Annotated in this window: 56 protein-coding genes and 1 riboswitch (1 of these 57 cut by a window edge); of the genes, 33 read left to right on the top strand and 23 right to left on the bottom strand. The window is 65.6% G+C overall.

Annotation, left to right across the window (positions count from 1 at the left end; genetic code table 11):
* Window positions 1-42: 42 nt before the first annotated feature.
* Genes N5C91_RS02770 through N5C91_RS02780 form a run of 3 tightly spaced genes read left to right on the top strand, consistent with a single transcriptional unit; the run spans window position 43 to window position 1,258 of the window.
* Entirely contained in the window at window positions 43-681 is a 639-nt protein-coding gene (locus N5C91_RS02770; RefSeq protein WP_279827774.1) for an NAD(P)H-dependent oxidoreductase, read from the top strand.
* Window positions 681-989: a multidrug efflux SMR transporter gene (locus N5C91_RS02775; RefSeq protein ID WP_279827777.1), complete on the top strand. Its 309-nt coding sequence runs from the start codon at window positions 681-683 to the stop codon at window positions 987-989. The genes N5C91_RS02770 and N5C91_RS02775 overlap by 1 nt, the downstream gene beginning before the upstream one ends.
* A gap of 47 nt (window positions 990-1,036) precedes the next feature.
* A complete protein-coding gene (locus tag N5C91_RS02780) occupies window positions 1,037-1,258 on the top strand; it encodes a VF530 family protein (protein ID WP_045209791.1) in 222 nt (73 codons plus the stop codon).
* 285 nt (window positions 1,259-1,543) lie between these two features.
* On the opposite strand, the gene N5C91_RS02785 is transcribed toward N5C91_RS02780, so the two are convergent.
* Window positions 1,544-4,561 carry a transglycosylase domain-containing protein gene (locus N5C91_RS02785; protein WP_279828217.1) on the bottom strand — a complete coding sequence of 1,006 codons (3,018 nt, stop codon included), beginning with the start codon at window positions 4,559-4,561 and terminating at the stop codon, window positions 1,544-1,546.
* Between the two features lie 410 nt (window positions 4,562-4,971).
* On the opposite strand from N5C91_RS02785, the gene N5C91_RS02790 reads away from it, so the two are divergent.
* The 3 genes from N5C91_RS02790 to N5C91_RS02800 all read left to right on the top strand — a co-directional run bounded on the left by N5C91_RS02790 (window position 4,972) and on the right by N5C91_RS02800 (window position 7,671).
* Entirely contained in the window at window positions 4,972-5,226 is a 255-nt protein-coding gene (locus N5C91_RS02790; protein WP_236171876.1) for a hypothetical protein, read from the top strand.
* 62 nt (window positions 5,227-5,288) lie between these two features.
* Window positions 5,289-5,966 carry a class I SAM-dependent methyltransferase gene (locus N5C91_RS02795; RefSeq protein ID WP_279827781.1) on the top strand — a complete coding sequence of 226 codons (678 nt, stop codon included), beginning with the start codon at window positions 5,289-5,291 and terminating at the stop codon, window positions 5,964-5,966.
* Between the two features lie 325 nt (window positions 5,967-6,291).
* The gene (locus N5C91_RS02800; RefSeq protein ID WP_279827783.1) at window positions 6,292-7,671 is read left to right on the top strand and encodes an amino acid permease; all 1,380 of its coding nucleotides are present in this window, start codon (window positions 6,292-6,294) and stop codon (window positions 7,669-7,671) included.
* A 60-nt stretch (window positions 7,672-7,731) separates the two neighbouring features.
* Here N5C91_RS02800 and N5C91_RS02805 read toward each other — a convergent pair whose 3' ends face one another.
* The 4 genes from N5C91_RS02805 to N5C91_RS02820 all read right to left on the bottom strand — a co-directional run bounded on the left by N5C91_RS02805 (window position 7,732) and on the right by N5C91_RS02820 (window position 11,896).
* Window positions 7,732-8,106, bottom strand: a complete 375-nt coding sequence (locus N5C91_RS02805; protein ID WP_279827786.1) for a 5-carboxymethyl-2-hydroxymuconate Delta-isomerase — start codon at window positions 8,104-8,106, stop codon at window positions 7,732-7,734.
* A gap of 499 nt (window positions 8,107-8,605) precedes the next feature.
* The gene (locus N5C91_RS02810) at window positions 8,606-10,516 is read right to left on the bottom strand and encodes a M48 family metallopeptidase (RefSeq protein ID WP_279827789.1); all 1,911 of its coding nucleotides are present in this window, start codon (window positions 10,514-10,516) and stop codon (window positions 8,606-8,608) included.
* 21 nt (window positions 10,517-10,537) lie between these two features.
* Entirely contained in the window at window positions 10,538-11,134 is a 597-nt protein-coding gene (locus N5C91_RS02815) for a LemA family protein (RefSeq protein ID WP_236171867.1), read from the bottom strand.
* Window positions 11,135-11,347: 213 nt separating this feature from the next.
* The gene (locus N5C91_RS02820; protein WP_279827791.1) at window positions 11,348-11,896 is read right to left on the bottom strand and encodes a cysteine hydrolase family protein; all 549 of its coding nucleotides are present in this window, start codon (window positions 11,894-11,896) and stop codon (window positions 11,348-11,350) included.
* A gap of 102 nt (window positions 11,897-11,998) precedes the next feature.
* On the opposite strand from N5C91_RS02820, the gene N5C91_RS02825 reads away from it, so the two are divergent.
* The 3 genes from N5C91_RS02825 (at window position 11,999) to N5C91_RS02835 (ending at window position 13,653) form a co-directional block, all read left to right on the top strand.
* Complete coding sequence (locus N5C91_RS02825; RefSeq protein ID WP_279827794.1) at window positions 11,999-12,997, top strand: helix-turn-helix domain-containing protein; 999 nt, start codon at window positions 11,999-12,001, stop codon at window positions 12,995-12,997.
* Window positions 12,998-13,088: 91 nt separating this feature from the next.
* A complete protein-coding gene (locus N5C91_RS02830) occupies window positions 13,089-13,343 on the top strand; it encodes a type II toxin-antitoxin system RelE/ParE family toxin (protein WP_279827797.1) in 255 nt (84 codons plus the stop codon).
* Entirely contained in the window at window positions 13,327-13,653 is a 327-nt protein-coding gene (locus N5C91_RS02835) for a helix-turn-helix transcriptional regulator (RefSeq protein ID WP_279827799.1), read from the top strand. The genes N5C91_RS02830 and N5C91_RS02835 overlap by 17 nt, the downstream gene beginning before the upstream one ends.
* Before the next feature lie 10 nt (window positions 13,654-13,663).
* Here N5C91_RS02835 and N5C91_RS02840 read toward each other — a convergent pair whose 3' ends face one another.
* On the bottom strand, window positions 13,664-14,032 hold the full coding sequence (locus N5C91_RS02840) for a cupin domain-containing protein (protein ID WP_236171861.1): 369 nt from the start codon (window positions 14,030-14,032) through the stop codon (window positions 13,664-13,666).
* Between the two features lie 165 nt (window positions 14,033-14,197).
* Between N5C91_RS02840 and N5C91_RS02845 the strand changes: the two genes are divergently transcribed.
* The 8 genes from N5C91_RS02845 to N5C91_RS02880 all read left to right on the top strand — a co-directional run bounded on the left by N5C91_RS02845 (window position 14,198) and on the right by N5C91_RS02880 (window position 22,030).
* The gene (locus N5C91_RS02845) at window positions 14,198-14,926 is read left to right on the top strand and encodes a class I SAM-dependent methyltransferase (protein ID WP_236171859.1); all 729 of its coding nucleotides are present in this window, start codon (window positions 14,198-14,200) and stop codon (window positions 14,924-14,926) included.
* A gap of 60 nt (window positions 14,927-14,986) precedes the next feature.
* Window positions 14,987-15,415 (top strand): VOC family protein, encoded by a 429-nt coding sequence (locus tag N5C91_RS02850; RefSeq protein ID WP_279827806.1) that lies wholly within the window; start codon window positions 14,987-14,989, stop codon window positions 15,413-15,415.
* A 61-nt stretch (window positions 15,416-15,476) separates the two neighbouring features.
* Window positions 15,477-15,684: riboswitch (cobalamin riboswitch) on the top strand.
* A 126-nt stretch (window positions 15,685-15,810) separates the two neighbouring features.
* Window positions 15,811-17,733, top strand: coding sequence for a TonB-dependent receptor (locus N5C91_RS02855; protein WP_279827809.1), 1,923 nt, complete (start codon window positions 15,811-15,813; stop codon window positions 17,731-17,733).
* Window positions 17,733-18,437: a (2Fe-2S) ferredoxin domain-containing protein gene (locus N5C91_RS02860; RefSeq protein WP_279827811.1), complete on the top strand. Its 705-nt coding sequence runs from the start codon at window positions 17,733-17,735 to the stop codon at window positions 18,435-18,437. Before N5C91_RS02855 ends, N5C91_RS02860 begins: the two co-directional genes overlap by 1 nt.
* A 131-nt stretch (window positions 18,438-18,568) precedes the next feature.
* The gene (locus tag N5C91_RS02865; protein WP_279827813.1) at window positions 18,569-19,438 is read left to right on the top strand and encodes an ABC transporter substrate-binding protein; all 870 of its coding nucleotides are present in this window, start codon (window positions 18,569-18,571) and stop codon (window positions 19,436-19,438) included.
* A gap of 92 nt (window positions 19,439-19,530) precedes the next feature.
* Complete coding sequence (gene ddlA, locus N5C91_RS02870; protein WP_279827815.1) at window positions 19,531-20,625, top strand: D-alanine--D-alanine ligase; 1,095 nt, start codon at window positions 19,531-19,533, stop codon at window positions 20,623-20,625.
* A gap of 102 nt (window positions 20,626-20,727) precedes the next feature.
* A complete protein-coding gene (locus tag N5C91_RS02875; protein WP_279827818.1) occupies window positions 20,728-21,552 on the top strand; it encodes an aldo/keto reductase in 825 nt (274 codons plus the stop codon).
* 91 nt (window positions 21,553-21,643) lie between these two features.
* A complete protein-coding gene (locus N5C91_RS02880) occupies window positions 21,644-22,030 on the top strand; it encodes a nuclear transport factor 2 family protein (RefSeq protein ID WP_236171850.1) in 387 nt (128 codons plus the stop codon).
* Between the two features lie 19 nt (window positions 22,031-22,049).
* On the opposite strand, the gene N5C91_RS02885 is transcribed toward N5C91_RS02880, so the two are convergent.
* Entirely contained in the window at window positions 22,050-23,654 is a 1,605-nt protein-coding gene (locus N5C91_RS02885; RefSeq protein ID WP_279827821.1) for a hypothetical protein, read from the bottom strand.
* A 352-nt stretch (window positions 23,655-24,006) separates the two neighbouring features.
* On the opposite strand from N5C91_RS02885, the gene N5C91_RS02890 reads away from it, so the two are divergent.
* From N5C91_RS02890 to N5C91_RS02905, 4 genes are all read left to right on the top strand, one after another.
* Window positions 24,007-24,819: a class I SAM-dependent methyltransferase gene (locus N5C91_RS02890; RefSeq protein WP_279827823.1), complete on the top strand. Its 813-nt coding sequence runs from the start codon at window positions 24,007-24,009 to the stop codon at window positions 24,817-24,819.
* 67 nt (window positions 24,820-24,886) lie between these two features.
* Window positions 24,887-25,342 (top strand): DUF3237 domain-containing protein, encoded by a 456-nt coding sequence (locus N5C91_RS02895; protein WP_236171845.1) that lies wholly within the window; start codon window positions 24,887-24,889, stop codon window positions 25,340-25,342.
* 69 nt (window positions 25,343-25,411) lie between these two features.
* Window positions 25,412-25,840 carry a thiol-disulfide oxidoreductase DCC family protein gene (locus tag N5C91_RS02900; protein ID WP_279827828.1) on the top strand — a complete coding sequence of 143 codons (429 nt, stop codon included), beginning with the start codon at window positions 25,412-25,414 and terminating at the stop codon, window positions 25,838-25,840.
* On the top strand, window positions 25,833-26,225 hold the full coding sequence (locus N5C91_RS02905; protein ID WP_279827830.1) for a DoxX-like family protein: 393 nt from the start codon (window positions 25,833-25,835) through the stop codon (window positions 26,223-26,225). The genes N5C91_RS02900 and N5C91_RS02905 overlap by 8 nt, the downstream gene beginning before the upstream one ends.
* On the opposite strand, the gene N5C91_RS02910 is transcribed toward N5C91_RS02905, so the two are convergent.
* On the bottom strand, window positions 26,222-26,965 hold the full coding sequence (locus N5C91_RS02910) for a TorF family putative porin (RefSeq protein ID WP_236171839.1): 744 nt from the start codon (window positions 26,963-26,965) through the stop codon (window positions 26,222-26,224). The two genes, N5C91_RS02905 and N5C91_RS02910, sit on opposite strands and share 4 nt — an antisense overlap.
* Window positions 26,966-27,116: 151 nt before the next feature.
* Window positions 27,117-28,874, bottom strand: coding sequence for an amidohydrolase (locus N5C91_RS02915; protein WP_236201439.1), 1,758 nt, complete (start codon window positions 28,872-28,874; stop codon window positions 27,117-27,119).
* 117 nt (window positions 28,875-28,991) lie between these two features.
* On the opposite strand from N5C91_RS02915, the gene N5C91_RS02920 reads away from it, so the two are divergent.
* A complete protein-coding gene (locus tag N5C91_RS02920) occupies window positions 28,992-29,900 on the top strand; it encodes a LysR substrate-binding domain-containing protein (protein ID WP_236171991.1) in 909 nt (302 codons plus the stop codon).
* A 4-nt stretch (window positions 29,901-29,904) separates the two neighbouring features.
* On the opposite strand, the gene N5C91_RS02925 is transcribed toward N5C91_RS02920, so the two are convergent.
* From N5C91_RS02925 to N5C91_RS02935, 3 genes are all read right to left on the bottom strand, one after another.
* On the bottom strand, window positions 29,905-31,443 hold the full coding sequence (locus tag N5C91_RS02925) for a diguanylate cyclase (protein ID WP_279827834.1): 1,539 nt from the start codon (window positions 31,441-31,443) through the stop codon (window positions 29,905-29,907).
* A 67-nt stretch (window positions 31,444-31,510) separates the two neighbouring features.
* On the bottom strand, window positions 31,511-32,119 hold the full coding sequence (locus tag N5C91_RS02930; protein ID WP_279827838.1) for a LysE family translocator: 609 nt from the start codon (window positions 32,117-32,119) through the stop codon (window positions 31,511-31,513).
* 52 nt (window positions 32,120-32,171) lie between these two features.
* Entirely contained in the window at window positions 32,172-33,008 is an 837-nt protein-coding gene (locus N5C91_RS02935) for an AraC family transcriptional regulator (protein WP_236171832.1), read from the bottom strand.
* Window positions 33,009-33,166: 158 nt separating this feature from the next.
* Here N5C91_RS02935 and N5C91_RS02940 point away from each other — a divergent pair, with 158 nt between their 5' ends.
* Entirely contained in the window at window positions 33,167-33,598 is a 432-nt protein-coding gene (locus N5C91_RS02940) for a hypothetical protein (RefSeq protein ID WP_279827842.1), read from the top strand.
* Between the two features lie 71 nt (window positions 33,599-33,669).
* Here N5C91_RS02940 and N5C91_RS02945 read toward each other — a convergent pair whose 3' ends face one another.
* The 3 genes from N5C91_RS02945 to N5C91_RS02955 all read right to left on the bottom strand — a co-directional run bounded on the left by N5C91_RS02945 (window position 33,670) and on the right by N5C91_RS02955 (window position 37,988).
* Entirely contained in the window at window positions 33,670-35,280 is a 1,611-nt protein-coding gene (locus N5C91_RS02945; protein ID WP_236201443.1) for an FMN-binding glutamate synthase family protein, read from the bottom strand.
* Between the two features lie 336 nt (window positions 35,281-35,616).
* Window positions 35,617-36,996, bottom strand: a complete 1,380-nt coding sequence (locus N5C91_RS02950; RefSeq protein WP_279827847.1) for an L-serine ammonia-lyase — start codon at window positions 36,994-36,996, stop codon at window positions 35,617-35,619.
* Between the two features lie 212 nt (window positions 36,997-37,208).
* The gene (locus N5C91_RS02955; protein ID WP_279827850.1) at window positions 37,209-37,988 is read right to left on the bottom strand and encodes a helix-turn-helix transcriptional regulator; all 780 of its coding nucleotides are present in this window, start codon (window positions 37,986-37,988) and stop codon (window positions 37,209-37,211) included.
* A gap of 147 nt (window positions 37,989-38,135) precedes the next feature.
* Here N5C91_RS02955 and N5C91_RS02960 point away from each other — a divergent pair, with 147 nt between their 5' ends.
* The 3 genes from N5C91_RS02960 (at window position 38,136) to N5C91_RS02970 (ending at window position 41,142) form a co-directional block, all read left to right on the top strand.
* On the top strand, window positions 38,136-38,957 hold the full coding sequence (locus N5C91_RS02960) for a carbon-nitrogen hydrolase family protein (RefSeq protein ID WP_279827853.1): 822 nt from the start codon (window positions 38,136-38,138) through the stop codon (window positions 38,955-38,957).
* A 161-nt stretch (window positions 38,958-39,118) separates the two neighbouring features.
* Window positions 39,119-40,441 (top strand): APC family permease, encoded by a 1,323-nt coding sequence (locus N5C91_RS02965; protein WP_279827856.1) that lies wholly within the window; start codon window positions 39,119-39,121, stop codon window positions 40,439-40,441.
* Between the two features lie 56 nt (window positions 40,442-40,497).
* Window positions 40,498-41,142: a glutathione S-transferase family protein gene (locus N5C91_RS02970; protein WP_236171818.1), complete on the top strand. Its 645-nt coding sequence runs from the start codon at window positions 40,498-40,500 to the stop codon at window positions 41,140-41,142.
* Window positions 41,143-41,727: 585 nt separating this feature from the next.
* Here N5C91_RS02970 and N5C91_RS02975 read toward each other — a convergent pair.
* From N5C91_RS02975 to N5C91_RS02985, 3 genes are all read right to left on the bottom strand, one after another.
* Window positions 41,728-42,741, bottom strand: coding sequence for a tellurite resistance/C4-dicarboxylate transporter family protein (locus N5C91_RS02975; RefSeq protein ID WP_279827863.1), 1,014 nt, complete (start codon window positions 42,739-42,741; stop codon window positions 41,728-41,730).
* A 118-nt stretch (window positions 42,742-42,859) separates the two neighbouring features.
* On the bottom strand, window positions 42,860-43,780 hold the full coding sequence (metR, locus tag N5C91_RS02980; RefSeq protein WP_236171814.1) for a transcriptional regulator MetR: 921 nt from the start codon (window positions 43,778-43,780) through the stop codon (window positions 42,860-42,862).
* Between the two features lie 113 nt (window positions 43,781-43,893).
* Window positions 43,894-44,337 carry a hypothetical protein gene (locus N5C91_RS02985; RefSeq protein WP_279827866.1) on the bottom strand — a complete coding sequence of 148 codons (444 nt, stop codon included), beginning with the start codon at window positions 44,335-44,337 and terminating at the stop codon, window positions 43,894-43,896.
* 194 nt (window positions 44,338-44,531) lie between these two features.
* Here N5C91_RS02985 and N5C91_RS02990 point away from each other — a divergent pair, with 194 nt between their 5' ends.
* A complete protein-coding gene (locus N5C91_RS02990; protein ID WP_279827869.1) occupies window positions 44,532-45,545 on the top strand; it encodes an alpha/beta hydrolase in 1,014 nt (337 codons plus the stop codon).
* 50 nt (window positions 45,546-45,595) lie between these two features.
* On the opposite strand, the gene N5C91_RS02995 is transcribed toward N5C91_RS02990, so the two are convergent.
* From N5C91_RS02995 to N5C91_RS03005, 3 genes are all read right to left on the bottom strand, one after another.
* Window positions 45,596-46,909, bottom strand: coding sequence for an MFS transporter (locus N5C91_RS02995; RefSeq protein ID WP_236171807.1), 1,314 nt, complete (start codon window positions 46,907-46,909; stop codon window positions 45,596-45,598).
* A gap of 285 nt (window positions 46,910-47,194) precedes the next feature.
* Entirely contained in the window at window positions 47,195-48,487 is a 1,293-nt protein-coding gene (locus N5C91_RS03000; protein ID WP_236201452.1) for an HlyC/CorC family transporter, read from the bottom strand.
* 42 nt (window positions 48,488-48,529) lie between these two features.
* On the bottom strand, window positions 48,530-49,330 hold the full coding sequence (locus N5C91_RS03005; protein ID WP_236171802.1) for an inner membrane protein YpjD: 801 nt from the start codon (window positions 49,328-49,330) through the stop codon (window positions 48,530-48,532).
* 221 nt (window positions 49,331-49,551) lie between these two features.
* Between N5C91_RS03005 and ffh the strand changes: the two genes are divergently transcribed.
* From ffh to N5C91_RS03035, 6 genes are all read left to right on the top strand, one after another.
* Complete coding sequence (ffh, locus tag N5C91_RS03010; RefSeq protein ID WP_024766881.1) at window positions 49,552-50,925, top strand: signal recognition particle protein; 1,374 nt, start codon at window positions 49,552-49,554, stop codon at window positions 50,923-50,925.
* Window positions 50,926-51,069: 144 nt separating this feature from the next.
* Window positions 51,070-51,318: a 30S ribosomal protein S16 gene (gene rpsP, locus N5C91_RS03015; RefSeq protein ID WP_017522237.1), complete on the top strand. Its 249-nt coding sequence runs from the start codon at window positions 51,070-51,072 to the stop codon at window positions 51,316-51,318.
* Window positions 51,319-51,323: 5 nt separating this feature from the next.
* Window positions 51,324-51,860 carry a ribosome maturation factor RimM gene (gene rimM / locus N5C91_RS03020; RefSeq protein WP_169937128.1) on the top strand — a complete coding sequence of 179 codons (537 nt, stop codon included), beginning with the start codon at window positions 51,324-51,326 and terminating at the stop codon, window positions 51,858-51,860.
* Window positions 51,861-51,886: 26 nt separating this feature from the next.
* Window positions 51,887-52,630, top strand: a complete 744-nt coding sequence (gene trmD, locus N5C91_RS03025) for a tRNA (guanosine(37)-N1)-methyltransferase TrmD (RefSeq protein ID WP_024766884.1) — start codon at window positions 51,887-51,889, stop codon at window positions 52,628-52,630.
* 43 nt (window positions 52,631-52,673) lie between these two features.
* Window positions 52,674-53,024 carry a 50S ribosomal protein L19 gene (gene rplS, locus N5C91_RS03030; protein ID WP_017522234.1) on the top strand — a complete coding sequence of 117 codons (351 nt, stop codon included), beginning with the start codon at window positions 52,674-52,676 and terminating at the stop codon, window positions 53,022-53,024.
* A 159-nt stretch (window positions 53,025-53,183) separates the two neighbouring features.
* Window positions 53,184-53,597, top strand: coding sequence for an acyl-CoA thioesterase (locus tag N5C91_RS03035; RefSeq protein ID WP_026079396.1), 414 nt, complete (start codon window positions 53,184-53,186; stop codon window positions 53,595-53,597).
* 142 nt (window positions 53,598-53,739) lie between these two features.
* Here the strand turns inward: N5C91_RS03035 and N5C91_RS03040 are convergent, their stop codons facing one another.
* Entirely contained in the window at window positions 53,740-54,417 is a 678-nt protein-coding gene (locus N5C91_RS03040; protein ID WP_236171800.1) for a hypothetical protein, read from the bottom strand.
* A 98-nt stretch (window positions 54,418-54,515) separates the two neighbouring features.
* Window positions 54,516-54,750: the 3' end of a sodium:proton antiporter gene (locus N5C91_RS03045; RefSeq protein ID WP_236201454.1), read on the bottom strand. The gene runs 1,610 nt beyond the window's last position; only the last 235 of its 1,845 coding nucleotides appear in the window; its start codon lies beyond the right edge, outside the window; its stop codon occupies window positions 54,516-54,518.

The raw sequence follows: 54,750 nt of genomic DNA on the forward strand, positions 1-54,750 counted from the left end.
ATCAGGACCTTCGCAGTGTACACCTCAAGCAAGGAAAGACAGATGAACAGAGTTCTTGCCATTCACGCCAGCCCCCGCGCCGATCGCTCCCATTCCCGCCGCCTGGTGGAGGGTTTTCTCGCCGCGCTGCCGCAAGCCGAGATCACCCGCCGTGAAGTTGGCCGCGCGAACCTGCCGCATGTCAGCGAAGGATTCATTGCTGCCGCCTTCCACCCGCTGGGTGAACAACGCCCCGCCGAGTTGCAGGCCGAGTTGGCACTGAGCGATGAATTGGTCGACGAACTGCTCGCCCACGATCTGCTGGTGATTTCTGCGCCGATGTACAACTTCAGCGTACCCAGCGGGCTGAAGGCATGGGTCGACCAGATCGTCCGTGTCGGCCGCACGGTCGATCTGCTCGTGAAAGATGGCGAGGCGGAATACAAACCGCTGGTCACGGGGCGAAAGGCGTTGATCATCACCAGCCGTGGTGGTGCAGGCATGGGGCCAGGCGGCGCACTCGAATGGATGAATCATGCCGACGTCTGGCTGCGTGTGGCCCTGGGCTTCATCGGCATCCACGATGTGCAGGTGATCGCCGCCGAAGGCGAGGAGGGCAATCCCGAAGCCTTCCGCGCGTCCTATCAACAGGCTGAAAAGGCCCTGGCCGATCTCGCCGAGAGCGAGTGGGCGCGTGCGTGATGGCCTGGGCCATGCTGATGGTGGCCGCGGTGTTCGAGGTGATGTTCGCGGTGTCGATGAAGTACGCCGAGGGCTTCACCCGGCCGCTGCCCACCGTGGTGACGGTATTCGCGGTGATCGGCGGGATCTTCTTCCTCACCCTGGCGATGCGTCAGTTGCCGGTGAGCATCGCCTACCCGGTCTGGACCGCCATTGGCACGCTGGGCACGGTGTTCTTCGGCTTCCTGCTGCTGGGCGAGGCGCTGACCCTGACCAAGCTGGCGTCGGTCGCCCTGATCATCGCCGGTGTGGCCGGGCTGCGGGCCTGATCGCTTGGTGTTAAGGTGCCGCGCATTCCCCGCACGACGACACCGACATGACCGACAAACCGAAGAATCCGCTGCACGGCGTGACCCTGGAAGCCATCCTCAACCAGCTGGTGGCGCAGTACGGCTGGGACGGGCTGGCCAAGCGCATCGACGTGCGCTGCTTCAAGAATGACCCGAGCATCAAGTCCAGCCTGACCTTCCTGCGTCGCACGCCGTGGGCGCGGGAGCAGGTCGAAGCGTTGTATGTGAAGAGCGTGCAGGGCAAGTAACAGAGCGGCTCTTCGTAGGAGCGAGCTTGCTCGCGAACCTGGCCAGTTGCCCATGGCATGAAGCGGTTCGCGAGCAAGCTCGCTCCTACAGGTTCAGGCATCTGGGCTATCCCCTCACCCCAGCCCTCTCCCCAGGGAGAGGGAGCCGTTCGGTACCCTGGATACAAACCGAGTCAGCCGGACAGCGCAGCAATGCCAGAGCACTCGGGACAGTCATCTCTCCCTCTGAGCGTGGCGCGCAGCCAGGGCTAGGGTGAGGGGCGAAGCGGTTCCATGCAGCAGCGCCTACCGCCAACTCACCCGCAGATTATCCAGGCGCTCCTGGCAGCCGGTGCTGATCCCCGGCTCCAGGTAGCTGGTCAGCAGCGGCGCCATGCCCTTGAGCACCTGCACCGGCAGCGCCGAGGTGAACTTGAAGTTGTCCGACTCGCTGCCGGCCACGTAGGCGGTCAGCGTGCCGAAGTGGCGCGGACCGATATAGAAGACGAAGGTCGCCGTGCGGTTCATCGCCTTCGAGCTCTTCACCCAGCCACTGCGGGTGACGCTTTCGATGCGGTTATCACCCGTGCCGGTCTTGCCGCCCATCACCAGCGCATTGCCATCGGCCAGCTTGAAGGTGCCGGACAAGCGCCGCGCAGTGCCCGCGTCGACTACCTGCGACAACGCGGTACGCAGTGCCTGGGCGACCTCCGAACGCATCACCTGGCGGCCATTGCCGGACTCCGGGCCAAGGGTGACTTCGTAGGGCGTGGCGGCGGCGAAGTGCAGGCTGTCGATGCGCAGGGTCGGCAGGCGCACACCGTCGTTGAGGATGATCCCCATCAGCTCCGCCAGCGCCGCCGGGCGGTCGCCGGAACTACCCAGTGCGGTGGCCAGTGACGGCACCAGGTGATCGAACGGATAACCCAGGCGCTTCCACTGTTCGTGCAGGTCGAGGAAGGCCTCGACCTCCAGCATGATGCGGATGCGTTTATCGCGGGCGTACTTGTGCCGCGACTTGAACAGCCAGCCGTAGACTTCCTTGCGCTCGGCACTGCTGGCGGCCACGGCATCGGCGAAGGTCGCCGCCGGCTGGCGCTGCAGGTAGCCCAGCAGCCACAGTTCCAGCGGGTGCACGCGGGCGACATAGCCCTGGTCATTGAGGTCGAAGGCGCCCGGTCCGTAGCGCGTATACAGATCCTCGATGCGCTTGTCGGTGAGCTTGTCGCCGGCGTACTTGCCCTGCTTCAGGCGATCCTGGAGGAAGGCGGCGAAGGTCGGGATATCGGCCTGCGGTTGCAGGTAGCGGTGGATCGCCGCCAGGCGCACCGGCCAGGCGCGCAGGCCATCGAGGAAGGTGGTGAGGCGCTCGTCGTTGTCCTTGCCCTTGTACTTCTGCCAGAAGCGCAGCAGGTAGACCTGGCTCTCCTTGTCGACGAAGCGGTCGAGGTAGTCCTGCCGGCGCGGGTCCTTGTCGTCGGCCAGCACGGCTACCTTGCTGCCCTCGTTGGCGTAGATGTCATGGCGCACCAGGTCGCGCAGCAGGCGCACGAAGGGCAGGTTGATCGATTCGCGCAGCGCGTCCTGCAGGGTCGGGATGCGGCCGTTGTCCTCCTTGCGGAAGTTGCTGAAGGTATGCACGCCGCCGCCGGTGAAGAAGCTTTCATAGGGGCTGGCGGAATACTTGCGCTGCAGCGCGGCGGCGAGCATGTCCGGCAGGTTGCGGTCCTTGGCGGCGATCAGGTAGTCGATGGACCAGCGGCTGAGAATGTCCAGCGGTTCGATATCCACCTTCTTCAGTTCGGCGGCGCTCATCGCTGCGTATTGGTCGTGAAGGTCGGCGATGGTTTCCAGGTAGGTGGAGAGCACCCGCAGCTTGGCGGTGGAGCCCAGTTCCAGCTTGCTGCCTTCGTTGATGTCGAAGGGCTGCTCGGTGCTGTCGGTCTGCACGCGCACACGGTTGCCACTCGGGGTGCGTTCGAACAGGGTGAAGCTGTAGCGCACGTCCCTGGTCTTGTCCCTGGACAGCAGGTGCTCGCCGAACAGACCGATCTGCTCGGCGAAGTCCGGGTCGGACAGGTGCCGCAGGTAGCCGGTGACCTGCTCCTGCAACTCATGCTGCAGGGTGGTGGTGAAGCTCATGTCGAAGCGGTCGAGGTCGTACAGCGGCACGTCGAGCATGCCGGCCAGGCGGGTGCGCGCAAGACCGATGCCCTTGTTGTTTTCCAGCGGGGTAAAGCTCGGCTCGCTGCGCGGATCGCGGAACGCCAGCTTCTGCTTGAGCGCCGCATCGCGTAGTTCCGGGGCGATCACGTTGTTCTGCGCGAGCAGGCGCAGGTAGCTGTCGGTCAGCACGGCGAGCTGGTCGCGACCACGGGCGAGGTACCAGGAAGGTCGGCGGTGGGCAATCATCAGCGACACCACCTGACGCAACGCCTTGCCCTGCGCGGCCAGCTCCGCGCCGGAGGCGGGGGGAGCATTGAGCAGCTTGTTGACCTGCTGGTAGTCGGCGCCGTACCAGATCCACAGGCCGTCGGGCAGGCCGCTGACTTCGCCGTAGCCCGGTTGCGCCGAGAGCGGCACCGAGTTGAGGTAGGTGAGGGCGACGTTGCGCCGTGCGGCCATGTTCTCCGCACCGTTCTGGTAGGTGCGTACGCTCGCCGATGCCATCTGCCGCAGCTTGTCGGTAATGGAGTTGGTGCGGCCATCTTCGGAGTGGCGGTATTTCTCGATCTGCGTGGCCAGGGTGCTGCCGCCGGGGGCGTGGTTGCCCAGGCCGACCAGCTTGCCCACCTGCGCCACCGAGGCCTGGGTGAAGCGACTCCAGTCGATGGCCGGGTTCAGGTAGGGGCGGTCGGGATCGAGCAGATCGCGGTTCTCGATGAACAGCAGGCTGTTGACGATGGCCGGCGAGATGCTCTCGAAGTTGGCGTATAGACGCTGCGGATAGCGGAAGTTGTAGATCGGCAGGCCGCGGCAGTCGGCGATGTCGACGCCGGCCTGGGCCTTCTCCGGGTAGGGCGGGAACATGCCGTGGCCGGTGTACTGCAGCAGCGGATCGGAGAAGCGCGCCTGGCTCAGGGTGACGAAGTTGCGCTCGTGCAGGCGGCTCAGGAAGGTCGGCAACTGCTGATAGCCCAGACGCCGGTCGAAGGGGCCGCCTTGTGGATACACCACATCGTCGCTGCTGCCCTGTTCCAGGCTCCAGGTCAGGCCGCTGGCGTAGCGTGCCAGCTCGCGCGCCTGCAGCTTGGAGGTGCGCGCTTCGTAAAGCAGCGCAGCGCCCATCGCGGCAAGCAGCGGCAGGAGAAAGAGAAACAGGATCAGGAAGCGGTGATGGTGGACTTTCTGCGGGGAAATACCGGGCCCCAGACGTCCCGGTTGACCTGCTGCTTGCGTACCGGAATGCTTCGAGTTGCCCATCTTCACGCCCTGCCCATGCTCAACGGCGAGGTTCTGTTGGCGTCTCGAGGTAGGCCGTGGTTCTGCGCAAAGGTGGCGACGTCGCAGACACGGCGAAACGCCAACAGGCCCTCAGGTCAGCGGACTCCGCCCACGTGATGGCCGACGCCCCTCCCGGCGCCGCGAAAGCCCCGTCCCAGCGGCTTTCCTATTCTCCAGCGTAGTCGGCGGCGGAAAATCTGCGCGCCGCAAGGCACCGTTGATGACTCGCCGGATTGATTTGCCGACGGCCAGCAGGTGCAATGTACTGACTTCGACAGGAACCCTCGCCCATGCGTTCGCATTTTCTGCCCTTCGCCTTGCCGCTGGCTGCTCTGCTGCTGACCGAGAGCGCTCACGCGGCGCCCATGCCGTTCTACCGTTGGCAGAGCAAGCTCGACGGCGCCTATACCTGCCAGCAGACGTCGCCGGGCGAGGGATGGCAGAAGATCGGCGGACCATTCCGCGATGCCGGTTGCCGTGAGATGCTGCCGCAGACCCCACCGCCCAAGGGCCTGGCGCTACCCAAGGCGTTCAGGACGCCGTAGCCCGGCACCTGCGCAGGAGCGGATTCATCCGCGATCGCTTCGCCCAACTCACGGATATCGCCATGACCGACCACGACGCCCGAATCCGCCAGAGCTGGCAGACCAACGCCGAAGCCTGGACCCGCACCGTGCGCGAGCAGCGCATCGAGAGCCGAAGGCTGGTTACTGATGCGGCTATCCTCAGCGCCATCGCCGAGGGCCCGGCGCAGCGTGTGCTGGATATCGGTTGCGGCGAAGGCTGGCTCTGTCGTGCACTGGCCGAGAACGGCAGCGAGTGTGTCGGCGTGGATGCCTCCGCGCCGCTGATCGAAGCCGCGCAGGTGGCTGGTGGCGGGCGCTTCGAGGTGATGGATTACGCGACGCTGGTCGATCAGGGCCAGACGCTCGGTCAGTTCGATACGCTGGTGTGCAACTTTGCCCTGCTCGACGACTACATCGCGCCATTGCTCGGTGCACTTCGTGAGCGCCTCAACCCCGGCGGACGCCTGCTGATCCAGACCGTGCACCCCTGGGCAGCCTGCGGTGACGAGCCCTATGCGGACGGCTGGCGGCTGGAAACCTTCGCTGCCTTCGGTGCTGAGTTCCGCGCGCCGATGCCCTGGTTCTTCCGCACCCTGGAGTCCTGGCTGGCGCTGCTGGCCGCCAGCGGCTGGCGTCTGCGGCAGTTGCGCGAGCCGCGCCATCCGGTCACTGCCCAGCCCTGCTCGCTGCTTCTGGAGTTGCAGCCGCTGACAGGCTGAAGCGCTCTGCACCGGCCCTGTTGGCGTGGGCGGATGTGGCGATACGCCGCTATTCCTTTGGTCACATTGCACCTTGGTGGTGCAGACGTTTCCCACAGACTTGTGTAACACTCGCCCGCGACCTCAGCCGTGGTCCTCCCGCAATGCCCACGTCCGCTTCACAAGAGCGGGCAGCCTCTTCCGGTGTGCCGTCCTGGAACTGCCAGACACTTCTCCCTCCGTGCCGACCGGCGCGGTGGCGAAGCCTTTCCGGTGGTTCCGCACCCTGACTGCACTCAGAGTCCGCAGCTGATTACTCCCAAGAACAAAATGAGGTTGCATCAGCATGTCGTCCCACGATCTCCAAAGGGATCTCAACGAGCGGCACATCCGTCTCATGGCCCTCGGCGCCTGCATCGGCGTCGGCCTGTTCCTCGGCTCCGCCAAGGCCATCCAGATGGCCGGTCCGGCCATCATGCTCTCCTACATCATCGGCGGTCTCGCCATCCTGGTGATCATGCGCGCCCTCGGCGAGATGGCCGTGCACAATCCCGTGGCCGGCTCCTTTGCCCGCTACGCGCAGGACTACCTGGGCCCGCTGGCCGGTTACCTGACCGGCTGGAACTATTGGTTCCTCTGGCTGGTGACCTGTGTCGCGGAGATCACCGCGGTGGCCATCTACATGGGCATCTGGTTCCCCGACGTGCCGCGCTGGATCTGGGCGCTGGCCGCACTGGCGAGCATGGGCACCATCAACCTCATCGCCGTGCGTGCCTTCGGCGAGTTCGAGTTCTGGTTCGCCCTGATCAAGATCGTCACCATCGTCGCCATGATCCTGGCCGGCGCCGGCATGATCCTCTTCGGCCTGGGCAACGGTGGCATCGCCACCGGCATCTCCAACATCTGGAGCAACGGCGGCTTCATGCCCCACGGCATCACCGGCGTGCTGATGTCGCTGCAGATGGTGATGTTCGCCTACCTGGGCGTGGAAATGATCGGCCTCACTGCCGGTGAAGCGAGAAACCCGCAGAAGACCATCCCCGGCGCGATCAACTCGGTGTTCTGGCGCATTCTGCTGTTCTACGTGGGCGCGCTGTTCGTGATCATGTCGATCTACCCGTGGAACGAGATCGGCACCCAGGGCAGCCCCTTCGTGATGACCTTCGAGCGCATGGGCATCAAGACCGCCGCCGGCATCATCAACTTCGTGGTGATCACCGCCGCGCTGTCGTCCTGCAACGGTGGCATCTTCAGCACCGGTCGCATGCTCTACAGCCTCGCCCAGCATGGCCAGGCTCCCGCGGTGTTCGCCAGGACCTCCAGCGGCGGCGTGCCGCGCAATGCGCTGCTGCTGTCGATCTTCGCGCTGCTGCTGGGGGTATTGCTGAACTACCTGGTGCCCGAGAAGGTGTTCACCTGGGTGACCTCCATCGCCACCTTCGGGGCGATCTGGACCTGGGCGATGATCCTGCTGGCGCAACTGAAATTCCGCCGCGGCCTCTCCGCCGCCGAAGCCGGCAAGCTGCAGTTCAGGATGTGGCTGTACCCGATCAGTTCCTACCTCGCCATGGCCTTCCTGGTGCTGGTGGTGGTGCTGATGGCGTTCTTCGAGGACACCCGCATTGCGCTGTACATCGGCCCGGCCTTCCTGGTGCTGCTGACGGTGCTGTACTACGCGCTGAACCTGGCTCCCAAGGAGCAGGGCAGCGTTGCCAGCCGTGCCTGACGGGCGGTTGAGCGAATGAAAAAGGGCCTCTTCGGAGGCCCTTTTTCTTTTCATGCCGGGTCAAGTGGTGGGCAGGCTGCCGGCCATGCGCGTGAGGCTGCGGTCGAGTTCGGTGATTTCCAGTTGCAGGCCGATGGAGCGCTTTTCGATGAGCGCGGCGAGGGTCTGTTCGGCGCTGGCGAACAGCGTGTCGACGATGCGCTGGCGCAGTTCCTCGGGGCGACCGGGGGCGATGCGGATCTGGATGTTGATGAAGGCTTCGCCCTGGGTGTCGGTGCCGACGTGGTACTGGTCGATGGCACGGGCGAAGGTGCGCAGGCCGTTGCTGGGGAACACGCCGAGGTCTTGTGCTGCCTTGTGGAGTTTTGCAGGCAGTGCCAGAGGCAGCAGGTCGTCGGTGAGGTTGGCGGTGTAGTCGATGGCGATGTGGGGCATGGGCTTTTTGTCCTAGGCTCGGTGTGACCATCCTAGGAGGGCGTAACTGAGCAGGACATACGAGTGATCACTTAGTTGGAGCTAGGTGATGCTGCGCCGCGTCGGCGTGTTCGGATGGTTCGTGTTTCGCCTCTCGGCGAGTCCCTTTTGGCAAACGCCCCAAAAGGAACCAAAAAGTCTTGCCCCTCCATCCGGTTTTTCGCTTAGGCGAAAAATTCCCTCGTTGAAGCGGAGTTTCACGGGCACGCTGCGACGGGCCATCCCTGGCCCATCGCAGCTCTCGCGGCATCCATGCCGCTCAACCCCTGAAACTCCGCTTCAACGAGGCCTCCTGAAAGGGGCATTCCGGAGCGTGCGGATGTTTCTCTGGAAATCCTTTAAAGCCAGAGCCAGCGCGAGGGGATGCTTTTATGTAGGAGCGAGCTTGCTCGCGAACGGACTCCGTTGCGGAATCGGGTTCGCGAGCAAGCTCGCTCCTACAGATGGGATTGGAGGCGTGTCAGGTGGGCAGCAACGGCGGCATCGGGCAATCCAGGATGTCGGCCACTGCACGCATCAGCTCCGCTTCGCCGGCGGTGATGCGTCCGTCGTGCTCGATGCAGCGCGCCAGCGCCTTGAGCAGTTGCGGTTTCTGCAGCGGGCGCAGTTGCTCCAGTTGTTTCAGCGCGTTTTCCAGATCACGCAGGTTGGCGGCAGCCGGCAATGGGCGGGGCGGGAAGGGCAGGCCGCTCCAGGCATCGGCGAACGCCTGCTCGGTCTGCAGGTCGCTGGTTTCACCAACACGCGCAAGAAAGGCCAGCAGCGTTGCACAGGCATCGGCCAGGTCCGCCAGCGCGACGTTGCCGAGCTTGCCGCTGCCCGGCCGCAGGTTGCGCTCGATGATGCGCAGCAGCGTCCATTCCAGCAGTTTCACCTTGCCGTCGAGCTTGATCAGCAGCGCCATGTTCTCGCGCAGGGCCAGGAAACCCTTGGTGTCCAGTTGCTTCAGCGCCGGCATGGCCAGGTCGAGCAGTGGCAGGCGCTGGCCGGGGTCCAGGTGCTGGAGCGACTCCTCCAGCAGGTCCAGTTGCAGCGCCAGGCTGAGGTTCAGGCGCTGCTTGACCGCCTCCAGCTGGCGCGCGCGCAGGCCGGGTTCGCTGTCCAGCAGCAGGCCGTAGACCAGGGCCTCGGCGCCTTCGCTGTCGTGGGCGGCGCGCTGCAGGCGCTCGTCCAGGCGTTGCAGGGTGCTGCGGGCTTCCTGCAGGTGCGCGACGGTCGGTGCGCCCACGGAAGCTACTGCCACCTCCACGGCGCTGGGCTGGTAAGGCTGGCCGGTGACGGCGGCAGTCCAGGCCTCCTTGTTCATCAGCGGCACATCCAGGCGTGGCTCGAATTTCGGGTAGCGACCGTCCCAGCCCGGATCGACGCGGCGGATGCGGTCCTTCAGCGGCGGGTGGGTGTCGAACCAGCTGCTGCCCACGCCATCGCCGAAGTACATATGGCTGAACTCGGCGGCGCGCGGCGCGCTGAGCAGCGCCCCCAACGGGTTGCCACCGATCTTCTTGAGTGCACCGGCGATGGTCGAGGGATCACGGGTGAACTGCACCGCGGAGGCGTCGGCCAGGTACTCGCGCTGGCGGCTGACCGAAGCCTTGATCAGTTGGCCGAAAAAGGTCCCGACATAGCCCAGCACGTAGAGCACCACGCCGGCGCCGATCACCAGCAGTACCACACTGCCGCCGCCGTTCTTGTCGTTGCTGCTGCTGCGGGTGCTGATGCGCACCCCGCTGCTGGTTTCGCTCCAGCCGCGCAGCAGCATCCCGCCGATCAGTCCGAGCAGGAGCATGCCGTGGAGCAGGGCGGTCAGGCGCGTGTTGAGCAGCATGTCGCCGTGATGGATATGGCTGAATTCGTGGGCAATCACGCCCTGCAGTTCGTTGCGCTCGAGCTGCTCGATGGCGCCGCGGGTAATGCCGATCACCGCGTCGCGGGGTGTCAGGCCGGCGGCGAAGGCGTTGATCGAGGCGTCTTCCAGCACGTACACCGGCGGTACCGGCGAGCCGGAGGCCAGGGCCATTTCCTCGACGACGTTGAGCAGGCGGCGCTCGTCGGCGTTGCCGGCGCTGAGGTTGAGCAGGCGGCCGCCCAGGCTCTCGGCCACCACCTTGCCGCCCGCACTCAACTGCACCTGCTTGTACAGCGCGCCGAGGACCACCACGCCGACGATCACCGCGGCCACCGACAAGTACAGCTCCGGATCGGGTAGCGAGGCGCGCGAGGTCAGGTGCAGCGCCGGCTCACCCAGGTGACGCCAGAGCCAGCCCAGGGCGAAGCTGGTGATGGTCACCAGGCAGACCACAGCGATGGTCAGCAGCAGGACTAGGCGCCCGGTCTGCTTGCGGGCGCGGTCCTGATGTTCGAAGAAGTTCATCGCGCGTCCTGCGCCGGGTTTTTAGAAAGCGACTTTCGGCGCGGCCTGGATTTCCTTGCTGTCTTCGAACTCCAGAAGGCTGGCGTCCTTGCTGTGGCCGTAGGTGGTGGCGAGGAAGTTGGCGGGGAACGACTGGCGGTAGGTGTTGTATTCCATCACCGCGTCGTTGTACGCCTGGCGGGCGAAGGCCACCTTGTTCTCGGTGCTCGACAGCTCCTCGCTGACTTGCTGCAGGTTCTGCGAGGCCTTGAGGTCCGGGTAGGCCTCCAGGGTCACGTTCAGGCGCCCCATCGCGCCGCCCAGGGCGTTCTCGGCGGCGGCCAGTTGGGCCATGCGGCCGGCGTCGCCGGGTTGCTCGGAAGCGGCTTTCAGACCGGCCACCGCAGCGTTGCGCGCAGCGATGACCGCTTCCAGGGTCTCGCGCTCGTGCTTGAGGTAGGCCTTGGCGGTTTCCACCAGGTTGGGGATCAGGTCGTAGCGGCGTTTGAGCTGCACTTCGATCTGCGCGAAGGCGTTCTGGTAGCGGTTGCGCAGCGCCACGAGGCGGTTGAACACGCTGATCAGCAGGAAGATGACGCCAGCGATGATGGCGAGGGTGATGATCGAGGAGACGCTCATGGGATGTCCTTATCGGCAGGCGATCGAGCGTCGATAATAGCGGAAAGCCAATGAAACGGGTCGCCTCGTTGCAGGGGGCGGGAGACTGCCCGCAGTTGTAGGAGCGAGCTGGCTCGCGAACCCGCCTGGTACCTCGGCATCAAGCGGTTCGCGAGCCAGCTCGCTCCTACAGGTATCGCCCAGCTTCAGGTCTGCTGGTAGCAGCGCTCCGGATCAGCGGTTCAGGTACTCGGCGACGGACACCACGTCGGCGTAAGCGAACGCCAGGGAGGCCATGTAGGCCGCGTGTACCTGGGCTGCCGGCACCTTCACGCCGTTGAATTCCAGGTCCAGGGTGGCGCAGGCATCATGCAGCACGGTCACCGGGTAGCCGAAGTCGGCGGCGGCGCGCACCGCGCCATCCACGCACATGTGGCTCATGTGTCCGACCACCACCAGCGATTCCACGCCGTGCTGGTCGAGGATGGCCTTCAGATCGGTGTCGCGGAAGGCGTTGACGAAGTGCTTGAGCACCACCGGTTCGCCGGGCAGGCTGGCGACCTTGCCGTGGATCTTCGCCCCTTCGCTGCCGGGGGCGAAGAACGGCGCGTCGGCGCTGTCGAATTCATGGCGCACGTGCACCACCAGGTCAGCGCGCTCGCGGAACGCCGCCAGCACCTTGGCGGCCTGGTCGGCGGCGGCTTCGATGCCAACCAGCGGCCACTTGCCGGAAGGGAAGTAGTCGTTCTGGATATCCACTAGGATGAGCGCTTGCTTTGCCATGTCCAAATTCCTTTGTGAGTGGTGAGGAAGTGCAGCCAGTATGGTTCGCCGCGCGCCAGGCGGGGATCAGGCGGAACGACAATAACCGGGGGAAAACTGACAATGGTTGTGCAACGAAGCGTCGTCGAGATCGGGTTGCTGCTCTATCCCGGTGTGCAGACGGCGGCGCTGCATGGGCTCACCGACCTGTTCGCGGTGGCTGAACGCATCGCTGCCGAAGAGGCCGCCGGGCAATTGCCGGCGCTGCGGGTCAGCCATTGGTCCGGGGAGGCAGGCAGCGAACCTCATCGTGTCCTCGATACGCATCCCGGCGCTGACAGCCGCCTGGTCGCCGTGCTGGTGCCGCCGTCACTGTTCGGCCTGCCCGACGCGACGCCACTGCGCAACCTCACCGACTGGCTCGCCGCTCGCCATGGCGAGGGCGCCATCGTCGGCTCGGTTTGCATCGGCGGGCTGCTGGTGGCGGAGGCCGGGCTGCTCGATGGGCGCAGCGCCACCGCTCACTGGAGCGGTGCCGAGGCGTTTGCCCAGCGTTTCCCGAAGGTGCGCCTGGAACCCCACAAGCCGATGGTGGATGACGGCGACCTGATCACCTCTGCCGGGCTGATGGCCTGGTCCGAACTGGGCCTGCGCATCGTCGACCGTCTGCTCGGCCCGAGCATCGCCAACCGCACTGCGCGCTTCCTGGTGGTGGAGCACAGCGACAGCGCCCAGCAATGCGGCAGCAACTTCGCACCACTGCTGGGGCACGGCGACGCCGCGATCCTCAAGGTGCAGCACTGGCTGCAGGGCAACGGCGCGGTGGACGTCAGCCTCGCCGCCATGGCCGCCCAGGCCGGGCTGGAAGAGCGCACCTTCCTGCGCCGCTTCCGCGCCGCCACCAGGCTCAAGCCCACCGAGTACTGCCAGCACTTGCGGGTGGGCAAGGCGCGCGAGTTGCTGGAGTTCACCAACGGCACGGTGGACCACATCGCCTACACGGTGGGTTATCTCGATCCGGGCTCGTTCCGCAGCACCTTCCGCAAGATCACCGGGATGGCGCCGAGCGACTACCGCAAGCGCTTCGGGGCAAAGGCGGCGGAAGTGCCGGTCAAGAGCTGAGCGCTGCCGAGACCCTGATCCCAAACCGCCACGCTCGGGCTAATATACTTATTGAAAGACTTATATTGCCTGTCTCCTCAGCGAGGCAGTCATGAACCGGATCAACTGGACCCGAAAGGCCGTTAAGCAGCTCGGCAGGCTGAACAAGGCGGACCAGCCGGCCATCTACGATGCCGTACAGGCGCTGTCCCGGATGCCGGATGTCCGGAATGTGAAGAGGCTTTCCAATCACGCCTACGGCTATCGACTGCGGGTGGGTAATTACCGGGTGCTGTTCGATTGGGATGGAGGCATCCGCATCGTGAATATTGAAGAGGTCAGCAAGCGCGATGAGCACACGTACTAACGTGCAGATCATCAATGGGCCGGACGGCGTGCCGGCCTTCGTGGTCATTCCCTACGCGGAGTACATCGCCAACCACCCGAAGGAGGACCTGGTCCCCAATGAGGTGGTGGGTTTCATGATCAAGGAAGGGCTGACCGCCATCGGTGCCTGGCGCAGACACCTGGGCCTGACCCAGGCGGAAGTCGCCGAGCGCATCGGCATCAGTCAGTCCGCCTATGCCCAGCAGGAAGCTGCCACTCGGCCCCGCAAGCCCTCGCGGGAAAGGGTGGCCAAGGCGCTGGGGATTCACGCCGACCTGCTGGACCTCTGAGTATTGCCGGTCAGATCCACCGATCATTCTCCGCCGTCCGCTCGCCGCCCTGGTCGCCGGTATTCAGCACACCGCGGGGCTCGATCAGCATTACCTGCACTTCCTGCTCGGCGTACGGCTTGTGCTCAACGCCGCGTGGTACCACATACAGCTCGCCAGCCCGCAGCGTCAGCGGACCGTCGCGAAAGTCGATGCGCAGTTCGCCGTCGAGCACGATGAAGGTCTCGTCGGTGTCGGCGTGGCTGTGCCAGACGAAGTCGCCGTGCAGTTTCACCACCTTGAACTGGTAGTCGTTCATCTCGGCGATCACCCGCGGTTGCCAGGTTTCGGTAATGCGGCCGAGCTTGTCCTGCAGGTTGATCGATTGGCGTTGGGTCACGGTGTTTTCTCCTGGGGATCTTTCTCCCGAAACTACGGCGGCCCCGGCGGGCGGTCTTGCAGGAAATTGCGCTTCGATCGCCCCGGCATTGACCTCATCGGGTTGCCGCCCTCGCCCTTGACGCAGACAATCGGTCCTTGGTCCGTCAGAAAGGAGTGCCGTTCCATGGCGCAGAACATCTACGACAATCCCGAATTCTTCGCTGGCTACGCCCAGCTGCCGCGTTCGATGCACGGCCTGGATGGCGCGCCGGAGTGGGCCGCGCTGCGTTCGCTGCTGCCGCCGCTGGAGGGCCTCGACGTGGTCGATCTCGGTTGCGGCTACGGCTGGTTCAGCCGTTACGCCGCGGAGCAGGGCGCGCGCACGGTGAGCGGGCTGGACGTGTCGCAGAAGATGCTCGACCACGCACGGGCGAACACCGACGCCGCACAGGTGAGCTACTTCCATGCCGACCTCGACCAGCTCGAATTGCCCACCGCGGCCTTCGACCTTGCCTACAGCTCGCTGACCCTGCATTACCTCGCAGACCTGGCGCATTTCATGCGCAACGTGCACGACGCGCTGCGCCCCGGCGGCAGCCTGGTGTTCTCCATCGAACACCCGATCTACATGGCCTCGGTCAAGCCCGGCTGGGTCGTCGACGGCGATGGACGCCGCTGCTGGCCGGTGGACCATTACCAGGATGAAGGCGAACGCCGCACCGACTGGCTGGCCAAGGGCGTGCTCAAGCACCATCGCACCCTCGGCAGCATCCTGAATGCGGTTATCGGCGCGGGGCTGACGTTGCGTCACGTCGAGGACTGGGGCCCGAGCGCCGGACAGGTGCAGGCCAATCCGGCACTGGCCGAAGAGCGCGAGCGGCCGATGTTGCTGCTGGTCGCCGCGCAGCGCTGAGGAGCGAAAAGCGCGCGACTATGCTCAGAACATTGCGCCCGTTCCTCGCCGGAGACCGCCATGTCCACGCCCGCTCCCATCGCCCGCCCCAGCGTCATTCCCTGCCTGCGCTACCGTGATGCGCCCCAGGCCATCGACTGGTTGTGTACGACCTTCGGCTTCCAGCGGCAACTGGTGGTCGCCGATGACCACGGCGGTATCGCCCACGCGCAGCTGGCGCTGGCCGATGGCAGCGGCCTGGTAATGCTCGGCTCGCTGCACGACAACGAGTACGGCCGGCTGATGCGCCAGCCCGACGAGATCGGCGGCTGCACCCAGAGCATCTACGTGGTGGTGAAGGATGCCGAAGCGCTGTACCGCGCAGCGGTGGCAGGCGCTGCGCAGATCGTCATCGACATCAAGGACGAAGACTACGGCGGCCAGGGCTTCACCTGCCGCGACCCGGAAGGGCACATCTGGAGCTTCGGCACCTACGATCCGTGGCACTGAAGGCTACGTCCGCAACATCCTGCCCAAGCCCCGAGCTTGACGCTTTCCCACCGCAAATGTTGATATGCGCCCCGTTCCAGGTGCCTCACGCCGCCGTGCGTGAGGTGAAACGGGAAGCCGGTGCGTCGCCCTCGTGCGATCAGTCCGGCGCTGCCCCCGCAACGGTAAGCGAGCGGAGCATCCACTAGGCCACTGTGCGCAAGCATGGGAAGGCGGATGCCCCAGGACCCTCGCGAGCCCGGAGACCGGCCTGGAACCTGTTTGGCAAACCCGCGGTGGGCGGGCGTGAGCCGGTTCCCGGGGCGCGCTCGTTCCGGGTGTCGCTGCGCCGCCTGCGAAATCCCGATTTCGAGGCGATCACCTTGCATTCTCCTGCTTCCAACTCCCGGCGCGCGATGCGCTGGTCTCCCGTTCTCTCCCTCTGTGCCCTGAGCTCGCAGCTTGTGGCGGCTCCGCTTGATCTCGCGGACGAAATCGTCAGCGCGCCTTCCGTGGAGTCCACCACGGTGGCCGACATGGCCCGCTACGGCAGCAAGCTGGAAGTCATCGATCGCCAGCAGATCGAGCGCGCCGGCCCCAGCGCCGACATCACCCGCGTGCTGCAGATGTACGTGCCCGGCCTGTTCGTCGCGCCGAAGAACGGCCCGTTCGACTACGGCACCTACTCGCTGCTGGGCGGGCGCAACGACGACACGCTGATCCTGCTGGACGGCGTGCGCCTGAACAACCGCCTCTACGGCGGCATTTACATCGACACCCTGCCGACCACCGCAGTGGAGCGCATCGAGGTGCTCAAGGGCGGCCAGGGCCTGCTGTTCGGCACCCAGGCGGTGTCCGGGGTGATCAATATCGTCACCCGCAGCGCGCGTTCTCGCGAGGCGTCCGGCGAGGTCAACCTTGGCCTGGATACCTTCAAGGGCCGAAGCGGCGATGCCCGCGCGGAGAAGGTTGTGCACAACGGCCTGGGCGACCTCGGCCTGATGGCCTACGTCAGTCACAACCGCTCCGACGGCTACCAGCCATACCGCGACCGCGACATGACCAGCACGGTCAGCGACAAGCGCCGCTCCTATGACGTCAATGTGTTCGGCGCCAAGGCCATCCAGGCCATCGGCGATGCCTCGCGGCTGGAGCTGTTCTACCAGTACGCCGACGCCGAGCTGGACTTCGCCCGGCCGACATCGAACCACCACACCAGCAACAACCGCGTGCAGCAGATCGCCACGGCGACCTTCCAGCAGAGCGTCAGCGACGACTTCAGCTGGTTCGCCAAGACCCACCTCAACGACTGGGACACCCGCTACGACCGCGTCTACAACCTGCAGGGCGGCGGCACCCAGGTGCTCAATCACAATGACTACTGGGGCTTCACCGACTGGGGCGCGCAACTGGAAGGAAAGGCCAGGTTCGGCGGCGGTCACGAGCTGGTCTTCGGCAGCGACAACCAGTGGTACAAGGGCCAGGACGATGTGCTGATCATCGACAACGACAAGGCCGAGTCCCATGCGCTGTACGCCCAGCTGCGCCCGCGCATCGACGCGCTGCCCGACTGGCACCCGAGCCTGGGCGTGCGCCGCGAGGAAATCTCCGGCGGCGAGGGCGCCACGGTGTGGTTGCTCACCTCGCTGTATGACCTCACGCAGCAGCTCAAGCTGCGCGGCCAGTTCGGCACCGCCTTCAAGTTGCCCACCGCCGAGCAACTGTTCGTCAACGAGCCGGGCGACGAAGTCGGCAACCGCGACCTCAAGCCTGAGCGCAGCCGCAATGCCGAGCTGGGCCTGGATTACACCGGCGAGCTGTTCGAGCAGCCGTGGAGCGGCAGCGTCACGCTGTTCCGCCGCGAGATCACCGACCTCATCACCCTCGCGGGCGATCAATGGGTGAACGGCAACGGCGAGATCGAGGTGCGCGGCGTGGAAGCCAACGGCCAGTGGCAGTTCGACCGCCATTGGCAGCTCTCCGCCGACGCCACGCGCAATCTGGTGGACAGCCGCGAGGGCGTGACGGTGAACAACATCCCGCACTTCTTCGCCCGTGTGCGTCTGGGCTATGACGACAACCTCTGGGGCGCCGGCCTCGCCATGCGATATGTGGGCTCCATCGTCAGCGCCCAGGACGACGACTACGGCCATTACACCGTGCTCGACGGCGATGCCTATCGCTACCTTGACGCGGCTCGCGCGCATCGCCTGAGCCTGCTGCTGGAGAACCTGCTCGATCGCGACTACGCCACCGGCCGCACCAGCAACGGCATCCGCCAGGTAGACAACCTCGGCCGGCCGCGCAGCGCCGAGCTGCGCTACACCTTCAGCTTCTGATGAAGGCCATCCTGCTGGTCGGCCCACTGGCCGGGGCCCAGGGCGAGCGCCTGCAGCGCGAGGTGTCGGCGCGTCTGGCGGGTGTCGAGAGTATCGACACCAGCGAGGGTTTCGATGGGCTCTGGGCGCGAGCGCGCGCGCAGCTTGCCGATGGCGCGGCCTTGTTGCTGGTCGACCTGGAACCCGCCACCGACGGCGCCTACCTCGACTGGCTGCGCGCCGAACTGGCAGTACTGGCGGATGAGTTTCCGCAGGCGCCGGTACCGAGCATCACGGCATCGGCGCTCGGCCGGGGCGGGCTCGACGTCGGCGCGGTGCTGGCGGCAATCGATGATCCGGCGCAGCAGCTGGAATGCCGGGGTGTCGGTGCGGTGCCGTCGCAGCCGGACTGGTGCGCACCGCCGCCACATCGTCATCACCTGTTCCTCTGCGCAGGGCCACGCTGCGTGCGCCGGGGCGCGTTGCCGTTGTGGAAGACCCTGCGTCGCGAGCTGATTCGCCATGACCTCTACGAGAACGCCAAGGGCGCGTTGCTGACCCGCACCGGTTGCCAGTTCCCCTGCAATCGCGGGCCGGTGCTGACGGTCTACCCCGAGCGCGTCTGGTACGGCCTGCGCAGTGATGAGCAGGTTTGTCGGGTGGTGCAGGAGCATCTGCTTGATGGCGTGCCGGTGGCCGAGTTGCGCGTGGATGGAGAGCCATGATGCGCCGACTGCTTTTCGTAGGAGCGAGCTTGCTCGCGAACCGCTTGATGCCTTGGGCGCCCGGGAGGGTTCGCGAGCAAGCTCGCTCCTACACATTGGCATTGGCGTTCGGGCTGGCGGCGATGCTGGGCATGGCGACGGCCACTGCCCAGGACTACCGCAATTGTGGACAGGACTGGCACATCGACCACCCGCCGCAGCGCATCCTCGCCCTCAACCAGCACGCCGCCGACCTGCTGCTGGCGCTGGGGGCCGGGTCGCGATTGATCGGCGTGGCCTACATCGATGACGACCTCAACCTGAGTGGCGGCCGCTATCGCGGCGTGCCGCTGCTGGCGCGCCAGTACCCGTCGGCAGAGGCGGTCTACGCGCAGCAGCCGGACCTGGTGGTGGCCGGCTTCGCCTCGGCCTTCCGCCTGGGCAATCTGTCCCGCGAGGAGCTGGCCGGCCACGGGGTCGCCAGCTACCTGCTGGATGCCGGCTGCCTGGCGCGGCAGGGTGATCTTTTTGCGGGCGTCGAAGTGGATCTGGAAACACTCGGCGTCCTGCTCGGCGAGCAGGAAAAGGCGCAGGCACTGATCCGCCAGCAACGCGCTGAGCTGGCCGAAGCCCGCCGTCTCTTTGCCGACAACGAGCCGCTGGACGTCTTCTACCTCGACAGCGGCAGCAGCGGACTGGAGAGCCAGGGCCGGCGCGGTGTGATCACCCAGTTGCTGCATGCGGCCGGCGCGCACAACCTGTTCGAGGATGTCGAGCTGGGCAGCTTCACCGCCAATGCCGAGCAACTGCTGGCGCGTGACCCGGACGTGATCCTGCTGGCCGATGCGCTGTGGTCCACGGCCGAGCAGAAAAAGAAGACGCTGCGCGCCGACCCGGTGTTGTCGCGCCTGCGGGCCGTGCGCGAAGGGCGCTTCGTCGCCTTGCCGTTCACTCATCTGTTCCCTGGCGTGCACAGCGGCCAGGCGGCTCGCGAACTGGCGCAGGCTCTGAGCCGGTTCTGAGCAGAGGCGGCTCGTCTGTTCGCCGGCCACTGTTCCTACCCAAGTACCGGAGCCCGTGTTAGAAAGCGCCCATCGATCATGCGGAGGCTGTCATGGGCAAGTTGCGCGTTGGAGTGATTTTCGGTGGGCGTTCGGCGGAGCACGAGGTGTCGCTGCAATCGGCGAAGAACATCGTCGATGCACTGGACCGCGAGCGCTTCGAGCCGGTGCTGATCGGCATCGACAAGGAGGGCCGCTGGCACCTCAACGATGCCTCCGACTACCTGCTCAACCAGGAAAACCCGGCGCTGATTGCCTTGAACCGTTCCAACCGCGAGCTGGCCGTGGTGCCGGGCAAGGCCGAGCAGCAACTGGTGGAAACCGGCAGCCGCCAACTGCTCGATCATGTCGATGTGATCTTCCCCATCGTCCATGGCACCCAGGGCGAAGACGGCTGCCTGCAGGGCCTGCTGCGCATGGCCGATATCCCCTTCGTCGGCTCCGACGTGCTGGGCTCGGCGATCTGCATGGACAAGGACGTGAGCAAGCGCCTGATGCGCGACGCCGGCATCGCCATTACGCCCTTCATCACCCTGACCCGCGCCAATGCCGCCCGCACGCCGTTTGCCGAGGCACAGCGCAAGCTCGGCCTGCCGCTGTTCATCAAGCCGGCCAACATGGGCTCGTCGGTGGGTGTCAGCAAGGTCGAGGACGAGGCCACTTACGACGAAGCCGTGCGCCTGGCGCTGGCCTTCGACGACAAGGTACTGGTGGAGTCCGCGGTGAAGGGCCGCGAGATCGAGTGCGCGGTACTGGGCAACGAACAGCCGATCGCCAGTGGCTGCGGCGAGATCGTCGTCGGTAGCGGCTTCTATTCCTACGACAGCAAGTACATCGACGAGGGCGCTGCCAAGGTAGTGGTCCCGGCGGATATTCCGGCCGAGGCCAGCGAGCGTATCCGCCAGCTCGCCGTGGACGCCTTCCTCGCGCTGGAATGCTCGGGGCTGGCGCGGGTCGACGTGTTCCTCACCGACCGCGGCGAGGTGCTGGTCAACGAGCTGAACTCGCTGCCCGGCTTCACCCGCATCAGCATGTACCCCAAGCTCTGGCAGGCTGCCGGGATGACCTACAGCGAGCTGGTCAGCCGTCTGATCGACCTGGCTATCGAGCGCCATGCCGCGCGGCGCAACCTGCAGACCAACCGCTGATCCTTCGCCGGGCTCCTTGCGCATGCGCTACCCTGACACCCCGCCGCCCGATCCGGGCGGCCGGCCCCGTGTCCCGTAACGAACCGTCAGAAGGAGCACGAGATGAACACCGTAGTATTTGCCGATGGCACCGCCGTACCCGCCATCGGCCAGGGTACCTGGCGCATGGGCGAGGATCGCCTGCAGCGCAAGCGCGAAGTCGCCGCCCTGCGTGAAGGCATCGAGCGCGGCCTGACCCTGATCGACACTGCCGAGATGTACGCCGAGGGTGGCTCGGAAGAGGTGGTCGGCGAGGCCATCGCCGGGCTGCGCGAGCAGGTCTTCCTGGTCAGCAAGGTCTACCCGCACAACGCCAGCCGGCGCGGCATCCCCGAAGCCTGCGAGCGCAGTCTCAAACGCCTGCGCACCGACTGCCTGGACCTCTACCTGCTGCACTGGCGCGGCCAGTACCCGCTGGATGAAACCGTGGAGGCATTCGAGCGCCTGCGCGAGGCGGGCAAGATCAAACGCTGGGGCGTCTCCAATTTCGACCTCGACGAAATGCACGAGCTGAACGAGCCGGCCTGCGCCAGCAACCAGGTGCAATTCAGCCTGGAGGAGCGCGGTATCGAGTGGGACCTGCTGCCGTGGTGCCAGGAAGAACGCATGCCGCTGATGGCCTACTGTCCGGTAGGGCAGGGCGGCAAGCTGCTGCGCCACCAGGTGCTGCAGGAGATCGCCGGTCGCCACGACGCCACTCCGGCGCGCGTGGCGCTGGCCTGGCTGATCCACCAGCCGGGCGTGATTGCCATTCCCAAGGCCGTGGAGCCCATGCATGTGCGCGACAATGCGGCGGCGCTGGAGCTTCGCCTGACGTCCGCGGATATCGAAGCCCTCGACGTTGCCTTCCCGCCACCCACCCGCAAGCGTCACCTGGCCGTGGTTTGAAGCCTGGGCTCCGGTCGTCGCCCTCCGGGGCGCGGCCAGGGCCGGGTGCTAGCCTTCCCCCATGGCCAAGATGGCCGGGAGGGCAGAGGCGATGAGCAACTACACGGCGGACAGTGCCGCCATCAACCGGGTACTCACGGACTATGTCGAAGGCATGACCTTCGGCGACGAGGCCAGGCTGCGCCAGGCCTTCCATCCTTCCTGCAAGATCATCGGCAACTACCACGGCGCGCTGGAGTGGTCCTCGCTGGATGAGTTCATCGGCGCGATCAAGGCCGAATCGCCGCCCTCTGAAGGCGCGCCGCCGGCGTGGGAGTTGAAGTCCCTGGACATCACCGGCGACAGCGCGGTGGCCAAGGTCACCGACGAGTTTCTCGGCATGCATTTCACCGATTACCTGTCGCTGCTGCAGGTCGGCAGTGGCTGGCAGATCATCAACAAGCTCTATTACCTGCACAGCGGCGCGCTGGACAACTGAGCGCCGCCGCCAGGCTCGGTCAGACGTTACTCCAGTCGCCACCGTCGTTCCAGCCGGACACCACGAAGCGCAGGGTGCCTTTGATGGCTGGATCGGTGATTTTGCCGTCGCGGTCGCTATCGATGGGCAGGGCTACCTGCACGTAGCCGTTCTTCAACTGCTCCGGCGCCAGTTCGCTGCTGACGCTGTTGACCCCCGTGCCTTGCCAGGCATAGGCGACTTTCCAGGTCTCGGCGGTGCTGCGTGGCGGCTGCAACTCGATGATCACCGTGTTACGGAACAGATAACTGCCCTCGTAGTGCTCGTTGGGCCACAGGCGTTTCTCGATCTCGTAGTCGGGCACGCGCACGCCCAGGGTCAGGCTGTAGGCGAGGGTGCGGCGACGCGGATTGACCCGCGCATAGTTGGCGAGGAACACACTGGACAGGTAGTGCTTCGGCTTGCTCTTCCAGGTCGCGTGGGTCATGCAGGCGGCGGAGTCCTCTTCGGCGGTGCGGCGGGTCAGGTACCAGAGCTTGCCGCGCGGCGCGGCGAGCAGTTCGATCTGGTACAGCGCGTTCACCGGCCTTCCGCCAGCGGCATCCTGTACCGCCTTGGGCAGGCGCAGATCGGCGATATCCAGCCAGATGTCCACGCGCACGTCGCCGAACAGGAAGCGCGTGAGATTCTGGTAGGCCTCTTCACTGTTGACGATGCCGAAGAACCCCGAGTGCGAGCGATAACAGAAGGCCTTGGCGCATTCCTCGCCGACGGTCTTGCCCCTGAGCCCGCTGAGCGTGGCGTTCTCGATGCGCACCAGGCCATCGCTACCATTGCCGACGAAGGTTCGTGACAGGCCTGCCGCTGCTTCGTAGTCGCTGCGGTTGGTGCCAACCATGCAGAAGACCTTGCGCGGGGCGAGCTCCGATTCCGCCAGCAGGTCGACGCGCCCAAGCGACTTCGCCAGGTTGAGGTATTCGGGCATCCGCGTGCCGCGGTTGAAGTTGCTGATGTCGTTGAGGCTGAGGAAGGCCGGGACGTTGCTGCCCGCCACGTCGATGCCGTTGTGCGGGGTGGCGTAGGTGAAGAGCTTGTCCACGGCGCGGCGCGCTTCGTCCGAGCCGCATTTCGGGTTCTGCAGGAAGGTGCGGCAGACCAGGCCCCCCATGGAGTGGGCGACCAGGTAGCAGCGGAAGGTGCTCTTGGTGATGCCGTTGGCCGGGTTCGCGCAGGCGAGATCGCGCACCTTCAGGATCAGCTCGCTCAGGCCCTTGCCGAACGCCTCCATGGTCGGTGTCTTGCCGATCCCCAGCAGGGCCGAGGCCGGGTCGTAGTAGCGGTAGATGATGATCGAGCGTGCGCCGAGCAGGTTGCCGGCCGCCGGATCGCTCCACTCCGGGTCGAGGATGTCGTAGCCGTCCTCGTAGACGTCGCTGTAGCCGAAGTCGCTGCCCAGGCGCACCACGGGTGATTCGAAGACGAACTTGCGTGGCGGCCGGTTGCGCTCGGGCACCGCGCGCATCACGGTGGAGCCCAGGTTGAAGCCGCAGAACGGGTCGGCGGTAGTCTCGTCCATTTCGCCGCGCGTCATGGCGTAGCCGCGTACGTAAATGATCGGGAAGAACGGGGCTTTCATCTTTTCCATGGCAGTCTCCTGATGGCCAGTCGATCCTTGGCGCGAGGGCGGCAGCAGCAGCAACCTCGCCGTTTGCCACCAGACGGTGGGCTGCTGGGAGGCAACCACGGTTGCCGTGGCATGTGGGCTGTACTCGCCGTCGACTTTGCCGAGGCCGAGGTACGTTTCCTTCAGGGAATTCCGAGTCTCCTTGGCCATGCCGCTTTTCAGGTTCGGGGCTTGCGGACGGATCGCCTGGCACCGGGCTTTAGCCAGGGGGCCTGACGGGCCTCGGCCCCTGCCTGTCGGGGGCTCATTTGCAACGCTTGAGTTGCAGCCGCCGCGGGCGTTACATGGAGCACTCCAGTGATGGGAGATCGTCATGCACAAGGTCGGGCTCAAGGGCACGCCGGAAACCCTGCTGATCACCCTCTATGCCAAGGCGATGGAGAGCGAGTTGCCCGACAGCCTGCTGCGCGACCGTTTCTCGCGCCGCGCCGTGGCGCAGATCGACTACGACTTCGCCCGCCTGCACATCGGCCGCGCCGAGCAGGTGGGCATCGCCCTGCGCGCCAAGCTATTCGACGGCTGGGTACGCGACTTCCTGGCGCGCTATCCGGCCTGTGTGGTGCTGCAGCTGGGTTGCGGGCTGGACAGTCGGGTCTTGCGCATCGACCCGCCGGCCACCGTGCAGTGGTTCGAGGTGGACTTTCCGGAAGTGATCGCCCTGCGCGAGCGCCTGTATCCCGCGCGGGAAAACTGCCACCTGATGGCCTGCTCCCTGACGTCGCCTGACTGGTGGCGTGCGCTGCCGAGCGGACGGCCGGTGCTGATTCTTTCCGAGGGCGTGCTGCCCTACGTGCCGGCGGACGAGGTTCCGCGACTGTTGCGTGGTCTGGTTGCACACTTCGGCCAGGGTGAACTGGCGCTGGATGGCTACAGCCGCCTGGGTATCCGCCTGTTGCAGTGGAACCCGATGATCCGTCGCACCGGCGCCGTGCTGCACTGGGCAATCGACGAGCCGCAGGAACTGCAGCGGCAGGTGCCAGGCTTGCGCTTCGTCGAGGCCATCGCCGCCTACGACCGTGCGCAGATCGCCCGGCTGTCGCTGGGCATGCGCCTGCTCTACGGGATCACCCTGGCTATTCCAGCGATGCGCCGCATGGGGCGCCTGCTGCGCTATCGCTTCGGCTAGGCCAGGCCGATTCGGCCGCTGGCTGCTTTACTCATTCCTCTACGACGACCTTGCGCAGGAGCCGGCGATGAAGCTCGAGCCGTTGATGGAAATGAACGTGAAGGCCAGCGTGCCGCTGGAGATTGGCCGCGTGCCGCAGGGCCGGCGGTTGATCTCGGCGGCCGGTGGCGGCACCTTCAAGGGCCAGCGCCTGAACGGCGAGGTGCTGCCCGGCGGCGGCGACTGGATCCTGGTGGACAGCGATGGCGGCTGGCACCTGGAGGTGCGCCTGGTACTGCGCACCGACGACGGCGCGCGTATCCTGATGCAGCACAACGGACTGCTGGTGGCCAACCCGAAGATCATTCACGCGGTCTCGCGGGGCGACAGCACCGAGTTTGGCGATACCTATTTCATGATCCAGCCGCGCTTCGAGGTCGGCGACGACCGCTATCGCTGGCTCAACCACCAGTTGGCGGTGGGCGAGGGCCGGCTGGGGCCGGGCTGGGTCGAGTACCGTTTGTATTCACTCGCCAATGGATGAGCGATGAACAGCAGGACTTGTCACACACGGCGGGCACAGTTGGCGCATCAGGGATCAGGAGACGACGCCATGGCTCTGCCCCCCAACATGCAGCCCGACGACAAGGTGGTGCTGTTCGACGGCACTTGCCGCCTGTGCAACGGCTGGAGCCGCTTCCTCCTGCAGCACGACCGCATGCAGCGGGTGAAGCTGTGCAGCGTGCAGTCTGCCGAGGGCCAGGCGATTCTCGACTGGTTCGGCCTGCCCACCGAATACTTCGACACCATGCTCTACGTCGATGGTCGCGAAGGTTTCGAGCGCAGCGACGCCTTCCTGCGGGTCATCGGCCAGTTGCCGGCACCGTGGAACTGGCTGCGCGTGCTCTGGCTGATCCCCCGGCCGCTGCGCGACTGGTGCTACGACCGCATCGCGCTCAATCGCTACCGCCTGTTCGGCCGTGAAGACGTCTGCCTGGTGCCTTCGCCGCAGTATCGCGGGCGTTTCCTCGGCAATGACTAGCGCGGCCATCGCGCGGCTGGCGCTGGGCGTGGTGTTCCTCTACCACGGCCTGGTGCCCAAGCTGCTGTTCCTCAGCGCCGATGAAGTGCGCATGATCGAGGCTCACGGCTGGCCGCTGTCGACCCAGCGCATCGCCGAGGTGGCCGGTGCCGCCGAGATCGTCCTCGGCCTGGCGATCCTTCTGTTGCGCCGCAGCCGCTGGCCACTCTGGTTGGCGGTGGCGGCACTGCTCGGCTTGCTGGTGGATGTGGCGCTGTTCGTCCCGGAGTTGCTGCTGGGCGCCTTCAATCCAGTTTCCACCAACGTCGCCGCGCTGGCGCTGTGCGCGATTGCCCTGCAGGGCGAACGGAGCGCCGCATCGCCCCGTTCGCCTTCGCGGCATTAGAAGCTGCGCGACACGCTGGCCACCACGGTGGCCGTGCAGACATCGCCGAAGCCGAACTGGGTGCGGCACTCGTTCTGCGACAGGTCGGTGTCGATGTAGCTCACCGCCCAGTCGAAGCCCACCCATTCGTGGCTCAGCTTGGCTTCCCATTCATGGTAGGTGTCGCGGGTGTCGCCACTGCCGGACAGGTAGAGCGGGTCCTTGGCGTCATTGCGACCGTAGCGTACGCGCAACTTGAACTCGGCCGGCAGCTCGGCGTTGTAGGCCAGGTAGGTGTAGAGGTTGGCCTGGTCCTCGCCGAAGTAGGTCGGGTAGTCGTTGCCGTAATAGGCCGCCACTTCGAAGCCGTAGGCGTGGAGGATGGCGTAGGTGTCGCTCTGGTTGAACTGGGCTTCCTTCGGGTAGGCGTACTTGATGTAGCCCAGGTCCAGGGCGATGTCGTCATTGGCCTGCCAGTACCAGCCGCCGTAGTAGTCCACTTCCTGGCGGGTCTTGAAGTCGGCGCCGAAGTCGACGTTGGAGCTCCACACACCCAGGTAGGCGCCGGAAGCGTGCTGCAGGGTGAGGCCAACCTGTACGGCCGGGTCGTTCTGCGTCTGCGAGATGCCGCGGGTGCGGTAGTCGCTGACCAGGGCGGTATCGATCTGCAGGTTGAAGTCGTGGCCCAGTTCGACGGCCAGGGCGGAGGTGAATGGCGCGCAGGCGAGCAGCGCGCCCATCAGCCAGTTGGGGCGATTCATGTGGGGAGTCCCTTTGTTGTGATTGTCTGTGGGCAGATGAAAAATCCCGCGCAGCGCCCACCCTCCCGGTCACTCGGGAAGCGGCGGCAAGAGGGGCGCTGGCGGGCAGGGCGCCGGGGGTGTTCACGCCCCGGCGCAGGAGCCCGGCTCCTTACAGAGCCGGCACGTCGTCGGCGCGGTAGACTTCGCGGCCTTCGAAGAGGGTGCGGAGCACGCGGGCTTCGTCCAGTTGCTGGTCGGGCACGCTGAACACATCGCGGTCGAGCACCACCATGTCGGCCTGCTTGCCGGGGGCCAGGGTGCCGATCTTGTCGCCCAGGCCGATGGTCTGCGCGGCGTTGCGGGTGTAGGCGTAGAACATGGTCTGGCGGTCCACGCGCTCGGCGGCGTTGAGCACGCCTTCCTCGCCCTGGCGGGTGACCGCCTGGTAGATGGCCTTCAGCGGATCAGGCGTGGACACCGGCCAGTCGCTGGCGCCGGCAATGGTGGCGCCATTGTCCAGCAGGGATTTGGCCGGGTACATGTAGCGGTAGGTTTCGTCGGCGATGTAGGGCTTCACCAGTTCCACCGTGTAGACCTCGGAGGTGGCCCAGTCCAGTTGCATCGAGGCGATCACCCCGAGCTCCTTGAAGCGCGGGAAGTCCTTGGGGTTGACCAGTTGCAGGTGGGTGATCGAGTGGGTCACGCCGCTCTGCCGGTCCTTGCGCGCCTGGGCGAAACCATTGAGGGACTCGCGCACCGCGCGGTCGCCGATGGCGTGCACGTGCACCAGCCAGCCGCGCGCATCGGCGGCGCTGACCAGTTCGCCGAAGTGCTTCGGATCGATCAGCAGCTCGCCCGGTTTGTGGCTGTTCTTGTAGTCCTCCAGCAGCGCAGCGGACTGTGCAGGGAACTCGATCACACCATCGGCGAAGACCTTGATGCCCGGCAGCGTCAGGTTCGGGATGCCCTGGAACTGCTGACGCACCTTGTCGATGACGTCGAGATCGGCCGGGCGGCTCTGCGGGTTGACCACCAGCAGCGCGGCGACGTGGGCGCTGAGCTGGCCGTCGCGGGCCAGGTCGCGGTAGACCGGCAGCACACCGACGGTCTTCTCGGTGGGCTTGATGGCGAACAGCGCTTCGCCGGGCGTGCCGTTGGCGGCCGGGTCCATCCAGGCGGTGATGCCCAGGCTGTTGTTGTACTTCACCGCGGCCACGCCGGCGCGGTCCATGGTGGCGGTGTCCGGAACCGGCATGGCGGCGGCCACCAGGTCGAAACCGGAGTCGACCAGGAAGCCGGTGGGGTTGAAGTCCTTGTCGTGGGCGACGTTCTGCTGCTCCAGCGGGCTCAGGCCGCGCAGGCGCTTGGCGTCCAGCCCGGCGCGCTTGAGCATGGCGGCGTTGGCCCAGGCGGTGTGGTGGTCGCTGCCGATCAGCACCACCGGGGTGTCCTTCCACTCGCCCTGGTTGAAGCGCTTGGCCAGGCCCTCGGCCTGAGACCAGTAGCTGGAGTTCATGCCGTTCATGACCACGGTGTCATGCACCTTGGCCTTGCCGCTGTCGCGGTCCTGCTTCAGACGCTTCTCGAACGCGTCGAGGTCCATCTGCTCGTCCAGCAGGCTGGCGGAGATCAGCTCCAGGCCGCCGAAGATGGAGTGCGAGTGGCTGTCGATGAAGCCGGGCATCAGCACCTTGCCGCCGAGGTCGACCTGCTTGCTGCCGCTGCCGGCGAGCTTGCGGATGTCCTCGTTGGAGCCCACCTGCAGCACCTTGCCGCCAGCGACCGCGACGGCCTGCTGCAGCGGCTGGCCGGGCTCGGCGGTGAAGACCTTGGCGTTGTACAGGATCAGGTCCGCGTTCTGTGCCTGAGCTTCAAAAGTGCCGAGTGCGATGGCGAGCGCCAGCGCGCCCTTGAGCATGCCGTGCATGACTTCCCCTTGCTTTCGTTGGATTATTGTTGGTCTGCGGCGCAGGCTACTGGCGGACCGAGGTGTGCGGAAGTCGCTGTCAGGCATAACACTTGTGAAGGATTGGCACGAATGACGATGGACAGATTCAGCAGCCTGGCGATGTTCGTCGCCAGTGCCGAGACCGGCAGTTTCAGCCGCGCCGCCGAGCAGTTGGGCAAGACGCCGTCGGCCGTGACCAAGGCGGTCGGCCAGCTGGAAATCGAAGTTGGCGCGCGCCTGTTCGAGCGCACCACGCGCAGCATGTCGCTGACCGAAGCCGGCCAGCTCTATCTCGATGGGGCCCGCGAGGTGCTGGCGCGGATGCGCGAGACCACCGAGGAAATCGCCCAGTTGCAACACAGCTTGCGCGGCGTGCTGCGCATCACCGGGCCGCTGATCGTCGGCCCGGTGTTTCTCGACCAGGCCTGCGCCGAGTTCCTCGACCAGCACCCGGACGTGCGTTTGCAGGTGGACCTTTCCGACAGCTACGTCGACCTGCTCGACGGCCGCTACGACCTCGCCCTGCGCATGGGCAACAGCGATCTCCCCGGGCTGATCGCCCAGCCGCTGGCGGAAAGCCGGCTGATCATGTGCGCCAGCCCGGCGTACCTGCAACGCCGCGGCACGCCACGGCATCCGAACCAGATCATCGACCACGATTGCCTGGTCTATCGCCATCCGGCGCTGGACGACCGCTGGTGGTTCGACGTCGAAGGCGAGCGCTATTCCACTCCGCGTAATGGCCGCCTGAACAGCGACAACCAGGCCGTGCTGCTGACTGCCTGCCTCGCCGGCCATGGACTGCTGCCGTGCCCGCACTGGAGCGTGCTGGAGCACCTGCGCAGCGGGCGCCTGGTGACGGTGCTGGATGACTACTTCTTCGAGCCGGACACCTTCGGCGCGCAGATTCTCGCGGTGTACCCGAGCAATCGCCGGGCGACGCGCAAGATCCACGCCTTCATCGAGCACCTGCGCGATTACCTGCGCCGCGACGGCATTCTCTGAGCGCTCAGAGCCTGGTGCTTTCCAGGCGATTGCGCCCGTTGGCCTTGGCCTGGTAAAGCGCCCGGTCGGCGCTTTCGAGCAGTTGTGCGAGGTCACGGGCCTGGTCCGCCGAGACCAGCCCGATGCTGACGCTGACGCGTAGTTCGCCGGCGCCGATATCCAGGGGCAGCTCCTGCAGGTTTTGCCGCAGTCGATCGAGCAGGTGCCGGGCCGCATCGGCGTGGGTGCTGGGCAGGAGGAAAACGAACTCCTCGCCGCCGAAGCGCGCGAACAGGTCGGTGCTGCGCGCCTGACGCCGGCAGAGCTCGCTGAACTGGCACAGCACGCGGTCGCCGGCGGCGTGGCCGTACTGGTCATTGATACGTTTGAAGTGATCGAGGTCGAGCACGGCCAGGCTCAATGGCGAGCCATAGCGTGCGCTGCGGGCCAGCTCGCGTTCGGCCTGGACCTGGAAGGCCCGTCGATTGAGCGCGCTGGTCAGTGGATCGAGCGTGGCCAGTTGGCGCAGCTGGTTCTCCAGCGCCTTGTGGTGGCTGACGTCGCGGATTTCCGCGACCCGCTGTCCGCCGGCCAGGCGCTCGATGCTCAGTTCGGCGGCGAAGGTGCTGCCATCCTCGCGCATGGCCAGGATGTCGTGCGGCTTGCCATCCGCGCCGGCCAGCAGGTCCTGCAGGTCGCCTTGCGCTTCGCTGACGAAGAGTTCGGCGAAGTCCTGGCCAAGCAGGCGCTCGCGGGGCCAGAGCAACATGCGTTCGAGCATCGGGTTGGCATCCATCACCTTGCCATCGCGCAGCACCAGCATGCCGGCATTGGCGACCTGCATCAGGCGCTCGAAGCGCTCGGCACTGGCTCGCGCCTCGCTGGCGTGGCGCTGACTGTCGGCGAGGATACGGCGCATGGTCATCAGGGCCATGCCGACCAGCGCGATCACCCACAGGGGAACGCCGAAGTTGTAGGGCAGCAGGTAGCTGAAGGAGCGCGTGACGTCTGCATGTTCGATTCCGTGCAGGCCATCGTGCAGGCCTATGGCGGCGCGCGCCAGGGTGACCAGCGCATAGGCGCCGAGCGCCACCGCCACGAAGCGGCGCACGCCGCGCAGCTCGCTTTCACCAGGCGCGCGCAGCAGGACCAGGCTCGCCTGGATCGGCAGCAGGCCGCCGATGGTGGCATAGATGGCGATCAGGTATTCCGAGTTGATCGGCGCCATCCACCAGTGCCAGCTGAGCGCCAGAGCCATGGCGGTCGCACTGGCGGGTACCGTCCACCAGGGCGGCGGCAGGCCGAGAAAGCGGTAGACGCCCAGCAGCAGAAGCGCTTCGCCGGCCAGTTGGGTGGCATTGCCGGCGATGTTCAGCAGCTTGCTGCCGCTGGCCATGAAGCCCATGAACAGCAGGATGCCGAGTATCAGCGTCCAGGCCCCGCCCATCCACAGGCCGGGCCCGCGATAGGGCCGGGCAAAGTACCAGAGGCCGGTACAGGCAATGGCGCTGGCGAGCATCAGGTTGAGGCCGAGCAGCATCGGCGAGAAGTACAGGGATTCCACGGCCCCAACCTCCTTGTGTGGTTGCCGTGAATTCTGCCAGCGCTGGCGGAGCTTTGTCAGTGGGCGCTCAGAGCAGCGCCCCGGCCCAGGCCGAGACCAGCAGCAGGACCGCCATCAACTGGTTGAGCCGCTGCATCTGCGTGGCGGAGAGCAGGCGCTGGCTGCCGATGCCCAGGCCGGCCCAGACCGCTGTGCAGGGTATCGACACGAGGAAGAACAGCAGTGACAGCAGTTGCACGCGGTCCAGCCGATCCACGCCGTGCCCGGCATAAACGCTGATGACTGCCAGTGCCATCATCCAGGTCTTGGGGTTGACCAGTTGCAGCGCGGCGGCACCCAGCGCGCCCAGGCGCGCGGCGTTGGTGTCACGCTCCAGGTCTGCCGGTGGGCTGCGGAAGATCTGCCAGGCCAGCCAGCTCAGCCAGAGCACGCCGAGCAGGCTCATCGCCTGCTGTACGCGCGGCAGGCTGGCCAGCACCTCGCCCAGGCCGCTGCCCACCGCCAGCACCAGCACGGCGGCGGCCGCACAGCCGCCGAACATGATCGGCAGCGCGGCGCTCCAGCCGAAGCGCGCGCTGTTGCTGAAGATCAGCAGATTGGTCGGCCCCGGTGTGATCGAGGCGACGAAGGCGAAAAGGACGAACGGCAGCCATTGGCTGAGCTGCGCAAAGTACATGGCGGGAACTCCGGTGAATCCGTGGGAGCTCATCTTCGCCAGTGGCGCGGGCTCAGTCTGGAAGCTTTGAGCAGCGCTTGCGGTAGTAGGCCGGCGTTACCCCGTAGGCGCGGCGGAACCAGCGCCCGAGGTGGCTCTGGTCGGCGAAACCAAGGTCGGCGGCGATGTCCGCCGGCGCCAGGCCGCGGCCGAGCAACTGGCGCGCGCGGGCCAGGCGCAATTGGATCAGGTAGGCGTGGGGCGGCAGGCCGAACGCCTGCTTGAACGCGCGGGTCAGGCGGAAGCGGTCGCAACCCGTGGCGCGAGCGAGGTCGTCGAGGCCGATGTCGGCGCTCAGGTTGGCGTGCAGGAAGTCCCGTGCGCGCTGCGCCACCAGTGGCAACTGCGCCGTCGTGGCATCGCGCTGGCGCCAGTGCAGGTGCTGGGTCATGCCGTCGAGCAGCTCGTCCATGGCGCTCTGGCGGACGATCTTCAGGTCGTTGCCATGCACCGCCTGGAAGGCATTGTCGATCCGCCGCGTCAGGCGCGGATCGTCGATCAGCAGCTCGGGCACGCTCAACTGACAGCTGCCCGGCGCCTCTTCGAACAGCGTGCCGATCTCGCGCTCCAGCCAGGGGGCATCGAGGTAGAGCATGCGGTAGGTGAAGCCACCCTCGGTGGGCGCGTCGCCGTCGTGAATGTCGCCGGGCTCGAGGAAGAACACCTTGCCGGCGGTGCTGACGTGGCGCTGGTTGCGGCTGTTGAACTGCTGCACGCCGGATTCGGTGAAGCCGATCAGGTAGCTGTCGTGCCAGTGCGGGTCATAGGCGTGGCCCTTGAAGTGCGCGCGCAGGCTCTGGATGCCGGTGTCGGCATCCTGCAGCAGGTCGATCCAGTTGTCTTTGTGCATGGGCCGCCTCCACGCCGCTTGCCCGGTCGGCCAGCATAGCGCGCGCAGGCGGGCTGTCTGGAAGATTCGTGCAGCCGGTGGTCGAGTGTCGTGAATCCTTCGCGCCGACGGTAGGATGCAGCCACTGCAAAGAGCCGAACGCCAGGAGGGAGCCGAGCGTGGGACAGGAATACAACCTGGCATTGATGATTGCGGCGGCGCTCAGCGCCATGGCGGGCGCGCTGCACATTGGCGTGGTGCTGGTCGGACCGCGCTGGTACCGCCTGTTTGGCGCTGGCGAAAAGCTCGCCCGGGCCGCCGAGGCGGGGCGGGTCTACCCGGCGCTGATCACCTTCGGCATCGCTTTCGTGCTGTTCGCCTGGGCTGCCTATGCGCTATCCGGGGCTGGGGTGCTGGGGCCGTTGCCGCTGCTGCGCCCCGCGCTGGTGGCGATCTCGCTGGTCTACCTGCTGCGCGGCGCGGCCGGCCCGCTCATCCTGAAAGACACCGGGCGCAGCCTGCGCTTCATCTACGTCAGCTCGGCGATCTGCCTGGCCTTCGCGCTGGTGCACCTGCTGGGGCTGGTGCAGGTGTGGAGTCGCTTGGGTTAGTAAGCTTTCCTCGCAGCATGATTCCCGTATTCAGGGGAGCGCCCATTGCGGGCGCTCCATCTTTCGCGGAATCAGCCGGCGGCGGCGTCGAAGCTGTCGCTGCGAGCCATGCGCCAGATGCGTTCGTAGAACTCGCCCTCGATGTTGCCCGAGAGCAGTTCGCCCGGCTTGAGGAAGTAGTGCAGGTGCGAGAACAGGCGGATCTCGGTGGCGGTGACACGGCGAACCAGGTGCTTGGCCTCCAGCTGCGAAGGGTGCTGGATGCCGGCGGCGGCGATCATCTCGGCCAGGCCTTTGAGCGTGTTGCGGTGGAAGTGGTAGACCCGCTCGGCCTTGTCCGGCACTACCAGTGCGCGCTGGCGCAGCGGGTCCTGGGTGGCGACGCCGGTGGGGCACTTGTTGGTGTGGCAGGACTGCGACTGGATGCAACCGATGGCGAACATGAAGCCGCGCGCCGAGTTGGCCCAGTCCGCGCCCATGGCCAGCACGCTGGCGATGTCGAAGGCGCTGACGATCTTGCCGCTGGCGCCGATGCGGATCTTGTCACGCAGGTTCAGGCCGACCAGGGTGTTGTGCACGAACAGCAGGCCCTCGCGCATGGGCAGGCCCATGTGGTCGGTGAACTCCAGGGGCGCGGCGCCGGTGCCGCCTTCCTTGCCGTCGACGACGATGAAGTCGGGGAGGATGCCGGTCTCGTGCATGGCCTTGGCGATGCCCATGAACTCCCAGGGGTGGCCGATGCACAGCTTGAAGCCCACCGGCTTGCCGCCGGAGAGTTCGCGCAACTGGACGATGAAGTTCAGCAGGCCGTGGGGCGAATCGAAGGCGCTGTGGGAGGACGGTGAGATGCAGTCCTGGCCCATGGGTACGCCGCGGGTGGCGGCGATTTCCGGGGTCACCTTGTGCTTGGGCAGGATGCCGCCATGGCCGGGCTTGGCGCCCTGGCTGAGCTTGATCTCGATCATCTTCACCTGCGGGTCGACTGCCTGCTTGGCGAAGCGCTCGGGGCTGAAGCTGCCATCGTCGTTGCGGCAGCCGAAGTAGCCGCTGCCCAGTTCCCAGGTCAGGTCGCCGCCGTACTCGCGGTGGTAGGGGCTGATGCTGCCCTCGCCGGTGTCATGGATGAAGCCGCCGAGCTTGGCGCCCTTGTTCAGCGCGCGGATGGCATTGGCGCTCAGCGAGCCGAAGCTCATCGCCGAGATGTTGAACACCGAGATGGAATAGGGCTGCTTGCACTCCGGACCACCAACGGTGACGCGGAAGGTGCAAGGGTCGGCCACCGGGGCCGGGCGGATGGAGTGGGCGATGAACTCGAAGCCCGACTGGTAGACATCGATCAGGGTGCCGAAGGGTTTGTCGGCGGTTTCGTTCTTCGCCCGCGAGTACACCAGGGCGCGCTGGGCGCGGGAGAAGGGCAGGGCTTCCTGGTCGCCTTCGAGCAGGTACTGGCGGATTTCCGGGCGGATGGCTTCCACCAGGTAGCGGATGTTGCCCAGGATCGGGTAGTTGCGCCTTACGGCGTGGCGTTCCTGCAGCAGGTCGAAGACGCCGAGCACGCTCAGGGCGAGGGTGGTGAGGGTGAAGGGCCACACCCAGTCATGCCCGAGGAAGGGCAGGCTGAGCACGGTGAACAGGACGCAGGCGGCGAAGAAGGCATAGCGGCTTAGGAGCGACAGGTTCATGGAATCTCCAGTCGTCGGGCTTTGATCACGGTCAGGTTGGCCAAAAGGGCCGCCACAGAGCATGGCAGGCATCGCGCGAACGTGCCTGGGCAAAGGTCAATGCGGCGGACTTTCGGAAGTCTTTCTAGTTCTGGCGGGCATCGACGGTAGCCCGAAGTGGTGGAAAAAGAAAGCTAGCTAACGATTTTATCCGGCGCTGAGAAAGCCTGTTTCAAGCGCTGCAAGAACGGTGGCATTCGTCCCAGGGCTGTTCACGAGCAAGCTCGCTCCTACGAAGAGCGCGCCGGCGTCAGGCCTGTAGGAGCGAGCTTGCTCGCGAACCCGCAACCCGCCGGACTAGCAGGCGATTACATTGACCGCCAGCCCACCCTTCGAGGTCTCCTTGTACTTGTCCATCATGTCGCGCCCGGTATCGCGCAGGGTGTCGATGGCCTTGTCGAGGCTGACCAGGTGCTGGCCGTCGCCGCGCAGGGCGAGTTGGGCGGCGTTGATGGCCTTGAGCGAGGCCATGGCATTGCGCTCGATGCAGGGCACCTGGACCAGCCCGGCCACCGGGTCGCAAGTCAGGCCGAGATTATGTTCCAGGCCGATCTCGGCGGCGTTCTCCACCTGCTCCAGGCTGCCGCCCAGGACCTCCGCCAGCCCGGCCGCCGCCATGGCGCAGGCGGAGCCCACTTCGCCCTGGCAGCCGACTTCGGCGCCGGAGATGGAGGCGTTGAGCTTGCACAGGATGCCGATGGCGGCGGCGGTCAGCAGGTAGCGTTCGATGCCGTCGGCGTTGGCGCTGCTGTCATAGCGCGCGTAGTAGTGCAGCACCGCCGGGACTATCCCGGCCGCGCCGTTGGTGGGGGCGGTGACCACGCGGCCACCGGCGGCGTTCTCCTCGTTGACTGCCAGTGCCCAGAGGTCCACCCAGTCCAGGGCGCCCAGGGTGGTGGCGATCAGGTTGCCGCTGTCCGCTTCGTTCAGGCGGCGGAACAGCATGGGCGCGCGGCGTCGAACCTTGAGCCCGCCGGGCAGCGTGCCTTCGGTTTCCAGGCCGCGGTTCACGCAGGCCTGCATTTCCTCCCAGATATGCGCAAGGCCGGCGTGGATTTCCGCCGCGCTGCGCACGGCCAGTTCGTTGGCCCACATCAGGTCGCTGATGCGCCCGAAGCCGTGCTCGTGGCACAGGCGCAGCAGTTCCTCGGCGCTGTGGAAGGGATAGGGCATCGGATTGTCCGGGAGGGCGCGGTCGGTGTTGAAGTCCGCCGCATCCACCACGAAGCCACCGCCGACCGAGTAGCAGACTCGCTCGGCCAGCAGTTCGCCCTTTGCGTCCAGCGCCCGCAGGTGCAGGCCGTTGGGGTGGGCGGGCAGGCTGTCGTCGTGGAAGACCAGTTGCCGCGCCGGGTCGAAATCGATCTCCTGCACGCCGCCCAGACGCAGGCGATGGCGCAGCAGGATGTCATCCACCTGCGGGGCGAGAGCGGCGGGGTCGGCTTCCGCCGGGTCGATGCCGAGCAGGCCGATCAGGCACGCACGGTCGGTGGCGTGGCCTTTGCCGGTAGCGCTGAGGGAGCCGTAGAGGTGCACCTCGATGGCACTGGTTCGCGCCAGCAGGCTGTCGTCGTGCAGGCGGTCGACGAACTCGCGGGTGGCGCGCATCGGCCCCACGGTGTGCGAACTGGATGGCCCGACGCCGGGCTTGAACATGTCGAAGACGCTGAGGGTCATGGGAATTCCTCCTGCCCTCAAGCATGGACCCGCGTCGCCTCGAATGCTCACCGACCGCTCGACGGCTGGCGTCCGTTGGAGACCATTCGCGGGCATGGGCCACTCCTGCAGGGAGAGCATCGTAGGATGGGTGGAGCCTAGGCGATACCCATGCTGTCCCGGCAGCGATTGATGGGTATCGCTGCGCTCCACGCCATCCTACGCAAGCAGCCTCAGCCCTGCGCCTGCAGGAACAGCGAAAACAGCTCGGACTGCGACTTGATCCCCAGCTTGGAATACATGTGCTTGCGGTGGACCTTCACCGTTTCGGCGGAGATCGCCAGCTTGCGGGCGATTTCCTTGCTGGAGCAGCCGCTGAGCATCAGCCGGCCCACTTCCAGTTCGCGGGCGGTGAGCGGGGTTTCCACCTGCTGGGCGGTGGATTCCAGGCGGTTCTGCCAGCGCGGGGGCGGCGGCGCTTCCTGCACTTCGCGCTCGAAGGCCATGCGCTGGCGCATCAGGCCGGCAACCCAAGGCTGCACCAGGGCGAGCAGGGCGATCTGCTCCGGGGTGAAGCGGCCCTTGCTGCCCACCGAGCAGCACAGGGTGCGCTCGCCGTCGAGTTGCACGTTGATCTGCACTTCGTCGGCGACCACGTTGAGGCTGAAGTAGCGCTGGTAGTAGTCGGTCTGCTCGAACATTTCCGGCGCCACGTCGTCCAGGCGGAACAGCCCGCTGCCGGGCGCCTCGCGGCTGGCGATGTAGAACGGGTCGAGCAGGTAGAGGCCCTTGAGGTAGTCCTGGAACAGCGAGTCGGGGCCGCCGTCCTCGCCGGGGCATTCGGCGAACACCTGTGGCCTGCCATTGCTGAAAAGCAGCACGACCCAGCTGTCGAAGGGCACATACTGGCCCAGCAGGCGCACCAGCGAGGTCCAGAAGTTCGGCTTGTCCAGCGCTTCGATCAGCTGCCCGACTGCGCGGTGCCAGGCGATATCCTGAAGGGAAAGGCTCATGACTCTACCCCCGATGGGTTACCACGCGGGCGTAATTACCCGGTGATGGCACGCCCGGCATACTCGCTGGATGCCTTGAGCCGGCGCGGTGCGCATTCTGACCGACAGCGCCCGGTCACCGCAAAGACAAGAATCCGAGGAAGCCCCATGAAAGTAGAACTCGTCCAACTCGCCGGCCGTGATGGCGATGTGGCCTGGAACCTGGCCCGCACCCTGGAGGCCATCCACGCCTGCGCCGACGACACCCAACTGGTGGTGTTCCCCGAGACCCAGCTGACCGGCTTCCCCACCGAGGCGAACATCGCCGCCATCGCCGAGCCGATCGACGGCCCCAGCGTGCAGGCCGTGCAGCGTGCAGTGCGGGAGAAGAGCATCGCCGTCGCCGTGGGCTTCGCCGAAGCCGCTGACGATGGCCGGTTCTACAACACCACGCTGCTGATCACCCCCGAAGGCATCGCCATGAAGTACCGCAAGACGCACCTGTGGGCGTCGGACCGCGGCATCTTCACCCCCGGCGACCGCTACGCCACCTGCCTGTGGAATGGCATCCGCGTCGGCATCGTGATCTGCTTCGACATCGAGTTCCCCGAGTCCGCCCGCGCCCTGGGCCAACTGGGCGCCGAGCTGATCATCGTGACCAACGGCAACATGGACCCCTACGGCCCTACCCACCGCACCGCGATCATGGGCCGCGCCATGGAAAACCAGGCCTACGCCGTGATGGTCAACCGTGTCGGCGAAGGTGATGACGGCCTGGTCTTTGCTGGCGGCAGCGCCGTGGTCGACCCCTACGGCCAACTGATCGTCGAAGCCGGCCGCGAAGAGTGCCGGCAGATCGTCGAGCTGGACTTCGAACGCCTGGCGCAATCGCGCCGCGACTACAGCTACCTGGCCGAGCGCCGCTTCGTGCTGCCCGGCGAGATGCGTGAGCACGCAGACGGCCTGCGCGAGCTGATCATTCCCGCCTGAGTTTCCTTCCGGCTCCGCTGCAAGGGGGCCGGGGCGCAGGGCCGCGCCGATACAGCGCTATTCCACTATCGACGGGCGACCTGAGCGCCCGCGAGGCCTGCGGGTGAGCGCAGGCCAGCAACTTGTACTGCCATAACAAACACAACGCGGAGTAAGCAGTAATGGCTCGACTCAAACGAACCCTGTCGCTGGGTTCGGTGGTGCTGTTCGGCATCGCCTACATGACCCCGATCATCGTCCTCGGCACCTTCGGCATCCTCGCCGACGTCACCCGTGGCGTAGTCCCCTCGGCCTACCTCGTGGCCTCTGTCGCCATGCTGTTCACCGCGCTCAGCTACGGGCGCATGGCCGCCGCCTTCCCGGTTGCCGGCTCGGCCTATACCTACGTGCGCAAGTCGATCAGCCCGAAGCTGGGATTCCTAGCCGGCTGGGCGGTGCTGCTGGACTACCTGTTCCTGCCCATGGCGATCTGGCTGATCGGCGCGGCCTACCTGCATTCTGCCTTCCCTGCCGTACCCCAGGCCCTGTGGGTACTGGCCTTCATCGGCGTGACCACCGCGATCAACGTCGTTGGCCTGCGCCTGGCGAAGAACATCAACGGCGTGCTGATGCTGGTGCAGTTCCTTGTACTGATTGCCTTCGTCGGCCTGGCCATCCACTACATCATGGGCGACGGCAGCCGTCCGCTGTGGACCCTGGAGCCCTTCCTCAAGGAAGGCACCCAACTGCCGCTGATCATGGGTGGCGCGGCCATCGCCTGCTATTCGTTCCTGGGCTTTGACGCGGTCAGTACCCTGACCGAAGAAACCCACGAGCCGCGCAAGACCATTCCGCGTGCGATCCTGCTGATCACCCTGATCGGCGGCGGCATCTTCATCGCCGCCAGCTACTTCGTACAGCTGGCGCACCCGTCGGTGGAATTCCAGAACGCCGATTCCGCCGCCTACGAAATTGCCCGCAACATCGGTGGCGACCTGTTCGTCAGCTTCTTCCTGATCGGCCTGATCGTCGGCCAGTTCACCTCCGGCCTGTCGGCCCAGGCCAGCGCCTCGCGCCTGCTGTTCGCCATGGGCCGCGACGGCGTGCTGCCGCGTCCGTTCTTCGGGCGCATCAGCAAGCGCTTCGAGACCCCGGTGAACAGTATCGTGCTGTGCGGCGTGGTGGCCCTGCTGGCGCTGCACATGGACGTCACCACGTCCACCTCGTTCATCAACTTCGGCGCCTTCCTCGCCTTCAGCCTGGTGAACCTCTCGGTGATCTTCCACTACTACCTGAAGGCCGAACGTCGCGGCCTGCGTGAGCTGGTGCTGTTCCTGCTGTTCCCGCTGATCGGCCTGCTCGCCGACCTGTGGCTGATGGTCAGCCTCGACCATCTGGCGATCTGGCTCGGCGCCACCTGGCTGGTGCTCGGCGTGATCTACCTCGCGGTGATCACCGGCGGCTTCCGCCAGCAACCACCGGAGATGCATTTCGAGGAGGCGTGAGCCCCGCGCGGGGCTATGCTGGGGACTCCGAGCCGTGAAGACCGAGGAGACCCGCCATGCCCCGCCTCACCCTCTACCATTCGCCCCAGACACGTTCCAGCGGCACCCTGGTGCTGCTGGAGGAGCTGGGTGCCGAGTACGACCTCGAACTGATCAACATGAAGGCCGGCGAGCAGCGCAAGCAGGAATATCTGGCGCTCAACCCGCTGGGCAAGGTCCCGGCGATCCGCATTGGCGAATCGCTGGTCACCGAGCAGGGCGCCATCTTCATCTACCTCGCCGACCTGTTCCCGCGGGCCAACCTCGCTCCCGCCCTCGATGACCCGCTGCGTGGTCCCTACCTGCGCTGGCTGGTGTTCTATGGCTCCAGCTTCGAGCCGGCCATCGTCGACCGCGCCCTCAAGCGCGAGGCGGCGCCGCAGGCCATGAGCCCCTATGGCGACTACGACAGCGTGATGCGCGCGATTGCCGAACAACTGGAAACCGGCCCCTACCTGTTGGGCAACCGCATGACCGCTGCCGACGTGCTATGGGGTGCGGCCCTGCGCTGGACCATCGGCTTCGGCGTGGTGCCCAAGCTGCCGGTGTTTGAACGCTACGTCGAACTGGTGACGTCGCGTCCGGCGTTCGCCCGTGTGTGGGAGCGCGACAAGCAATGGGTCGAGGAGCATACGAAGGCTGCTGACGCGAAGGCGACCTGAGGCCTGGGCGAGATGATGCAGACTTGCTCCAAAGTCAGGGCATGGGTCCTTGGATTTGAGAAAAAAGTCTCAAGTCGCCTGGGAAAATTCCTTTTTTGATGTAGCTATATTTCCCACGCTATCGGCTTGATCGATGATTCTTCCAGCGCCGCGCCCCCCATCGCGTGGCGTCGGCAAGCATAACGACAACAAGCCGTTTCTTGACTTAGGTCCCCAGGGCCCTTCCGCGAGGAAGGGCCTTTTTTTTGCGATGCGCCAGTAGCCCGAGCCGTCTGCCACGGTCTTTTCGGCAGGAGGGCGCCCTGGTGCGCACCGAGCCCGCGAATGTTGGTGAGGGAAATTGCTGACGCTGTGGCCGATTTCGCAAAGTTACGCGGAGTGTTCCTACGCAGACGATCGGGCTTGGAGAAATATCCTGGCTCTTGGATCATGCATTCCGCGGCGTGTTCCTACACGTTGCGGTGATGATTGATCGACTAGTCAATCGTTAACTTCGGGCCCGCCAGTCTTGGCGGGCCTTTTTTTTTGCCCGTCGGGAGGGCGGGGGTGTTCCCATTGGTTTCCTGCGGAACAGGGAACAGGCGCTCAGCGGATACGTGCAGAAGTGTGCAGGCAGTGCCGTAGCAACCCGATGAAGGTGAGGGCCCAGGCGGCCAGGGCGATATAGGCAACAACCTGGATGAGCGGCAGGAACACCTGCTGGTGCACCAGCGGCAGGAAGTTGAACGAGGCAACGCAGAACATGCCCAGCGGGAACACCACCGACCAGTTCTGCAGGTCGTAATGGATACCGATTCCGTAGCGCACCCGGTGAGTGACGAATACCAGCAGCAGAAAGGGAATCCACCAGCAGGCGAAAGCGCCGACGAAGACTGACAGACCGAGGATGAAGGGTGCCAGCGACTGGACCAGCACGCTGTCGGCTCCGGCTGTCAGCAGGCGTGCTCCGGCCAGTGTGGAAATCGCCAGGGCGCCCATGTTGATCCAGTAGGACGGCGACAGCTCTCCAGCCTCCAGGTCGAGGAACAGCCAGCGGTAGAGAATCTGCGACATGATCAGTACGTACAGCATGATGCCAACCATATAGGCCGCCACGCAGACGAAGAGGATCAGTTCCGGATCGGCAAAGCGCGTCGCCAGGTAGCTGCCGAGTACGCAGACCGAGGCGCTGGACACCGTGCAAAGCAGCCAGGTGCCGTTCAGGCCCTGTTCCAGGGTCGGCTTGTGCTGGGTGAGGGTGACGCCGGCGAGCATCGCATACATGCACAGCAGCCACAGCGGCCCGGCCAACAGCCACAGGGCTTGGGCGATGGCGGGCTGGTTGGCCAGCACGATGAACTGCACGCCCAGCACGTTGGAGCCGGCCACGAGCGTAAGGAAGCCGGGGCCGCGCGCATGGTGGGTGAGGTCCTGCCACATCAGCCGCGGATAGCGGGCCAGCCGATACAGGCTGCACGACAGGCAGAGCGCGTACTGCAGGATGTTCAGCCAGAACAGGCCCAGCGCCACTGGCTGCAGGCCGACCAGGTGACAAGCCAGGGACACGATGCCAGTCGCCATGACCAGCGAGAAATAACTGGGTGGAAAGTCTTTGAGCACCGGAAATTCTCCCAAGAATGGTCGACCACTCTTATAGCCATGACTTCGCAGGCCGCCAGCAACGTTGCGGCGCTGGCGGTCCGCGATTCGCACTCTGCGAAGAGTTTCCGGTATCAGGTCATTGCTTTGCCGCGCTGACCCCTTCCAGTGTCGCGAAGGACGTGTCCTTGGCGGTCAGCAGGAAGTCGCGCATGAACGGCGCATCCAGCATGTCGGCGCGGATGGCGGCGAACAGGGTGCAGTACAGGCCTTTCTCGCCCAGGCGCTTGGCGGTTACATAGCCTCGCGAGCTGTACTCGTGCAGCGCCCAGTTGGGCAGGCTGCAGACGCCGCGTCCCGAGGCCACCAGTTGCATCATCATCACTGTCAGTTCCGAGGTGCGCACCTGGGCCGGTTCGACGTCGGCCGGTTCGAGGAAGCGCGTGAAGATGTCCAGGCGATCCCGCTCGATGGGGTAGGTGATCAGCGTCAGGTTGGCCAGGTCTTCCGGCACGATGCAGGACTTGCCGGCCAGCGCATGGTGGTTGTCCACCGCCAGCAGTGCCTCGTAGGTGAACAGCGGCACGTAGGTGATGCCGGCGATCTCCACCGGGTCGGACGTCACCACCAGGTCGAGGTCGCCGCGGGCCAGGGCCGGCAGGGGGGCGAAGGAGAAGCCGGAGGCAAGGTCCAGCTCCACTTCCGGCCAGGCGTCGCGGAACTGGTCGATGGTCGGCATCAGCCACTGGAAGCAGCTATGACACTCGATGGCCATGTGCAGGCGCCCGGCGGTGCCGCCGGCCAGACGCGCCAGGTCGCGCTCGGCGCCGCGCAATTGCGGCAGCACGGCGTCGGCCAGTTGCAGCAGGCGCAGGCCGGCGCTGGTGAAGCGCACCGGTTTGGTCTTGCGGATGAACAGCGACAGGCCGAGGCGTTCCTCCAGTTCCTTGAACTGGTGGGACAGGGCGGACTGCGTCAGGTGCAGGCGCTCGGCTGCCTCCACCAGGCTGTCGGCTTCGCGCAGGGCATGCAGGGTTTTCAGGTGACGGAGTTCTAGCATGGCGCGGCCTCGCCTCAATATGAGGAAATCTTGATGAAACGGCGTAACAGTTGAGTCGCTCTCATGATAAGCCGGCTGCTGGCGCTTCACCAGCACGGTTTGCCGGTCCGGCCTCACCAACTCAGATAGAACATGCCCTTGGCCAGCAGGACGATCAGCAGCACATGGGCGAATACGCTGTAGTGGATGCGCCGGGAGCGCTGGCCAGTCATGCGCCCGGCTCGGAACGAATACATGGCGAAGATGAAGTGGCCCAGCACGCTGCCGGCCAGCAGCAGTTTGAGGCTGAGCAGAGTGGCAAAGGGCGAGCCCAGCGGGTTGGCCAGCAGCGACGCATAACGCAGGTGCAGCATGCCCAGGCCGCTGCCGAACAGGGTCAGGATCACCCAGGGCATCACCCGGCGCAGACGCCGGCCCAGCGCCGCTTCCACCTGGGTCATCGCCCGCGCCGGCACCTGACGGTGGATGCTTTCCAGGATCAGCACTTCGAAGAACACCGTACCGACGAAGAAGATCGCGGCGAACAGGTGCAGCGTGAGAACGATGGGGTAGGCCATGGCGAGGCTTCCGAGCGGGGGGTTCCTATCTTCACCAGTGAAGGTGCCTGGCGCCCTTGACCCCAGTCATGGGAAGAGCTGTCGGTGACCGCTCGGCACCTTTCATCAAACTGTCACGGACCTGTGGCAGAGCGAGCGACGGAAATTCATCAGAATCGCGCTCAACTGGGGTTTTGCGTTCCGGATTTTCACTCATGCGTGCTTTTCTGCTGGCAGCCGCTCTGTTCTGCGGCCTGTCCTCTCTCTCTCTTATTGCCGATCGGGCCGTTGCCGCAGAGCGCTGCGATGCGCGGGTGCCGACCGAACTGGTCGACCTGGGCGATGTACGCCTGGCCTACCAGAGCATCGGCCGTCCGCAGGACCCGACGCTGCTGCTGATCATGGGCCTGGGCGGACAGTTGATCCATTGGCCGGACGAAGTGGTCGAGGCGCTCTGCCAGCAGGGCTTCCGGGTGATCCGCTACGACAATCGCGATGTCGGCCTGTCGTCCTGGCGTGTTCCTACGCCCAGCGGCAACCTGACCTACGAGGTCATTCGCTATCGTCTCGGCCTGCCCGTTAGCGCGCCCTACAGCCTGACGGATATGGCCGGCGACGCGCTGCACTTGCTGGACGCCCTGCATGTCGAGCGCGCCCACGTGCTGGGCGCGAGCATGGGCGGGATGATCGCCCAGCATGTGGCCGACATGGCGCCCGACCGCGTGATCAGCCTGACGCTGGTGATGACCAGTTCCGGCGCCGAAGGCCTGCCGGCCCCCAGTGAGGCGTTGCTGCGCCTGCTTGCCCGACGTGAAGCGGCCAGCCGCGAGCAGGCCATTGAGCAGCAGGCCGATCTGCTGGCTGCCCTGGGCAGCCCCGAAGTGCGCGATGATCGCCAGCAATTGCTGCAGCAGGCGGCGCGCTCCTACGATCGTGCCTTCAACCCCGAAGGCGTGCAGCGGCAGATGCTGGCGATTCTCGCCGAGCCAAGCCGCGTGGAGCTGCTCAATCGCCTGAACGTGCCGACCCTGGTGGTCCACGGTACCGCCGACCCGCTGCTGCCGGTCATGCATGGCGTGCACGTGGCGGCGCACATCCGCGGTTCGGTGCTCAAGCTGATTCCCGGGATGGCGCACCGTTTCCAGGAGGACTTCAAGGAGCCGCTGCTGGGAGCCGTGCTGCCTTATCTGCGAGAGCACCAGGGCGGCGGGCACGTCGCCCAGCTCTGAAACGGCGGGACTTGCGGGAGCCGACTGGCGCGCTCCCGCAGGCATTTCCCTCAGCGGATGTCGTTCAGATCATCCTCGCGGGTCTCGCGCAGGCACAACACCGCCAGCAGGCTGAGCGCCGCCGCGACCGACACATAGCCGCCGACCCAGCTGAGCCCGCCCATTCCAACCAGCTTCTGCGCGATGTAAGGGGCCACCGAGGCGCCAAGGATGCCGCCCAGGTTGTAGGCCGCTGAAGCACCGGTGTAGCGCACGTGGGTGGGGAAGAGCTCCGGCAGCAGTGCGCCCATGGGGGCGAAGGTCACGCCCATGAGGAACAGCTCCAGCGACAGGAACACCGCCACTTCCACCGAAGAGCCCTGGCTCAGCAGCGGCTCCATGGCGAAGCCCGAGGCGATGGCAGCGAGGCTGCCGACGATCAGTACCGGTTTGCGCCCGAAGCGGTCGCTCAGCCAGGCGGACACCGGCGTGGCGGCGGCCATGAAGAGTACGGCAATGCACAGCAGGCCGAGGAAGTCCTCGCGGCTGTAGCCCAGGGTGCTGACGCCGTAGCTCAGCGAGAACACCGTGGAGATATAGAAGAGGGCGTAGCACACCACCATTGCCAGGGCGCCGAGCAGGGTCGGCCGCCAGTGCTTCGAGAACAGCTCGGCGATCGGCAGACTGGCGCGTTCGTGGCGCTCCATGGCCTTGGCGAACACCGGGGTCTCCACCAGTTTCAGGCGCACGTAGAGGCCGACGATGACCAGCACCGCGCTGAGCACGAACGGGATGCGCCAGCCCCAGGCGCGGAACTGCTCTTCGCTGAGCAGCATGGCCAGGCAGAGGAACAGTCCGTTGGCAGCCAGGAAACCGATCGACGGACCCATCTGCGGGAACATGCCGAACCAGGCGCGGCGGCCCTTTGGCGCGTTCTCCGTGGCCAGCAGCGCGGCGCCGCCCCATTCGCCACCCAGCCCCAGGCCCTGGCCGAAGCGCAGCACGCAGAGCAGGATCGGCGCCCAGGCGCCAATGCTGTCATAGCCCGGCAGCAGGCCGATCAGGGTGGTGGAAATGCCCATCAGCAGCAGCGAGGCCACCAGGGTCGACTTGCGCCCGATGCGGTCGCCGAAGTGGCCGAACAGCGCCGAGCCCAACGGGCGAGCGAGGAAGGCAATGCCAAAGGTGATGAAGGCGCTGAGCGCCTGGGCGGTGCCGGAGGTCTGCGGGAAGAACACCGGGCCGATCACCAGCGCGGCGGCAGTGGCGTAGACGTAGAAGTCGTAGAACTCGATGGCGGTGCCGATGAAGCTGGCTACCGCGACGCGGGTGGTGGAGTTGGTCTGTTCGGCCGGTTGTGCGGCTTCGAGGGTGGCGCTGGTCATACGGGGAATATCCCTGGCAGTCACGGCTGGCGACGACTCTCTGGTCATGTCCAGCGTCATAGGAGGCATCGCCATGGCGCGAGTGCGAGCGCGGCCCGGGATCGGGGCAGGGTGGGCGCGGCTCGCGGCGGGTCGGGGCGAGGCCGGCTGCTTCGCAAGGCAACGACGCGGGGTCGAGGCTCGGCGGGGCGTGCGATTGACTGGCCGGTGCAGCGTCGCGGGTAGCGGCGGGCACAGGCGGGAGGCTGGGTAAGCCGCCTGGATTATAGGGGCGGGCAGGGCGGCTCAGGCAAGCTCGTCGGCGTAAGGCTCTCTAGGCGGAGCGCCAGGCAGCCAGGCGCGCACACTTTTCACGCGGTTTTCGCCGGACTGGAGGATTTCCAGGCGATAGCGGCCGATCTTCAGGCATACCGCGCAGTCGGGGATCTGCTCCAGCGCTTCGGTGACCAGGCCGTTGAGGGTCTTCGGCCCATCGCTGGGGAGCTGCCAGCCCAGCGCGCGGTTGACGTCGCGCAGGTTGGCCGAGCCATCGATGACGTAGGTGCCGTCCGCTTGCGGATGGATGTCCGGGTTGCGCAGGGTGTTCTGGTTGCTGAACTCGCCGACGATCTCTTCGAGGATGTCTTCCAGGGTGATGATGCCGATCACCTCGCCGTACTCGTCGACGACGATGCCGATGCGCCGCTTCTGCTTCTGGAAGTTGATCAGCTGGGTCGACAGCGGCGTGCTCTCGGGCACGAAGTAGGGCTCCAGGCACGCGGCCTTGAGGCTGTCCTTGGTCAACTGGTTGTGGGTCAGCAGGCGGGCGATCTGGCGCATGTGCACCACGCCCTCGACCTGGTTGATATCGTTGCGGAACACCGGCAGGCGGGTGTGGGTGGTGTTGCGCAGCTGGCCGATGATGGTTTCCAGCTCGTCGTCCAGGTCGATGCCCTGGACTTCGTTGCGCGGCACCATCAGGTCGTTCACCGTGATCTTTTCCAGGTCGAGGATGCTCAGCAGCATGTCCTGGCGGTTGTGGGTGAGCTTCTCGCTGGAGTCGGTGACCACGCTGCGCAGCTCGTCGTTGCTCAGCGGCTTGTTGCCGCGCTGGGTCGGGTCGAGGCCGCCCAGGCGCAGAAGGAGGTTGCTGATGCCGGTCATCAGCCAGAGCAGCGGGCTGAACAGCTTCTGCATCCAGATCAGCGGCAGGCTGGCGGGGAAGGCCACGCGCTCGGGGCGCAGGGCCGCGTAGGTCTTTGGGGTGATCTCGCCGAAGATCAGCAGGACCAGGGTCAGGGCGATGGTTGCGATGGCCACGCCGGCCTCGCCCCACAGGCGCAGGGCCAGCAGGGTCGCCAGGGACGAGGCGATGATGTTGACGAAGTTGTTGCCGATCAGGATGGTGCCCAGCAGCCGGTCGGTGCGCAGCAGCAGCCAGCTGGTGCGCCGCGCGCCACGGTTGCCTTGCTTGGACAAATGCCGCAGGCGGTAGCGGTCGAGGCTGAGCATGCCGGTCTCGACGCTGGAGAAGAATGCCGAGCAGAGGATCAGGAAGACCAGCAGGCCGATCAGGTAGCCGGGGTGGATCTCTTCCATGCGCGCATATCCTTCAGCGGCGCTCGGGCGCCGCCGTTAGCCTCAGATGTGCAGGATGAATTCCTTGACCAGCTTGCTGCCGAAGTAGGCCAGCATCAGCAGGCAGAAACCCGCCAGGGTCCAGCGGATCGCCTTGTGGCCGCGCCAGCCGAGCTGGTGGCGACCCCACAGCAGCACGCCGAAGACGATCCAGGCGAAGCAGGACAGGATGGTCTTGTGCGCCAGGTGCTGGGCGAACAGGTTGTCAACGAACAGCCAGCCGGAGATCAGCGACAGCGAGAGCAGTGACCAGCCGCCCCAGAGGAAGCCGAACAGCAGGCTTTCCATGGTCTGCAGGGGCGGGAAGTTGCGAATCAGGCCCGATGGGTGCTTGTGCTTGAGCTGATGGTCCTGCACCAGCAGGAGCAGCGCCTGGACCACGGCGATGGTCAGCAGGCCGTAGGCCAGGATCGACAGCAGGATGTGGGCGAGGATACCGGGCTGCTCGTTGATCGGCTCGATGGTGCCGTGGGGCATCAGCGCGGCCAGCAGGGTGGTCAGCGCGCCAAGCGGATAAAGGAAGATCAGCAGGTTGTGCACCGGAATGCGCAGGCAGGCCAGCAGGGTCAGGGCGGTGACCGCGGCGGAGATCAGGCTGGCGGCATTGAAGAAGTCCAGCGTCAGGCCCGCGGGCGTCAGCAGCTCCTGGCTCAGGCTGTACGCCTGGCAGAGCAGGGCGACGAGGCCCAGCAGGAGGAGCAGCGGTTTCTGCGGCGGGGTGCGACGGGCCAGGCTTGCGCCCTGGTAGACGGTGGTGCCGATATAAAGGACGGCGGCGATCAGGCTGGGCAGCAGAGGTTGCATAAGTCCTTGAAACAGTCCTTCGACGGGGGACCCGAAAGGTGCTGAGTTTGGCACAGATCGCCCGCGCCTAGAAAGCCGCTGAGAACAGTTCGCTTCTGGCCTGCGAAGCGCTCCGTCACATCGGGATCATCGGCGGTGTTGGCGCTGGCCGCACTTCGCTATAATCGCCGGCTTGCTGACAAGCCAAACCTTGGCCCGACCGGGCCCGATTAGGATCGCGCATGTTCGAAAACCTTACAGATCGCCTCTCGCAAACGCTGCGCCACGTTACCGGCAAGGCCAAGCTGACCGAGGACAACATCAAGGACACGCTCCGCGAAGTGCGGATGGCCCTGCTGGAGGCCGACGTGGCCCTGCCAGTGGTCAAGGACTTCGTCGCCAAGATCAAGGATCGCGCGGTCGGCACCGAGGTTTCCAAGAGCCTGACCCCGGGCCAGGCCTTCGTGAAGATCGTCCAGGCCGAGCTGGTCGAGCTGATGGGCGCGGCCAACGAAGACCTCGACCTCAATGCCGCTCCGCCGGCGGTCATCCTGATGGCCGGCCTGCAGGGCGCGGGCAAGACCACCACTGCCGGCAAGCTGGCGCGCTTCCTCAAGGAGCGCAAGAAGAAGTCCGTGCTGGTGGTGTCCGCCGACGTCTATCGCCCGGCGGCGATCAAGCAGCTGGAAACCCTGGCCAGCGATATCGGCGTGACCTTCTTCCCCTCCGATACCAGCCAGAAGCCGGTGGCCATCGCTGAAGCGGCGATCCGCGAGGCCAAGCTGAAGTTCATCGACGTGGTCATCGTCGACACCGCTGGTCGTCTGCACATCGACGCCGACATGATGGACGAGATCAAGCAGGTGCACGCGGCGATCAAGCCGGTGGAAACCCTGTTCGTGGTCGACGCCATGACCGGCCAGGACGCCGCCAACACCGCCAAGGCCTTCAACGATGCGCTGCCGCTGACCGGCGTGGTGCTGACCAAGGTCGACGGCGACGCCCGCGGCGGCGCTGCGCTGTCCGTGCGCGCCATCACCGGCAAGCCGATCAAGTTCCTCGGCATGGGCGAGAAGAGCGAAGCGCTCGATCCGTTCCACCCTGACCGCGTGGCCTCGCGCATCCTCGGCATGGGCGACGTGCTCAGCCTGATCGAGCAGGCCGAGCAGAACATGGATCGCGAGAAGGCCGAGAAGCTCGCGAAGAAGATCAAGAAGGGCAAGGGCTTCGATCTCGAAGATTTCCGCGACCAGTTGCAGCAGATGAAGAACATGGGCGGCCTGGGCAGCCTGATGGACAAGCTGCCGATGCTCGGCGGCGTCAACCTGTCGCAGATGGGCAACGCGCAGAATGCGGCGGAGAAGCAGTTCAAGCAGATGGAGGCGATCATCAACTCCATGACCCCTGCCGAGCGCCGTGATCCGGAAGTGATCAGCGGTTCGCGCAAGCGCCGCATCGCCATGGGTTCTGGTACGCAGGTGCAGGACGTTGGTCGTCTCATCAAGCAGCACAAGCAGATGCAGAAGATGATGAAGAAGGTCACCGCCAAGGGCGGCATGGCCAAGATGATGCGCGGCATGGGGAGCATGTTCCCCGGCGGCATGCCCAAGATGTAAGCCCGGGCGGCTCGCCGCCCGGCGGGCCGGACGCGCTGCGGCTTGCGGCGCGGGGCTTTAGCTCATAGAATATGCGGCCTTTCGGGCTCTGTGCCCGAGGGCTGCATTTCTTTTTTGCAAGCAAACCATAGGAACAACGTACGCATGGTAACCATTCGTCTGGCTCGTGGCGGCTCCAAGAAGCGCCCGTTCTATCACCTGACCGTGACCAACAGCCGCAACGCTCGTGACGGCCGTTTCGTCGAGCGCGTCGGCTTCTTCAACCCTGTCGCCACTGGCGCCGAAGTCAAGTTCTCGGTCAACCAGGAGCGTCTGAACTACTGGCTGAGCCAAGGCGCTCAACCGTCTGAGCGTGTTGCTCAGCTGATCAAGGACGCCGCCAAGGCTGCCTGAGATCGATGAACACGAATCCTGCTCCCGCCGAGGAGATGGTTGTTCTCGGCAAGATCGTATCGGTGCACGGTATTCGTGGTGAGGTGAAGGTGTATTCCTTTACCGATCCGTTGGACAACCTGCTGGACTATCGCCGCTGGACGCTCAAGCGTGGCAACGAAGTTCGACAGGCTGAGCTGGTTCAAGGTCGCGTGCAGGGCAATGTCCTGGTCGCGAAGCTGAAGGGACTGGATGATCGCGAGATCGCCCGCACCTTCGCTGAATTCGAAATCCTGGTCCCGCGCAGCGAGCTGCCGGTGCTGGACGATGGCGAGTTCTACTGGAGTCAGTTGGAAGGTCTCAAGGTGATCGACCAGAACGGGCAACTGTTCGGAATTCTCGACCACATGCTGGAGACCGGCGCCAACGATGTGATGGTAGTCAAGCCCTGCGCAGGCAGCCTGGACGACCGTGAACGCCTGCTCCCGTATACGGATCAGTGCGTGCAGGCGGTGGACCTGGAAGCCGGCGAGATGCGGGTGGACTGGGACGCGGACTTCTAACCCATGTGGATGAGAGCCCTCAGCCGATGTGGATAGGAGTAATCAGCATCTTTCCGGAGATGTTTCGCGCCATCAGCGACTATGGCATCACGAGTCGCGCGGTAAAGCAGGAGCTGATCCAGCTGCAGTGCTTCAACCCGCGAAGCAACACCGAGGACCGTCACCAGACGGTGGATGACAGGCCTTTCGGCGGTGGTCCCGGCATGGTGATGAAAATCAAGCCGCTCGAAGGCGCACTGGGCGATGCCCGGCAAGCCGCAGGCGGACCGGTGAAGGTGATCTACCTTTCGCCGCAAGGTCGCAAGCTCACGCAGGCGGCCGTGAAAGAACTGGCGAACGAGGAACGTCTGATCCTGATCGCCGGGCGTTACGAAGGCATCGACGAGCGCTTCATTGAAGAGCATGTCGATGAGGAATGGTCAGTTGGCGATTATGTCCTGTCCGGGGGTGAGCTTCCGGCCATGGTGCTGATTGACGCGGTCACGCGGTTGTTGCCCGGTGCACTGGGCCACGTGGACTCCGCCGAGGAGGACTCCTTCACGGATGGCCTGCTCGACTGTCCGCACTACACCCGACCCGAGGTGTACGCAGACAAACGTGTTCCTGAGGTGCTGCTCAGCGGCAACCACGAACACATCCGGCGCTGGCGTTTGCAGCAGTCCTTAGGCAGGACCTGGGAACGACGTGCCGATCTTCTGGATTGCCGCTCGCTTTCTGGAGAAGAGAAAAAGCTGCTGGAGGAATACATCCGCCAGCGGAACGATAGTTAACGTATCGATGGCGAGCGCCGAGCGCTTGTCTTAGGAGCACGAAATGACCAACAAGATCATTCAGCAGATCGAAGCTGAACAGATGAGCAAAGAGATTCCGGCGTTCGCCCCCGGCGACACCGTAATCGTCCAGGTTAAAGTGAAGGAAGGCGACCGTCAGCGTCTGCAGGCCTTCGAAGGCGTCGTGATCGGCAAGCGTAACCGCGGCCTGAACAGCGCTTTCACCGTTCGCAAGATCTCCAACGGCGTAGGCGTTGAGCGTACCTTCCAGACCTACAGCCCGCTGGTAGACAGCATCTCCGTCAAGCGTCGCGGCGACGTGCGCAAGGCCAAGCTGTACTACCTCCGCGAACTGTCCGGCAAGGCAGCGCGCATCAAGGAAAAACTGGCCTAATTCGCCGGTTGTTCCCGAAAAAAGCAGCCTACGGGCTGCTTTTTTCTTGCCCGTCGTTTTTCGCCCGTCAATTCGGCGTCCCTTCTGCCCCGGCAGCGCATTAGAAGCACAATACCCGCAGCACCGGCAGCCACCCTCATTGCATCAGGTAGCAGTGGCATGAGCCCCAGAGAGCAGGAAATCCTCCGTCGTACGGAGCTTTCCGAAACCCGCGTGACCAAGGCGATCTTCCCGCCCACCACCAATCACCACAACACCCTGTTCGGCGGCACCGCCCTGGCCTGGATGGATGAAGTCTCGTTCATCGCCGCGACGCGTTTCTGCCGGCTGCCGCTGGTGACCGTGTCCACCGACCGCATCGACTTCAAGCATCCGATCCCCGCTGGCTCCATCGTCGAGCTGATCGGCCGGGTGGTGAAGGTGGGCAATACCAGCCTCAAGGTCGAGGTGGAGGTGTTCGTCGAGAGCATGTCCGCCGACGGCCGCGAGAAGGCCATCCACGGGCTGTTCAGCTTCGTCGCCATCGACGACGAGAAGCGCCCGGTGCCGGTCCTGCCCGGCTTCGAGGCCTGAAACGCTAGAAGGCGCCTTTGGGCGCCTTCTTGCTTCATGCCTATCCGCCTTCTGTAGGAGCGAGCTTGCTCGCGAAGCTTTTCGCCGGCCAATTCGGCGCCGGGCTGTTCGCGAGCAGGCTCGCTCCTACAAAGACAACGCGTCAGTGGCGCAGGCTGATCTTCAGCGAGGCCTGGGACAGGTCGATGTTCTGCAGGCTCAGGCTGCCCATGCTCTGGGTCTTCGGCGCGCCGGCGACGCGGATGTTGTCGAAGCGCACCTCGCCGATGGAGCTGGGCAGGCGCACGTTGATCGATCCGTCAGCATTCAGGCTGGAGGAGGCGTGCAGCGTGTCGTACTGGACGTCGTGCAAAGAGGTTTCGGCGTCGAGGCTGTCGACCACTGGCATCACCAGTCGGGAAAGCTGCTTGATAGCACCGACGCCATCGCCGCTCTCGGCGCTGACCAGCAGGCTCTGCAGGGTGTCATCGAAACCCTGGGCGCTGACGTCGCTCATCTCGCGGTCGCTCAACGGCTTGAGGCCCTTGGGCGCTTCGTGGCGGGTGATGCTCGTCGGCGCCTGGCGCTGCACGTCGGCGCTGGCCAGCTGGAACGGGCTGAGCAGGGCGGCGACCAGCGTTGCCGCCAGGCGCAGGTTGTTCTGCTTCTTCAGCGCGCGACCGAGCTGGCGCTCACTGATCCAGCCCTGCTGGATCAGTGTTTCGCCCAGGCGCAGTCCATTGGTGAGCTGGAGCTGGATGGCCTTATCCAACTGGTGGGAGGTGATCAGGCCCTTGCTGACAAGGATCTGGCCGAGACGGGAGTTCTGTTGACTGGACATGGCGTGGGCTTCGTGGGGCGCAATGATGGCGTGGTGCAATCATTGTCTGTCAGACACATTCTGTCACCAGTCTTAAGATAGGCAGACATGGCCGGTCGTCAGGTTGTTACGGCCTGCGCCGTTTCGTTCGTACTCGACGTGTTTCCAGGCGCCTCCTCGATGAGCGAAATCACTGTCCAGCCGGTGTCGGGCGCCAGCGGGCGCTCGGGGGTGGCGATATGCAGGCGGCCGTTCGGGTCCTTGGCGAACAGCAGCAGCGCGCGGCCTTCGTGCAGGGCCTGGTAGTCCTCCCAGCCGAAGTTCTCGCTGAGCAGCGTCGAACGGATCTCCGCA

Source organism: Pseudomonas sp. GD03903 (assembly GCF_029840045.1).
Classification (GTDB): Bacteria; Pseudomonadota; Gammaproteobacteria; order Pseudomonadales; family Pseudomonadaceae; genus Pseudomonas; species Pseudomonas pseudonitroreducens.

Bases quoted from the DNA above. Each gene is read 5' to 3' on its own strand.
- N5C91_RS02770 (WP_279827774.1), top strand. From the start codon at position 43: ATGAACAGAGTTCTTGCCATTCACGCCAGCCCCCGCGCCGATCGCTCC.
- N5C91_RS02775 (WP_279827777.1), top strand. From the start codon at position 681: ATGGCCTGGGCCATGCTGATGGTGGCCGCGGTGTTCGAGGTGATGTTC.
- N5C91_RS02780 (WP_045209791.1), top strand. From the start codon at position 1,037: ATGACCGACAAACCGAAGAATCCGCTGCACGGCGTGACCCTGGAAGCC.
- N5C91_RS02790 (WP_236171876.1), top strand. From the start codon at position 4,972: ATGCGTTCGCATTTTCTGCCCTTCGCCTTGCCGCTGGCTGCTCTGCTG.
- N5C91_RS02795 (WP_279827781.1), top strand. From the start codon at position 5,289: ATGACCGACCACGACGCCCGAATCCGCCAGAGCTGGCAGACCAACGCC.
- N5C91_RS02800 (WP_279827783.1), top strand. From the start codon at position 6,292: ATGTCGTCCCACGATCTCCAAAGGGATCTCAACGAGCGGCACATCCGT.
- N5C91_RS02805 (WP_279827786.1), bottom strand. From the start codon at position 8,106: ATGCCCCACATCGCCATCGACTACACCGCCAACCTCACCGACGACCTG.
- N5C91_RS02810 (WP_279827789.1), bottom strand. From the start codon at position 10,516: ATGAACTTCTTCGAACATCAGGACCGCGCCCGCAAGCAGACCGGGCGC.
- N5C91_RS02815 (WP_236171867.1), bottom strand. From the start codon at position 11,134: ATGAGCGTCTCCTCGATCATCACCCTCGCCATCATCGCTGGCGTCATC.
- N5C91_RS02820 (WP_279827791.1), bottom strand. From the start codon at position 11,896: ATGGCAAAGCAAGCGCTCATCCTAGTGGATATCCAGAACGACTACTTC.
- N5C91_RS02825 (WP_279827794.1), top strand. From the start codon at position 11,999: ATGGTTGTGCAACGAAGCGTCGTCGAGATCGGGTTGCTGCTCTATCCC.
- N5C91_RS02830 (WP_279827797.1), top strand. From the start codon at position 13,089: ATGAACCGGATCAACTGGACCCGAAAGGCCGTTAAGCAGCTCGGCAGG.
- N5C91_RS02835 (WP_279827799.1), top strand. From the start codon at position 13,327: ATGAGCACACGTACTAACGTGCAGATCATCAATGGGCCGGACGGCGTG.
- N5C91_RS02845 (WP_236171859.1), top strand. From the start codon at position 14,198: ATGGCGCAGAACATCTACGACAATCCCGAATTCTTCGCTGGCTACGCC.
- N5C91_RS02850 (WP_279827806.1), top strand. From the start codon at position 14,987: ATGTCCACGCCCGCTCCCATCGCCCGCCCCAGCGTCATTCCCTGCCTG.
- N5C91_RS02855 (WP_279827809.1), top strand. From the start codon at position 15,811: ATGCGCTGGTCTCCCGTTCTCTCCCTCTGTGCCCTGAGCTCGCAGCTT.
- N5C91_RS02860 (WP_279827811.1), top strand. From the start codon at position 17,733: ATGAAGGCCATCCTGCTGGTCGGCCCACTGGCCGGGGCCCAGGGCGAG.
- N5C91_RS02865 (WP_279827813.1), top strand. From the start codon at position 18,569: ATGGCGACGGCCACTGCCCAGGACTACCGCAATTGTGGACAGGACTGG.
- ddlA (WP_279827815.1), top strand. From the start codon at position 19,531: ATGGGCAAGTTGCGCGTTGGAGTGATTTTCGGTGGGCGTTCGGCGGAG.
- N5C91_RS02875 (WP_279827818.1), top strand. From the start codon at position 20,728: ATGAACACCGTAGTATTTGCCGATGGCACCGCCGTACCCGCCATCGGC.
- N5C91_RS02880 (WP_236171850.1), top strand. From the start codon at position 21,644: ATGAGCAACTACACGGCGGACAGTGCCGCCATCAACCGGGTACTCACG.
- N5C91_RS02885 (WP_279827821.1), bottom strand. From the start codon at position 23,654: ATGGAAAAGATGAAAGCCCCGTTCTTCCCGATCATTTACGTACGCGGC.
- N5C91_RS02890 (WP_279827823.1), top strand. From the start codon at position 24,007: ATGCACAAGGTCGGGCTCAAGGGCACGCCGGAAACCCTGCTGATCACC.
- N5C91_RS02895 (WP_236171845.1), top strand. From the start codon at position 24,887: ATGAAGCTCGAGCCGTTGATGGAAATGAACGTGAAGGCCAGCGTGCCG.
- N5C91_RS02900 (WP_279827828.1), top strand. From the start codon at position 25,412: ATGGCTCTGCCCCCCAACATGCAGCCCGACGACAAGGTGGTGCTGTTC.
- N5C91_RS02905 (WP_279827830.1), top strand. From the start codon at position 25,833: ATGACTAGCGCGGCCATCGCGCGGCTGGCGCTGGGCGTGGTGTTCCTC.
- N5C91_RS02910 (WP_236171839.1), bottom strand. From the start codon at position 26,965: ATGAATCGCCCCAACTGGCTGATGGGCGCGCTGCTCGCCTGCGCGCCA.
- N5C91_RS02915 (WP_236201439.1), bottom strand. From the start codon at position 28,874: ATGCACGGCATGCTCAAGGGCGCGCTGGCGCTCGCCATCGCACTCGGC.
- N5C91_RS02920 (WP_236171991.1), top strand. From the start codon at position 28,992: ATGGACAGATTCAGCAGCCTGGCGATGTTCGTCGCCAGTGCCGAGACC.
- N5C91_RS02930 (WP_279827838.1), bottom strand. From the start codon at position 32,119: ATGTACTTTGCGCAGCTCAGCCAATGGCTGCCGTTCGTCCTTTTCGCC.
- N5C91_RS02935 (WP_236171832.1), bottom strand. From the start codon at position 33,008: ATGCACAAAGACAACTGGATCGACCTGCTGCAGGATGCCGACACCGGC.
- N5C91_RS02945 (WP_236201443.1), bottom strand. From the start codon at position 35,280: ATGAACCTGTCGCTCCTAAGCCGCTATGCCTTCTTCGCCGCCTGCGTC.
- N5C91_RS02950 (WP_279827847.1), bottom strand. From the start codon at position 36,996: ATGACCCTCAGCGTCTTCGACATGTTCAAGCCCGGCGTCGGGCCATCC.
- N5C91_RS02955 (WP_279827850.1), bottom strand. From the start codon at position 37,988: ATGAGCCTTTCCCTTCAGGATATCGCCTGGCACCGCGCAGTCGGGCAG.
- N5C91_RS02960 (WP_279827853.1), top strand. From the start codon at position 38,136: ATGAAAGTAGAACTCGTCCAACTCGCCGGCCGTGATGGCGATGTGGCC.
- N5C91_RS02965 (WP_279827856.1), top strand. From the start codon at position 39,119: ATGGCTCGACTCAAACGAACCCTGTCGCTGGGTTCGGTGGTGCTGTTC.
- N5C91_RS02970 (WP_236171818.1), top strand. From the start codon at position 40,498: ATGCCCCGCCTCACCCTCTACCATTCGCCCCAGACACGTTCCAGCGGC.
- metR (WP_236171814.1), bottom strand. From the start codon at position 43,780: ATGCTAGAACTCCGTCACCTGAAAACCCTGCATGCCCTGCGCGAAGCC.
- N5C91_RS02985 (WP_279827866.1), bottom strand. From the start codon at position 44,337: ATGGCCTACCCCATCGTTCTCACGCTGCACCTGTTCGCCGCGATCTTC.
- N5C91_RS02990 (WP_279827869.1), top strand. From the start codon at position 44,532: ATGCGTGCTTTTCTGCTGGCAGCCGCTCTGTTCTGCGGCCTGTCCTCT.
- N5C91_RS02995 (WP_236171807.1), bottom strand. From the start codon at position 46,909: ATGACCAGCGCCACCCTCGAAGCCGCACAACCGGCCGAACAGACCAAC.
- N5C91_RS03000 (WP_236201452.1), bottom strand. From the start codon at position 48,487: ATGGAAGAGATCCACCCCGGCTACCTGATCGGCCTGCTGGTCTTCCTG.
- N5C91_RS03005 (WP_236171802.1), bottom strand. From the start codon at position 49,330: ATGCAACCTCTGCTGCCCAGCCTGATCGCCGCCGTCCTTTATATCGGC.
- ffh (WP_024766881.1), top strand. From the start codon at position 49,552: ATGTTCGAAAACCTTACAGATCGCCTCTCGCAAACGCTGCGCCACGTT.
- rpsP (WP_017522237.1), top strand. From the start codon at position 51,070: ATGGTAACCATTCGTCTGGCTCGTGGCGGCTCCAAGAAGCGCCCGTTC.
- rimM (WP_169937128.1), top strand. From the start codon at position 51,324: ATGAACACGAATCCTGCTCCCGCCGAGGAGATGGTTGTTCTCGGCAAG.
- trmD (WP_024766884.1), top strand. From the start codon at position 51,887: ATGTGGATAGGAGTAATCAGCATCTTTCCGGAGATGTTTCGCGCCATC.
- rplS (WP_017522234.1), top strand. From the start codon at position 52,674: ATGACCAACAAGATCATTCAGCAGATCGAAGCTGAACAGATGAGCAAA.
- N5C91_RS03035 (WP_026079396.1), top strand. From the start codon at position 53,184: ATGAGCCCCAGAGAGCAGGAAATCCTCCGTCGTACGGAGCTTTCCGAA.
- N5C91_RS03040 (WP_236171800.1), bottom strand. From the start codon at position 54,417: ATGTCCAGTCAACAGAACTCCCGTCTCGGCCAGATCCTTGTCAGCAAG.